The organism is Lysinibacillus sp. A1 (assembly GCF_000801965.1).
Taxonomy (GTDB): domain Bacteria; phylum Bacillota; class Bacilli; order Bacillales_A; family Planococcaceae; genus Lysinibacillus; species Lysinibacillus fusiformis.
Window position 1 is genome coordinate 1 of sequence record NZ_JSZM01000035.1, and the last position, 57,671, is coordinate 57,671.

The following is a 57,671-nucleotide window of genomic DNA, read 5'->3' on the forward strand; positions in this document are numbered from 1 at the left end:
AATTGGGGTGCAGTTCAAATAAGGAAAGCGTCTTTCTCCATGGAAAGGGCCACTTAATTGAATAACGCTTCTAAATTAAAATCATTCTAAAAGTTGGCCTTTTTTGTAGAACCGATCAAATGCTGGTTTGTGTATTTTTATAAAAAAGTTTGATTATTTATAACTAAGATTAATCATTTATAATAAAGTTTGATTAAACATCCTGTGTTGATATGCAGGATGTTTTATTCAACAAACGGGCCAGATTGTTGAATAACATTCTTTAACAAAAAAGGTTCCAAACGACGCTTTGGGGGTTATACTTCAACTAACGCAGCAGTTTAGTTGAATAAGGAATCATAGTTTTTGGTAAAATAATGGTATTATATTTAAGTATAGTGGGATGGCTAAAGTGCATTAATAGAACTGTACGGATACAAGGTATATTGTGGAGGGGAAAAATGAAATTCTTTAGAAAAATGTCTAAACTTGAGAAAAGTAATTGGAATAAAGGAGCCCCCTTGGTCTGCCGGAGAATTTTCGGGGAAGAAAATTCAGCAGACAATCCTGCAAGGCTAAGTAGCGAAGCCACCCAGTCGCTACGCTCCTTTAAGCCTTTCGGGTTCGTAGATACACTAACGTTAGGCGAAACTCTCGAAGGACATTATAAAAAATGAAGTGAAGTTCTAAGACCTTAAATATTATGGAGGGACAGAAATGAATAATTTAGAACAAATAATTTATGACAAAGTTAAGAAACGGATTGATGGTTGGTGTGATGATATTATCAAAGATATTTATGTATTGTCGTTTTATATTGATTGTGAATTAGACGATATGAGAAAGCCTAGGCTTACTTTGGGGTACAATACAAACTCTAATTTGACGTTTAATATTTCACAAGCCACTGATGAATGTGAAGCGAAGTGGAATTATGCTTTTTGGCTACAGAACGAAGAAATCGTGATTGGAGAGAACAACGAAGGTACTAACAAAGAAGAACTACAATTAAGGGATCAATGGGTCGGAGAATCACAATGGTTTTATACGGATACAGATGAGGAAGAGGATTTTGATCGAACTTTAGAATTAGGAGAAAGAATAGTAGAAGATTTCTATGAAATAATTAAAAATGTTGTTAAACGATTACACAATGAAGGTGTGATTATTGGAAAATTCAATAAAGCCTTACCATTAATTATTCATGAACTAGAGTATTATGAAAGATTTATAGAAATTAACCAGGATATCAATCCAGAAGACTGTATAAGGGAATTTGTAATGTGGATAGATTCAATGTAGGAGTAATTGAAACGGACGAGAGCATCGCCTAACATCATATCTACACCGCGTCGCTACGCTCCTTGGTCTGCCCAAAGCATTTCGAAGAAGTGGAATCAGGCAGACAACCCTGCAAGGCTAAGTGGCGAAGCCACCCAGTCGTGGGTGATAGAGATCCCCACCTGTTACCTTAAAACTTATACGATACGGTTTGCCTTTATCTAAGAATGCCTGAACCTGGCTTTCTCCTTTTGAAATATACAGACCAACGACTGGATTCATTCTTAATCTCCTCCTAGAATCATATTTGCCAGTTACCCCTAATCCTCCATGCAGTGTCTTAGCTTCGCTTGTTATACGAGATCTAAGTCCCAACCAGCCTCAATCATGTTTCTGCAAGTAGGGGGCGAACGGTTTAGTTGACGGGATCATGCCCCGCGAGCAGATACGTTCTACCCTGGCTACTGCTATAATAAAACTATATAAAAAATGGTCAACCAGAAATATCTGGCTGACCTTATAATACGAACGAGGCAGGATAGTTGAAGTGGGGTGTATGATGAGATCGCATGATAAGTCAACTTACAACGATGAGTTCAAGGAAAATGCCTTAGAAATCATTTTTCTTTTTGAAGTAGGTATTGAGTTCATTGGTTTCCCTCAGTCAGAGCTGCAACGATTAAATGATTTTTATGAGATAAAATGCACTCAAAAGGAAGAAGAAGTAAAAAAGCGGATTATGAATATTCACTATGATTTTTTTGGAGGTGCTAATTTCAAGGATAGAGACGATCCCCAAAATAAACAATTATCCAACTATCTGTTAAAGGAACTTAGTGAGATAAAAAACACGTTACGCTAACGGAGAACGATAGCTCGATACTGCTCCAATATAGGGATCGGTGCCTCGTTGAGCTAACTGGCAGAATAGTTGAAACGGAAGCATTGAAGCAGGGCAAAAATTTTATTAGGAGTTCTTATGAAAAACAAAACAATAATTGATATAAGGTATTATGGAGTAGAAGATTATCACTTTGATATTCCTTACATTGGAGACAGATATGCAAGAAAACTGCGTGAATTCGATTTTAAAACAGGAGATTATGACCATATTTACATCAATTTTGTTGATTCATTACAAGAAGGTCATGTAGAGATTACACCAAATCTCAATGAAGATTGGTTTATTTACGTTAACATCGGTGTTTCCGTTAATAAATTCAATAGGTTTAACCCAGATGAAAAATTCATTTTTAAAATTGAATTGACTACGGAAGTCCTACGTGCCCTTTGTGAAAGAGACGGACTTGACTTTGAAATAGTAAAAAAGGTCAAGAAAATGATGCTAAAATATAAAACCGAATTGGAAATTGTTCATAAGGAAAAGGAAACGGCAAAATATAAAGTCGTTATTAGCTATCAGATAAGACCATTGAACAAGGCTTCTATTTCATTTGTTGAATATACTGATAAAATTACAGGTGTTAGTATGAAGAAAGTACTTACTAAACTTAAAAAGTATAGAGATATTTACTTTTTGGTTTCATCAATAAGTGTTACAAAGGACGTTGTAACATTAAAACCAAGAATATCATCAACAGCAGAAGTGCATTTGCGTTCATATAGAACACCTATCCAAATCCCTATTGTGGATTTCTTTACCAACGATGAAAAGATTTCTTCAGAGGTAATGTTCCGCTAACGGGCACTTTAGTGCAACAAGAACTTATAAAGCATACATGACTATATTAAATAACGTTCCCAAATGAAAGTTTGGAAAGAGACCGAAATCCAAGAAATGCTGTTAAATCAACATTTCTTGGATTTTCCTTTAAACAAGGCTCCTATAGTACTTTTCAAGATTATGTATTGTTCCTATACTTAATTATAGGGCCTTTAATTGAAAAACGATATTCAACAATCAGGCGCGTTTATTTAGGAACGCGTCTTTTTCATTTAACGGGCCATATTGTGGAGTATCTTGTTAAGGTAATAAAAGTTCTAGAATAATTTGTATCCTATGGTATGACTTGAAAAATTTGTTTTCATATAGTACAGTATGGTTAAAATTTAAATAACTGAACACGATGATGGGAAGTAGTAACAAACACGTTTTTTTTAGAGAGTCAGCGGTTGGTGGAAGCTGATAGAAGCACTTGTGAATCCGTCCTGGAGTTGCACAGTCGAAGTAATGTAAGTAGGCTGTTGCCGGCTGAAATGCCGTTATGAAATAAGCGGATTAGGCATATGCCTAATCAATTAGGGTGGCAACGCGGGTAGCTCTCGTCCCTTTTTAGGGATGGGGGCTTTTTTGTGTTTATTTTTATTTAAAATGGAACTTTTGAATAAACCGCTGGACGAAATTACATCAAGACTTAAAGGATGCAACAATTCCCATCATTAAACTACTGGAGGTATGACTATGTTAGATATTAAACGCGTACGCGATAATTTCGCGGAAATTAAAGAAATGCTATTAACACGTAATGAAGATTTAGGAAACTTAGATGATTTTGAGGATTTAGATGCAAAGCGTCGTGAGTTAATTGCTAAAACAGAAGAATTAAAAGCAGAACGAAATAAAGTATCAGAACAAATTTCAATTATGAAACGCAACAAAGAAAATGCAGATGAAGTTATTGCTCGTATGCGTCAAGTTGGCGATGAAATTAAAGAGCTAGATGTTCAACTAAATGAAGTAGAAGAGCGATTTAAAGATATGATGATGCGCTTGCCAAACATTCCACATGAATCTGTACCAGTAGGCACAACAGAGGATGACAATGTAGAAGAATATACTTGGGGCGAAATTCCAACATTTGATTTTGACATTAAGGCACACTGGGATCTTGCTACAGATTTGAAGATTGTTGACTTTGAACGAGGCGCAAAAGTAACAGGTAGCCGTTTCTTATTTTACCGCGGTCTTGGAGCTCGCTTAGAACGAGCACTGATGACATTTATGATGGATTTACATGCAGAAGAGCATGGCTATGAGGAAATGCTGCCACCTGTCATTGTTAATCGTGATAGCTTAACGGGTACTGGAAATCTCCCTAAATTTGAGGAAGATTTATTTAAATTAGAGGAAACAGATTATTTCATGATTCCAACGGCAGAGGTATCTGTAACAAACTTCTATCGTGATGAAATTTTACTGGCTGATGCTTTACCACAAGGCTTTGCTTCTTATAGTCCGTGCTTCCGTTCAGAGGCAGGCTCTGCGGGTCGTGATACACGTGGTTTAATCCGTCAGCACCAATTCAACAAAGTAGAATTAGTACGCTTTGTAAAACCAGAGGAGTCATATGAGCAATTAGAGTTGTTAACAGGTCATGCTGAAAAAGTACTGCAATTACTAGGCTTACCGTATCGTAAACTAAAAATGTGTACTGCTGATTTAGGATTTACTGCAGCGAAGAAATATGATTTGGAAGTTTGGATCCCAGCACAAAACATGTACCGTGAAATTTCTTCTTGCTCTAACTTTGAAGATTTCCAAGCACGACGAGCAAATATCCGCTTCCGTCGTGAGCCAAATGCAAAACCAGAATATGTTCACACATTAAACGGTTCAGGTCTTGCGATTGGACGTACAGTTGCAGCTATTTTAGAAAACTACCAACAAGCAGATGGAAGCGTAGTAATTCCTGAAGTTTTAAGACCATATATGGGTGGTAAAGAAGTAATTGTCCCAAAATAAATAACGGGTAAAAGCGATTTTAGGTATCCTTTAATGTATTGCCTTTTTAAAAAATAAAAAGCTGCAGCGTAATTATCGCTACAACAAACTAATGAACATTATGAAGACATCATCAATAGCTTATTCAATAATAGGGCGCGTTTATTTAGGAACGCGTCTTTTTCATTTAAAGGGCCAGATTATGTAGTGACTTTATTAATTGTTTCGTTAAGATTGTGAAGAAATGTACTTATCCAATGTGGCAGCTTATTTAACGGAAAATGTTATAATATTATCAAAATTTAGGGAATGGAGTTTAGGAAATGAAGAGTATTAAAAGATTGATTCAAGTTATCTTAGCAAGTACATCAATCCTAATTCTTAGTGGATGTTTCTCTAAAGATGATCTGAATCAACCAATACAAGAATATTTAGAAACAAACTATGGAATACAAGGTGAGTTTTCTGTTATTCAGGCAAGTAATAACTGGTTTGCAAGTATTGACCATCAAACATATATAGAAATGAAAGAGCCATATCGTGCTTATCCGTACCTAATGATTGATAGAGATACATTGAAGGTTATAGGAAAGGGCAGTCATGACGATATTTACCTTTCACAATTCAAGGGTGCATATATTGAGCAACATCCAAAGGTAGTTCAAGTAGTTGAACAGCTAATAACAAAATATGGTTTAGTGAAATACCCTAATGAATATGAACCAGTAAGAAATGGACCTGTTTCAATATTTCCCTACGACAATATTGAGATAGGTGTAGGTAATTATCAAGAGCTACTTGACGATTTTAAAATGACACAAAAGATAGATACTATTAAACTTTTACCTACATTGGTACCAAGCGACCCAAGAAATAATATTGGTGATGACAGGTATGGAAGGTATGCATCGAAAATAGGTGTGGTAAATTTCCAATTTGAGTTTGACATAAATGAAAATAAACACACTATTCCAAACGCCAAAGAATTAATTGATGACTTCAAAAAAAGTGAAGTATTAGAAAAGGGAATATACAGCATCTATATGCTCGTAGATGACTCAAAACATTTTGTGGGATGGGAACATAATAGTGTAGTTTTGTTTGAAGTTGAGGAAAATGGGGAATATACAATAATTGCCACTCCTAAATATGGTGATTTTTGGGACACTTACTTTTATGGTGATTACGCAGCTAAAAAAAATATAGAATAGAATTTTAGGTTGAATTACTTAATTGGAATTGACTAAAATTACACATGGTGCTACCCCTATTAGTAATATTTTGTAATTAGGATTAGCGCTTGTTTTCATAAAGGGGAAGATTAATTTAATATAAAACTGAGTATGAAAACTGCGCTTATATTTGTTATGGATAACTGCATGTAATTAAATGTCGAGTCTATATCATACCAAGATTTAATATTCGTTATTTAACAATCGGGCGCGTTTATTTAGGAACGCGTCTTTTTCATTTAAAGGGCCATATAATTGAACACCACTTTTAAAAGATCTGGATATTTATGTTAACATATAGGTGAGATTGTGAAGAATTACACTTTAACTAACGGAGCAGGTTAGTACAAAAAGGATTTCTTCTAATTTTTGAAGAATCTTTGATTTATCGTACGAATTAAGGGGGAGCAATGGCTTCACCTTTTATTTATTTTTGAATTGTAATTCAAAACGGTAGTTATTTGTAGCTTGTTTTTACCAATATTTATGATATGATATGTTACAAAATAACGTTCCAAAAGGTGGTTTAAGGATGGAAATTTATGGTGCAGCAGAAAGTGTAAAGAGTCGAGAAGATTTAATTGAATTCATAAATCAATTGAGAATGGATTTAAAAAATAATAAGAATGAGTGGAATAATATAACACTTGAAGATTACTTAAATGCAATGGAATCTTTTGTTAATGATATGGATGAACATTATTTAGAGACTAATCAAATACTACCTAAGCAACCATCTTGGGAGAATATAGCTCTAACTCTACTTGCTTCAAGTATGTATTAATGATGTCTTACAGAAATAGAAAGAATCGTTGGGTGTTGGCTATGGGGTACCGGAATGAGCATACAGACATCCCCAGTTATCCTATAAAAAACTTTTCAATCTTTATACTCCATCTTGATCTTGTTCTCTGTTTTTATCCTTGATTATATTCTTTGTTTCATCATTTTTAACTTGCTTGTTCAGCAAACTGGGGCATTAATCCAAGAAGGATTAATGCCCTTTTCTGTTGAACTGCTTATTGTAGAAACGGAGCAGGTTAGTGGAAGAAGGATTTTTAAGTACCCTTGAAGAACTTAGTATAATTGACGCTAGTTTCAGGGTAAAACAGTAGTAGAGGATGTTATATATGAATTTAAAATTAATAGAAAATGGTACAAATCCCAAGATAGCTTTTTATGATGGTATTTGCTTAGATCAATATCAACACTTAGCTAAAAGATGGACTGAAATGTTGTCAATTGTTCATAAAGAAGTACTTGCTTATATCAATGATGATAGTTTGTGTTTTGATGACGGTGAAGATTTAAATTCATTTCCTGTACGGAGTAAATTAACAGGTAATTATTATATTGAATCTGTTTCGTTTATTAAACACGTAAATCCAATGGGATTCCAGATTATGATTAAGACTAGACTTACAGAACATTTGCCATCGGGTGAGGATGATTATTTGGGGTTAGAAGTGACTTTGTTTACTACATCTATAAATGAAACTTTTAAAGTTTGGGGTATAGATAGCTCTTCAATTTAGTATTTCTTCTTAAGCTAACAGTGTATTGAAAACAATATGTTTTTAATGTAAGCGATGATACCTTTTCCATGCTTCGGATAATAACATGTGTCTTTCACTCTCCCACCTATAAATCTATTAATTCTAATTGTATCTAATAATTTTTTAACAACTTGAAAGAGCCTTACTACACACGAACTGTAGTAAGGCTCTTATTATTTTACTTCAAAAGTAAACAACTTTATTATCTCTAAACAAATACAGGAAATATCAGTTCATAGACTCTGCCGAAATTGTCTCACACTCGTTGAATATCGCAAACTTTTGGAAACAACTGTTCAAAGCTGTTCGTAATTGTGTTGTTTGCTTCACACCGTTCTCGTACCAGATATTTTTAACAACGAGTGTTCCAGTTTTTCTCTCCGCGATAATCTCGGCTCGTCCAATGAAGCTCTCTCCATATAATAGAGGCAGCACATAATAGCCAAATTTTCGTTTGATTGCAGGCGTGTAAATCTCCCAGGTGTAATCAAAGTCAAACAATTCGTTAATAAGTTTTCTGTCCCATATGAAATTATCTAGCGGGGCAATAAGCTCGCAACGCAATTTCGGCTTCTGATTTTGCAGAACGGCTTCAATAAGCGGTAAATCCTCCACGAGGCAGTACAGCATATCCTTCATTTGCTCCACGGCAACAGCAACAATGCGAGCTTCTTGTAATAGCTGGCGGAAAACCTCTTTGCGCTGCGCTGCTTTCAGCCCCCATATATTCAACCATGCATCTGACGCACGATTCCATAAGAGACCAACCGAGCCGATTCGACGTAGTACCCGCCACTTATGATGCTCAAGCTCATCTTCCAGCGGCTCTGATGCACTCAGCAGATTTGGTTGTATGTACATCTTGGCTATATCGTAATATTTACGCGTTCCTTTTTTATGATGGATAATCAACTCACCCGTCGAATACATCTGTTCCAGCACTGATCGAGATGAATTGTTTCCACTGCTCCAGTGGATGGCCGATTGCCAAGAGAAATCTCCATCCAACTTTAAATCATCCGAACTTAGTGCACCGTGATTTTGGATATGAGCCCGTACTTGCGCTGTCAACTCTTCCATTTCGGGATAGCGTTCGGCATGTTGGCGGGCGGCCTGCCTGTATCGCTCAAAATACGGCCAGTCCTCGACAGGGACAATGGCCAGGTTCTTGTCGGGATAATCGATAAGGCTTCTATCCTCATACAGCAAATCGGCGAGCATTCCCTTAGTAAATCCTTTGATTCGCGACTGTAACACCAATTCGGCGTTTTTTCCGCAAACATCGATGGGGTCGTATTGAATACAGCCAACCTGCCGAGCAAAGTCCAATACGCCCTGCTTCCCGCTAAATTTATATTCGTCCAAAAGTCCGTGTTTCAACAACAGAAATTGCCGTACCTGGCGGTTTGTTAATTGGATCATGTGCGCACCTACCTCTAGTTTAGTTTTCTTATTATATTACAGTGGGGAATGGAGGGGAAAAGAAAAGCGAAGGCGTGAAGGGAAATTTGTTCACGTCCTCGCTGGGATGTTTTTTGGACTTTTTATTGGCTGGCTCGAGTCTAGTGCAATACCGAACTCAAACCAAAAAATCAGCCGCATAATAAAAACTCTAACTTTAAGTAATATTACCCAGGAGGGCATCTTGTCGTTATTGCATTTCTTTTGTTGGGCCCATCACAGGTGGTACTGGTAAGCCTGCTTGACGTAATAGCACCATCATTTGGCCGCGGTGATGTGTTTGGTGGTCAATTAAGAAACGTAATAATGCACCTTTTGTTGCAATACTCGCAATGCCTGTTTCTGTTAGCAAGTCCACATCTGATAGCTTAGCTACCTCTTCCTTGACCGCCTCTGCTGCTTTTTCGTAAGCTGCTATAATTTCTCTTGCTGTCGCTGGAACTGGTTCATCTTGACCAATCATTGGTACAGTTAAACCTGCTAAATGACTAAAATAACCTGTTGTTTCTACTAAATGCCAGCCTAACCAACCAAGTGTACTATGCCCTTCCGAAATACTTTGTCCTAATTTGTCATCTGTTACGGCTTGTAATACTTGCAATGTCCCTTCCACAGCCACTGCCCATTCCTTTAAAAAATCATCCACTTGTCGATACATCCAAACTCCTCCTCTATCATTCACTTCTATTTTATTATACAAAATATAAAGGAAAAATACAAACGTATGTTCTCGTTAGGGGTGTGTACAAAAAACATCTGTATCCGCTAAACTTGAGAATACCATCAAAGAGGTTAGTGAGATGAGCGATTTGTGTAACGAAAAAATACCAAAAAACAAGCGATGTAAGCATTAAAAATCGTAGAGAAGTTGCTTGGAAGTTCGATAGTCGGGGTATATCTATTTGGTTCTGCAGTAGATGGTGGCTTACGCATTAATAGTGATGTAGATGTCCTAGTGGTCCTGAATTATAGTTTACCTGAAGTAACTCGAAAAAAACTAACAGATAGACTAATGCTTATATCTGGAAAGATAGGAAATGCAGATTCTGTGAGACCACTTGAAGTTACGATTATAAACCATAGCGATGTTGTAACTTGGCGATATCTACCAAGAAATAAATTTACCTATGGTGAGTGGCTCAGGAGTGATTTTGAGAAAGGACAAATCTAGGAACAAACCTATGACCCTGATTTAGCTATTGTTTTAGCACAAGCGAGAAAGAATAGCATTTCTCTATTTGGTCCTGATGCTTCAGATATACTTGACCCCAGAGTGATTAAGGAGTCTTTACCTGGGTTGATTGAGGGTATCAAAGGTGATGGTCGTAATGTAATTTTAAGCCTGGCTCGAATGTGGCAGACCGTGTCTATCGATGAAATTTCTCTAATAGATGTGGCTGCAGAATGGGCTTTACCTTGGCTGCCCAAAGAATATTCGACATTACTCAACTTAGCCAGAAAAGCATATCGAGGAGAGTATGTTGATAGGTGGGAAGGACTGGACTTCATTGAACTTGCAGGTGAACTAATTTATATTCGATTAGTACCTAATCTAATTTACCGTAAAGAAACAAATAATTGAGTTATTCCATTAAAGGGCGCGATTCTGTAATAAGAATTTGCGCTCGGTTTCATTAAAGGACCATATTCTTGAATATCCGATAGACTGTATATTAAAGATAATTTGAACAAATGTACTTAAACTAATGGGTTTTAGTGGAATAAGAAGAATTAAAATAATTCTCAATGTGAGTTGTTTTTTAACAATTAGCAAGATTATGGAGTACATAAACAAGTGTGCTTTAAGTTTTCTGAAAATTATGGGAGGATATAAAAATTGTGAACAATGTATTATTATTATTAAATTGCCCCTATAATAAAAAAAGCGCGCGCTGTATGTAATTGGAAGGAGCAAAGAAATGATTGCAAATCAACAATTAGTTATAAACAATCTGGAAGAAAAATTAAGAATATTTACTCATGCAGTGAATGGAAAACTTATCAAAGATGAAGATTTCGTTTTGGCGAATACAGAAATACCAACGGATACATTCAATATACTTTTGCCTAAAGCGTCACATATAAAAAATGCATTTAATATTAGAAGTAGCATAGAAAATATGTCTCTAAAAAAATATCCTTTTAGTACGTGGATTGACTCTCGGTATTTGAACGCCGATTGGCAAGACCTGATTCAAGAATACAATTTAAAAGAAGCAGAACGTAATGTAATGATGAAACTTGAAAATACTCTTAATGCCGGTCAAAGAAATTCCCATCAGCTTATGATTACTCGTGTGGGTAATTTTGAAGAACTCAAGGAATATAAAGAGGTCTTTATAAGCCTATTTGAAGGTACACCAGAAAAAGATGCGCTAGAAAATTATTTTAATAAGTTTTCTGAAGTAAATTTAGGTTCAGAAATTCAAATGTTTATTGGACGCGTCGGTGAAATAACTGTATCTACTGGTTTACTAATAGATAGCAAAGAAAGTTATGGTATTTATGATGTAATGACAAAAGAAACATTTAGAGGTAAAGGATATGGCAGTGAAATGTTCCAATACCTTCTTACTCAAACAAAAGATAAACAAAAACCCGTTGTCTTACAAGCATCAGATGATGGAAAAAATATCTATAAGCGCTTTGGGTTTATAGATGTCGGAGAAATGGTTGTATTTGAATAAGGCGATTTCTTATTAAGCTAAAGAGTCCTTCGGTTTAAGAAAGAGGGTTACTACGGTAACACTCTTTCTTCTTTTTTTAACCTCGTCCTAATTTTAGAAGCATCGTGTAGAGATAATAGTTAAACAAGGATTTATAACGTATACATAAATAAACCTGATAACGTTACCAAATGGAAATTTGAGCCAGGTACGTGCTTTCCTTGTAGGTCGCCGTTTACACGCTTCAGGATGAGTTTGGAACGGTTTCTGTAACCTTATTCCCGCAAGTTTTTCCTCTTGTTCAAGAGCTTTTACTAGAAGATGAATTGCTTTACATTGAGAGAACGCTTGAAAAGCGCTTTGGTAGACCTCAAGTGAAGGTAAAACATACACAAACGACGAAAAGAATATGAAATTGAAGGGAATTTTAGAAACTGCATAAATTTTTATGCAGTTTTTTCTTTACTTTCAAATAATTATTTTGTAAGATAAAGCCAACTTCAAAAGTGGCCAGACCACTTTTGGATTCATTCAGTAAGAGACGCCATCATCTGAAGGTGCTGGATTTAGTTTCTTTATAGTAGGTATCCAAACACCTACTGAATGAAGATAAAGCCTTTGTAGCATTGTTTATCTGCGCGAAAGGAAAGCGACAGCAATAATTATTCCAAGGCGAATAGATTGACCGAGAAGTTGATCGTATGGATAAAAAATCCGAACAAAAGAAAGTGTTTTTAGATATCGCCAACAATTACGCCAACTTATTAAAATAGAAAAAATACAGGCTGGTGAAAAGTTACCTTCCGAAAGAGTCCTTTCAGAACGTCTAGGTGTCGGGCGATCCTCTGTGAGAGAGGCATTGCGAAGTTTAGAGTTATTAGGTCTTATTGAAACGAGACATGGGGAAGGTACGTTTCTAGCTTCTACAAAAGCATTAGCTCGTAGAAATATTGTCGATGTTTATAATTAGAAGCCATTCGCGTTATAAAATGTACAGAGACTCTGTAAACACTACTAGTGTGGGGCAGTTTTTTGTAAAGCTAGAGATAGAAAGTACGATTAATTGTCAGGATGTTTTACGAGAAATAATCATCACGTAAGGAAATCGTCTTTCACTAAAAGTCTGGTTTCAGTTAGTAGTTTATGCCGGTGACCGTTTAAATCGAAACTCAACAGAAGAAGCAAAATTAATTATTCAAACTATGTTGACATCGATGCAGCAGCTTGGCTATGAAAAAGAAGCATTAAAAGCTTACGAATAGTGGATGAATGCTGAACAATTCATTTAGACAACAAAGGGGGAGTCAAACATGGCAATACGTAGCTTATTTAGTAAAAAGAAAGAGGACGGACAGGAAAAGGGATTTCCAGAAGGATTTATGACAAAATGTCCAGAATGCCGTCACATTCAGTTAACAAAGGAATTAGAAAAAAATCATAAAGTGTGTACAAAATGCGACCATCATTTCAAAATGACTGCACAGGAGCGCGTAGCATATTTCTTAGATGAAGGTTCATTTGTTTCAATGGATGATCATTTACAAACAAGTAATCCACTTAATTTCCCTGATTATGTAGAAAAAATTTCAGTGGCTAAACAACAAACGAGATTAAGCGAAGCTGTACTGACTGGGTTAGGAACTCTTGATGGAGAAGAAATTGTTGTAGCCATTATGGATTCTCATTTCCGTATGGGCTCAATGGGCTCCGTTGTAGGAGAAAAAATCACACGTGCCGTTGAAAAAGCTATTGAATTACGTGTACCGGTTATTATTTTTACTGCTAGCGGTGGAGCGCGCATGCAAGAAGGTATTCTATCATTAATGCAAATGGTAAAAACGAGTGTGGCATTAAAACGTCATAGTGAAGAAGGACTATTATTTATTTCGATCATGACGCATCCTACATACGGTGGCGTTTCAGCAAGCTTTGCTTCTGTTGGAGATATTAATATTGCAGAACCGCAAGCATTAATTGGCTTTGCTGGTCGCCGTGTAATCGAAGAAACATTAAGAGAAAAATTACCAAATGATTTCCAAAAGTCAGAGTTTTTACTAGCTCATGGTCAGCTTGATGCAGTTTTCCATCGGAAGGATTTACGAAACCAAGTAGCAATGCTTGTAAAAATGCATACAAAAGGCGGTGTGCAACATGTCTAAAAATTTAGCTTTTGAAGAACCAGTAGTGCAATTACGAGAAAAAATTGATGAATTAAAAACGATTGCTACAAAGGCAGATGTAGACATGACAGGCGAAATCGAAAAGCTTGAAACACGTCTAACACAGCTAGAACAATCTATTTATGCCAATATGAAGCCATGGGATCGTGTACAGGTTGCTAGACATCCAGAACGACCAACAACTTTACAATATATAGAAGCTATGTGTGAAAACTTTATTGAGTTACATGGAGATCGCACATTTGGTGATGATGCAGCTATTCTTGGAGGAATTGCTCTCTTTGAAGGACTACCTGTAACAATTGTTGGACACCAGCGCGGAAATTCAACTAAAGAAAATATTCGGCGGAATTTTGGTATGCCCCACCCTGAAGGATATCGTAAAGCATTACGTTTAATGAAGCAGGCTGAGAAATTTAAGCGCCCAATTATTTGTTTTATTGATACGAAAGGTGCCTATCCAGGAAAGGCAGCCGAGGAACGCGGCCCAAGTGAAGCCATTGCCAGAACTCTTGCTGAAATGGCGATTCTAACAGTACCAGTTATTAGTATTGTTATTGGGGAAGGCGGAAGTGGTGGTGCAATTGCATTAGGCGTAGCTAATCGAGTCTTTATGTTAGAAAACTCAACGTATTCGGTTATCTCGCCTGAAGGTGCTGCATCGATTTTATGGCGAGATGGTAGCCTAGGGAAGCAAGCAGCAGAAGCAATGCGTATAACAGCACCTGACTTAAAAGAGCTTGACGTTATTGATGGAATAATCCCTGAAATAACTGGTGGAGCACACCGCAATGTTGCGAAGCAAGCGTTTTATATAAAAGAATGTATAAAGATCACACTAAAAGCATTGAATTCCCTAAATGGCGAACAATTAATTGAAGATCGCTATGAGAAATTCAGAAAGATTGGACAATATACGGAAGCTTAAATTCATTTTTAGGTTTTTGGGCACATGTGAATTTGTTCGTAAAGAGAGAAAAATTGTTTCTTAAATAAAATAATATCCCAATAATGGAAGAAAAAAGAGTTGTAGTTTGTAAAAAAGATTGATCATTTATAATAAAGTTCGATTATTTGTAATATAGTTTGATAAAAATAACTTCGTATTTAAATAAAACCCACGCATTTTGATCAAACTTTTTTCAAAATGCGTGGGTTTCTTCTATTATCAAATCAACGATTTATAAAATCAACGATTGCAACAAACTTTTAATCAAACTTTATTCCAAACCAACACTTTTGTGTCTTATTAATTTGCTTTAAGTGACCATTTACACAGAGTAATTTAAACTTTATGAGTTTTCATCTGTCCATAATAAAATGTCTAAAAGTTCTTGTCCATATACAAGTACAGATATTATGGGTAGTTGATGAATCAAAGCCTCCTCCACGCCAAATAATTTTAGTTTACATAATATAAATACCTTGGTCACAACTTTCTAATTATCGGTTGCTTCCCATAATTTATCGTTCAAAAGGAGATTATTCGTTTAAATAATGCTAATTATCGTTTAATGTAGATTTGTCCAATATTTATGAAAATTATTCATAAGTGTGAACAAACTAAGCTGCTTGATACCTTATCTTAACAAAAGAAAAAAAGTTGATATGGAGTATTTCTCCTTATCAATTTTTTTATTTTTATGAAATGATTTTGTGGATGGTTTAGTCAAATTAGTTGGTAGCAATATCAAGGAAATTCGGAAATTGAAAAAACTAACGCAGGAAGAATTGGCCGAAAAATGTGGACTGCAAACTTCATATTTGGCTGGGGTTGAAAGAGGGGATAGGAATATTACTATTCAGACCTTAGAAAAAATTACGGAAGGCTTGGAAGAAGCACCTAGTAGTATTTTTAAATTTGACACACTAAATTTCGATAATAAGTACTTTGAGAAAAAAGAGTTGGTTATAATATTACAAAATCTAATTGAGGACAGAAATGAATCAGAAATCAGGTTGATTTTAAATATTGCGAATGAAGTATTTAATACTTATGAAAAAAAAGAGAAATAATCAAGAATTCCTTTTAACTTCATAAACCACTCAGTAGAGTGGTTTATTTTTATATTAAGAACAAAATAATCATTTAATAACAATAGGGTTAAAATTATTGGTTTTTATTTTTAAGATAAATACTTGCAAATTACAAATAATTTAAAGGGAATAAGAATGAAATAGCTGTTAGATACAGTTGTTATTGGAGGAGGGCAGGCTGGAAGTGAGCGCGTTTTTTTATTTTATAATTACCGTTTGTGTTCTAATCTGTCAAAGGCACAATATTTAACTGATAATCAATCTTAATATCCATCTTCTTGAATATTTCAATCCATTCTTTTTCATCCATTGGTTTTGAAAAAGGTTTTAATGTATGAATACCTAGCTGTAATGGATCTACCTTTAATTCTTGCATCTTTTTTATTAGCTCTTGTGTTTGTTTTTCAAGTTTGAATTGGATTTCTTTTTTCAAATCTTCTAATTCCTTTGGTTCAAAAATTTGCTTTTCTCCCCGGTATTCTTCAATTCTCGAGTCTAAATTCACTGTATAGGTCATTGTAGACAAGCTATTATTGATCTCTACTTTCGTATTAGACCTAACATGACCTAGAACAACTTCTAAATCTGGGATTGGCAGAACTGATAAGTAGTAATCATCTTTTAACAGTTGGAAGATGCGATCATCAAAAGTTGTTATTATTTCAACTAGTTTATCATTTTGAAACAGGGCTGTACCTTCATAACTGATAGCGTCATTTTCTATTTTAAATACAGGTAAGAAAGGATCTGAATAAGGCGTATATAATAAATTTTTAAATTCATGTAAATTAACAACGCTAATTTCGCCCTGATTCTTTTCCTCATAATGCTTCAGCATTCGGTAAAAAGAGTAATCAAGATTGTCTTGTTTATCCAATTGATTTTCCAAGTAACCTTCAAAATTTCCTTTTACAACAACTAAATAAATTCTTAAAGAAATATCAGGATCATTTAATAACACATTAATAATGGACATAATTCCTTCTTTACCAATGTCTTCATTAATAATCAGCATTCTCATTTGCCCAGATTTCATTTCCTGGTAAAAGTTTGAGTTAAAGACCATTAATCCTTCTTTTATTAAGCTTACTTCTCGCGTCATCACACTCTTTTTTTCTTTGCTTAGAGGAGGCAATATCGTACTAATTTTTATTTTACCTTCATCCCCTTTACGAAGTGATAAAAATGTGACTGGAGCAAGCTCTTCAATAATGTTATTTTCAGTAAATGGGGCACATCCAGTTAACCATACTGCAATAAATAAAATTGAGAATTTTTTAGCAATCTTCTTTCGTAGTATCATGTTTATGAACTCCCTTTATCTTCATAGCTACGATAATAATAATTGGAACCGCAAAATAACTTAAGCTTCCTGCAATAATTTGAAGATTAAGTAAAACAACTTGTTTTTCATCTGACTTCCAAATCCATTCATTCACAAGTAACATTCCAATAAAAATTATAAATACACTGAAAAAAAAGCCTATACGACTGGAAGGTTTATACACTTTCTCGTTAACTACTTTAGATGCTCCATAAAAAAACAGAAGAAAAATTGATCCCGCAAAGACGATGTTAAATAATTCTAAGGCAAGCATGACCATATCAATACGTTCAATTACTGGATTTTGAAAGTAACGGGCCATAGTGACAATTGGAAATGGGGTTTTGCTTAAATAATTGGAACCGAAATAGAATAAGGATGCCATATAAAAGGTTACATACTCTATAACGGTTAGCGCATTTCCATAAGACAAATAACGAAATGTCCTATTATTTGCTTTAAACCATGGTCCTAAAAAAACCAGAAATTCAGGCCCTGAAAAAGAAGATAATATTAATAATATTCCTTTCCAGGAATCCCTTGTTAATTCCATTGGAATAATAGGGTACAAATCACTGAGATGAGCTATTGGAGGAAAGAAGAAAAATACAAAGAATAAGAACATCCAAAATGTACAAAAAAAAGAAATTATGACAAAACGTATCGTTTTTCCAACACCCTTCCAAGCTACATACAAACAAGTCAACAGTATAAAAAAGATAAGCCAATTGGAATCTGTAGCTGGAAACATAAATATTTGTACTATTTCGGTGAAGCCTAACATAATAACGAAAAGTTTAAGCAGGATAAAGAACAGACCGACCAAAGAAAGAAAACGTACAAGTTCTTTTCCGAATAATTGGACAAATCCGTTATAACCGTCGCTAGAAAACCGGGTTAAAAACCATCTGGATAAAAGAAGAATGTTTAGTTGGGACAATAAGCCGACCAATATAATAACCCAAACCATATATGGATGGATTAAATACCTCGGCATAATTAAGAAAAAGTAAAGTAATTGGAGGCGATTAACCATCAACATGATATAGAACCCGTTATAGGTTTCATTCTTATTAAATAATTGAAGGGCTTCCATCAGTTCATCTCCTAGCTTGATATCTTTTCTTCTTCAGTGGTTTAAGATGTTCCGGCCGTTCCTTCATTTTAACTAAAGGCCCTCTAATGAATAAATCAAGCCAATCTTTTCCGTAGAAAGGAGCTACAGGAGATAAATATGGCTGCCTTAGTGAAGATAATCCATTAAGGTGAGCTAAAATGATAATCATCGCAAGAACAATCCCTATAATCCCTAGAAAAGAAGAACACACAAGAAGAATGAATTGAATTAATGAATTTGCCTTTGTCACAAGGTAATTAGGAACAAGAAAGGATGCGATAGTTGAAATCCCTACCATGACAATTAACACTTTACTAGCCAAACCAGCCTCAACTGCGGCTTGACCAATTACAATCCCCCCAATAACCCCAAGTGTTTGACCAGTCTTTGTTGGCATCCTTAAACTTGCTTCTTTTATAATTTCAATAAAAATCAACATTATAAATGCTTCCCAAAAAGGAGTGAATGGAAGCTTGCTCCTTGATTCCACCAAGACGAAAAGCGTTTGTAAAGGAATCATTTGATAGTGATGAGTTGTTAGTGCCACGTAGAAGGGAATTAATGTGATAGAAAGAATAAAACTTACATATCTTATGATGCGCAAAAAACTCGCAACGACCCATCGATTAATATAATCCTCTGGTGATTGGAACAAATGAAACATAGTAATTGGGGCAACCAGCGCAAAAGGTGTATTGTCTACCAGGATCGAAATTTTTCCTATTCCCAGAGAATAAGCAACAACATCAGGTCGGTCAGTCTGCTGAAACTGAGGAAAAATACTGTCTGGATTTTCCTCAATAAATGCAGCTACTTGAGATGATTCAAAGAAGAGATCATAATTAATTTCCAAAATTTTCTTTTTAGCAATTGAAACAAATTCTGGATTGGTCAGTCCTTCTATGTACAATAAGACAACATTTGTCTCACTTAAAGAACCGACGGTGAACTTCTCTGTTTTCAGTTCATGTGTTGGAATGCGTTTCCGAATAAGCGTAATATTTTGTTCAAGCTGTTCACTGAAGCTGTCTTTTGCTCCTAATAGGATGGTTTCGGTATCCGATGGCTCAATTGCACGTCCAAGGGGATTTTTTAATGGGATAGCGAACCAAAGGTTTAACGAAGTGTCAAATAACACAACAGATCCTGTAAACAGCTGCGTTTTTGCTTCATTTAAAGTAGAAATGGAGTTTATTGTTGAATGAACAAAGCATTCTTGAATGGACTGTTTGGAACAATTAGATAAAGGTTTTACAATGCTTTCATTTAATCTTTCTTGGTCAATTAAGGTTCTTATGTAGATAAGAACAACGTGTTGATTTTCAGAAATGTTAAGCTCGACAAATTCAGCATCATCCATTTGAACGAGGGCTTTTTTTAGAGACTCTATTGATATTTTTAATTCTACGTTTGATTGAGAAATAGGCTTATTTTCATTTGATTGTATTTTCCGAAACATGTACATTCCTCATCTCTATAAAAAAATGCATCTTTGAAAGTACGGTAAAATTCCATATTAATTCGATTTTTAGCTCTTTGAATGTTAAGTATTTATACAACATAACCACCTAAGACATCAAAGGTGTTCCATACAACAAGCCTTACGCTCCATCCATTCTTCTAACAATTGGGGAGTACAAGAGCATTAATGAGCTTTTAAATAATTTCACTCGAATATAACTAGCTAATAGGGAGTCGCTGACGTCAAATTGTAACGCTTCTATTTGCCACTATCATAACGATTTGTATGATTCAACATTTAGCTTTACCAGATACGGATGGATTTACACACCAGCAAGCTCCATTATTAAATATCTTACTTTTTTTCCGCTATTATTTTTGCTGACTAATGGCACTATGAATATTGCTAGTGATAAAGAATCAGGCTGGCTTGGGTAATAACGAAAATATTTATAGATGAGTCAATAGTTCTTAACCCACGAAGTATATTGTAATATGTGTAGTCTTAGCAGGAGTTATCCTGTGTTTTTTATTATCGTCTAAGGGCTAAGTAAATGGATTTTCTTTAAAAAAGACCTTGGACAAAAAAGCATTTTTTATAGGGGAATACCATCGTATTAAGCAACATACTTTAGGTAATCGAAAAAAACATTTTATGTAAATATTAATTGAGAAGAATTATTTATATATTTTATAGTGCTAAATGCAAATTTTCATCACCAAAAATAATTGTTTGGGAACATTCAAAAAGCCACGAAACGCCTTCATATCAGCGTTTCGTGGCTTTCATTTTAAAATCGTTTGTGAGCTCGTTATTCAACTGAAGTTTTATCAGCATTTTCTTTCAAAAATTCTCTGAAATTATCTCCCCAATCACAAATGGAATTTACAACAGGTTCTAAGCGTAAACCAATTTCACTTAGTTGATACTCTACTCTAGGAGGCACAACAGGGTATACATCTCTAACAATGATTTGATCTTCTTCTAATTCCCTTAATTGTCTAATTAACATACGTTGATTGACATCGGGAAGGTATCGCTGTATTTCACTTAACCTTAAAGGAGACTGTTGGAGTAAACACCATATAATAGCTATTTTCCAACGTCCACCTATAACGGATAAAGCCAAATCTTTGCCAGTGAAAAAAGTTTTTTCTTTATAATGGATTTCCATATATTGTTACCCCTTTACTATTAATGTTTCATTTATAGTGACAAAAAAGTCAGTATTGTATAGTTTATCATAAAGTGTAATCATGGGAAAAGTAATTATTAGTAAGGAAAAGAAAGAAGGTATTCATTTGAAGAGTAGAGCTGCTGTGGCATTTAAACCAGGTGAGCCACTAGAAATTGTAGAAATAGATGTTGAAGAACCAAAGGCAAAAGAGGTATTAGTAAAAATTCTATATACTTCTGTCTGCCATACAGATGCATTTACCTTATCAGGTGATGATCCAGAAGGCGTATTTCCTGCTGTACTAGGTCATGAAGGTGCTGGGATAGTCATTGCTGTAGGTGATGAAGTTACTTTAGTAAAACCTGGGGACCATGTTATTCCACTATACACGGCTGAATGTGGAGAATGTAAATTCTGTCGTTCTGGTAAAACAAACCTATGTAGTGCAGTACGAGAAACTCAGGGTAAAGGTTTAATGCCTGACGGAACAACTCGTTTCTCATATAATGGTGAACCTATTTATCACTACATGGGAACAAGCACATTCAGTGAATATACAGTCGTGCCTGAAATCTCTTTAGCGAAAATTAACAAAGAAGCGCCGCTTGATAAAGTTGGTCTATTTGGATGCGGTGTTACTACAGGGATTGGCGCTGTACACAACACAGCAAAAGTGCAAGAAGGAGCTGTGACAGCCGTATTTGGTTTAGGAGCCATTGGATTAGCTGCTATTCAAGGTTTGGTTCAAGCAAAAGCAAGCCGAATTATTGCTATTGACTTAAAGGAGGATAAATATGAATTAGCTAAAAAAATGGGTGCAACTGATTTTCTAAATCCATCTAAATTTGATAAACCAATTCAAGAAGTCATTGTTGAAATGACGGATGGAGGAGTAGATTATAGCTTCGAGTGTATTGGAAATGTTGAAGTAATGAGGTCTGCTCTGGAATGTTGTCATAAAGGTTGGGGTGAAAGTACGATTATCGGTGTAGCAGGCGCAGGTAAAGAGATTCATACTCGTCCATTTCAACTAGTAACAGGTCGAGTATGGCGTGGTTCTGCCTTTGGAGGTGTGAAAGGCAGAACGCAGCTTCCAGGAATGGTTGATGATTATATGAATGGTGAAATCGATATCGATTCGTTTATCACACACCACTTAAACTTTACAGACATCAATGAAGCATTTGATTTACTTCATAAGGGGGAGTCCATTCGTACGATGTTAACATATGGAGAGTGAGAAAGTGAGTCTTAAACTTATTGAAAAACATCGCTCTTTCGGCGGTGAGCAATATAAATACCGTCATTATTCACAAAGTTTAAAATGTGATATGACATTTAGTATCTACTTACCAGCAAATAAAGAAGAAAAAAAAATCCCCCTAATTTGGTGGCTATCTGGCTTAACTTGTACAGATGATAATTTTAGTCAAAAAAGTGGATTTCAAAGATTAGCTGAAAAATATCAAGTGGCAGTAATTATTCCGGATACTTCACCACGTGGGGATAATGTTGCTAATAATGAGGGATGGGATCTTGGACAAGGGGCAGGTTTTTATTTAAATGCGACACAAGATCCTTGGGCAAAGCACTATAACATGTATACGTATATAGTAGATGAATTAACTGCCATTGCGACATCTTTAATACCTCATTATTCAGGTGAACAAAGTATAATGGGTCACTCCATGGGGGGACATGGCGCATTAGTGATTGGTATGAAAAATGCTACCATATTCAAAGCGATTTCTGCCTTTTCGCCTATTTCAAATCCTAGTGAAGTCCAATGGGGAATAAATGCGTTCTCAACTTATTTAGGTGAAGATAAAGCTTCCTGGAAAGAATGGGATGCGTCAGAACTGGTCAAAGAAGCTGGTATGCCGCCTATTCTCATTACGCAAGGAATGCAAGATGAGTTTTATCCAAAACAATTAGACGAAACAAATTTTTTAAAGAATGCAAGGGAAAATAATCAGGTAGTACATTACAAGAAAGCTGAAGGTTATGATCATAGTTATTTCTTTATTGCAACTTTTTTAGAGGAGCATTTCGCTTTCCATATGGAGTACTTAAGATAATTTCTTTTATATCCACATTTTAGCAGAATGTGGATATTCTCGATCATTTCCTTTTGTCGTGCATTGCAGGTAACTAAATAATATATAAGAAACAGCTGAAGGGGTGAGCAAATTGGGGGCTATTTTTAAAATGGATTATAAAAAAATGTTAGTTAATGACCATGTGAAACCATACTTATTAAAAGCTCATTATGGGATTGAAAAAGAAAGTAAACGAGTAGATTTATCCGGAAATTTAGCTAAAACGGATCATCCTAAAAGTATTTCTCAACAAGATGACCATCCGTATATTCAGCGGGATTTTTCAGAATTACAGATGGAATTAATTACACCTGTTACTGATACATTGAACGAACTTTTTGATTATTTAGCAGCAATCCATGATGTTGCTTATCGTTCTATGGGTGAGAATGAAATGCTTTGGCCATTAAGCATGCCGCCACAGTTACCAGAGAAAGACGAAGATATTGTAATGGCGAAATTGAAAAGTGCTGAAAATGTTCGATATCGACAATCATTATCGAATTCTTATGGCCGTCGTAAACAAATGCTTTGCGGTGTTCATTTTAACTTCGAGTTTGGCGATGAGTTAATTCAAGCATTATTTAACGCACAATCGGAGATTAAAGAGTATCAGCATTTTAAAACAGAGATTTATCTAAAAGCTACAAGAAACTATTTGCACTATCGATGGTTAGTTACTTATTTTTATGGAGCTTCTCCTAGAAGTGAAAAGAATTTCTTTGAAGAAAATTTATTGAATGAGGTAGTAAGAAGCATTAGAAGCAGTAAATATGGTTATACGAATTCGAAAGATGTTCAAGTGTCATATAGTAGTATACAGAATTATGTATCAGACCTTTCTTCGATGGTTAAAAGAGGGCTTCTATCAACAGAAAGAGAATTTTATTCACCTGTCCGTTTAAGAGGAGGACATCATGTTTCAGAACTAGAGGATAACGGTATTAAATATATTGAATTGCGAAATATAGATTTAAATCCTTTTGAAACATACGGCATTAGCTATGAACAAGCAGAATTTCTCCATCTTTTCTTAATTTATTTACTATGGAAAGATGAAGGGGAAAATAGTGATGAGTGGGTAAAAATAGGCGAATGTTACAATGATATAGTGGCTCTTGAGCATCCATTAGAGCATACACAATTTGAAAAAGAAGCAAAAAAAATGATTGATGAGATGAAACATTTAGCAACAATTTTAAATTTGACTATTTCAGATACGTTATTTGTTCATCTGAAAGAAATGCTAATGGATCCAAGTAAGACTTTAGCTGGAAGACTTTTTGAAGAAAGTGAAAAATGCAGTCAACGTCAATTGGCTACGTCGATTGCTAAAGAAAATTATAAAAAATCATGGGATAAGCCATATCAATTAGCAGGATTTACTGACATGGAGTTGTCTACTCAGATTTTAATGTTTGATGCGATCCAACAAGGAATCCAAGTAGAAATCTTGGATCGACAAGACCAATTTCTGAAGCTGAAATTAAAAGAACATGTTGAATATGTAAAAAATGGTAATATAACAAGTAAAGATAATTATGTATCCACTTTAATTATGGAAAATAAAACAGTAACAAAGAAAATTCTTCAACAACATGGATTTCGTGTGCCGAAAGGGAAGGAATTTCAGACAATTGAACAGGCTCTACGTAGCTATGATCTCTTTTCCTCCAAACCTTTTGTTGTGAAGCCGAAAACAACAAACTATGGATTAGGAATATCAATCTTCAAAGAAGGCTCAAATTATGAAGATTATCAAAAAGCCATTATATTAGCATTTAAAGAAGACTCTTCCATATTAGTAGAAGAATTTCTAAAAGGAACAGAATATCGATTTTTTGTATTAAATGATCGAGTAAAAGCTGTTTTACTAAGAGTTCCTGCGAATGTTAAAGGTGACGGTAAACATACAATCGAAGAGTTAGTCATGCAAAAGAATCGTAACCCGTTAAGAGGAAGAGACCATCGGACACCTTTAGAAATTATCCAGTTAGGTGAATTAGAGAATCTTATGCTTAAAGCTCAAGGATATCAAGTCAATTCGATTCCTAAAATGGATGAAATCATCTTTCTGCGTGAAAATTCCAATATTAGTACAGGTGGAGACTCGATTAATGTGACGGATCTAATTCCTGATGATTATAAAAAAATAGCAGTGGATGCAGTAGCTTCATTGGGAGCTAAAATTTGTGGTATTGATTTGATTATTGAAAATGGTAATAAAAATGCTTATGGAATTATTGAAGCCAACTTTAATCCATCTATGTATATGCACATCTATCCATATAAAGGAGAGACTCGACGTTTAACTATGCATATCATACATTATTTATTTCCTGAACTATTGCTTAGTCAGTCAAATTAGGGGCACCACTAGCGAAATGCGGATTTCCGACGTTAAGCTGTTGAGTAACAAGTGATAATAAAGTAATTTGATGTTCCAATCTCAAATATTTTAACCACGTCCTGAGTAAGGACGTGGTTTTAAATGCTGTGTATATAATGCTATACTATGCAAATGTTAAACGATTGAACGATTATGTGATAATTAACTTCGTTTTTCCTTATAGTTTACGGGTCGCAGATAAGACACTTTGTTTATTTGTAAACGGTTATGATAGATTAAAATTAGTAAAGAAAGAATAAACCAATATAAAAGGGTTTCATATTGCGCTGTGTGAGAGCAATCGAGTTGACCAAAGGTACGTGAGACTGAATGTCACTGCGTTTTACATCACTCTGATTTAGTGGTAAATACTTAAAATACAGTATGTACAGGGAAAAGTAAGAATGTCCGGACATTCTTGTCCTTTTTATTTTTTTAAAAAATGAACTGTCTGGACTTTCTTGTCCAAAATGTCTGTAGTTTCTTGTCCGTATACAAGTGTGTAAACTTTGTGTCCAGATTTTTATAATTTTCCATTAAATTGTGAATGTGCGTACTTTGTGTCCCGAAATGAGACATCTTTGTGTCCTTGTACATTATGGGTAGTTGATGAATCAAGGCCTCCTCCACGCCAAATAATTTTAGTTTACATAATATAAATTATAGGAAGTTATGTTTCATTGAAAAGTATACTAATAATAGTGAGACGAAATTGAAAAAATTAGCGTATTAAAGGCTTATATTGGGACAATAACATATTTATATGTATAACCAATGACCACGCCGTTTTTTATAAAATTTTATCTGTTAAAATAAATTTCATAAAAAGACAACAAGCAAGTAATTTATACCTGCTTGTTGTTACCCAACGTTTTTTATTTACAGATGTACATCTTTACTTTACATACTTATTAATTAATTAATTAATTAATTAATAGTACCCATAGTTTCAATTCATCATTCCATTAAATAATTCGCTATTACAGCTGAAACTCCAATAAAAAAATACACCCTTGATAAAACCTTCAATTGCATGATTATTTAGTTCTCAAATCTCATTTCATCTCTCCAAATACAGCCTTTTTAAGGCTCAAACCCAGCTTGGCTCACATACACTTGATTTTCAGGAAAAACTTCAATAAATCGGTTGTATACATTTTTAAGAACATGTGGTCCGTACCATTCCTCTAAACCAAGTTGGGCATATTTCTTTTCAATACCAAGTTTTCGTGTGCGTTTACCACCACTGCCATCGCCCATGAAGTAGTCGTCGATACAGATCCGATTGACATATGGCTTTAGTTTCAACGGAAAATGGTCCCCGCTTGGTAATATGGGAGCTATAGCGACTTGGGTTGGTATGCCTGCAGCTGCTAATTTTTCCAATGTTTTAAAGCGCGCCTGGATTGGCGGTGCCTTCGGAGTGAAATGTTTTCGTATCGTTTCGGAATCGGTTTCAATCGTCATACTTACTCGAACTTTGTCCTTCAATTGTTGCAGCAAATCGATATCTCGACTTAGCAGTGGGCTTCTAGTTTGTATCAATAAGAAGTCAGGTGGATCTTCTACCATAACTTCTAGTAAAGATCGTGTCACCTTTTCCTTTTGCTCTATTGGTTGATATGGATCTGTACTTGATGACATAAAAATGGTTACATTTCCTTTAGCTTTGGCGCGCTGAAGTTCTTTTTTTAATAAATGTGCAGCTCCATTTTTTACATCTACCCAATTTCCCCATTCTCCTTCCCGAAATAGAGATACTGGCATTTCACGTACATAGCAATAGGAACATCCAAATGAACAGCCTGTATAAGGATTAAGTGAATGCGTATATCCGGAAAGGAAGCCAGTCCCTTTATTTAGAATGGTTTTTGGATTTTTATAGAATAATTCACTACTCATGACGGCATCTCCAATCGTTGTACAGCCATAATTAGATTACTCAATGCTGTAATGAAGCTCGCTTTTCCAGATTAAGTAGCCATGTTTTCATTTCTAACCCGCCTCGATAGCCAGTTAATGAGCCATTTTTTCCTATTACGCGATGGCATGGCACCGTAATTAATACTGGATTAGCCCCGATAGCCGCTCCAACTGCCCGAACAGCTGCTGGTTTATTAATATCATGTGCAATATCGGAATAAGATTTCGTCTGTCCATAAGGTATATCACAAAGTGCCTGCCAGACTGCTTGCTGGAATGGTGTACCTACGTACTCAAACGGAATCGTAAAGGATTTCCGTCTTCCGTCTAGATACTGTGTGATTTCAACGACAAAGGGCTCAAGTTTTTCAGTATTTTCAACAAGTGGACTTCCTGGAAAGTGTTTCGTCGCCCATTCCACTAATTCCTCGAATGGCTTGTTCTGTGAACCTATAAACACAAGACCTTTTGACGTTGACGCTATATAGAAGCTCCAATCTTTAAACTTTAGTAAAGACCAGTAAAGGGTTGGCTTATTCAATTTTTCCATTGTCCTGTTCCTCCATCTTCCTCATTTGACGAAATTGCGCTGGGGTCTGCCCCGTTTTCTTTTTAAATAATGTAATAAAATAAGGCGTATTAGCCACCCCCACACAAATAGCGATATCTCCAATCGCTTTATTTGTCTGAATCAAATACTTTTTAGCTGCGTGCACTCTTACTTGCTGTATATACTCAACTGGCGTAATACCCTTAATTTTTTTAAATGTTCGCTGCATATGATACGGACTTCCATGACAAATGCTTGCTAACGATTCTAGCGTTAGTTTCTCTGTGAAATTTTTATCAATATACTCTGTAATTAAATTAACCCACTCGCTATCAGGCAGATTTTCATTAGTAGGCTTGCACCGTTTACAAGGGCGAAAATTTGCACGGAGAGCTTGTTCTGCGTTTTGAAATATGCATACATTTTCTTTTTTCGGAACGCGTGATTTACAAGAAGGCTTACAAAATATCCCTGTTGACTTCACAGCGTAAAAAAATTGATTATTGTACGCTATATCATTATTTATAATGGCTTGCCATTTCTCTTCTGTTATCAGTTCTACATCATTCGAATGTCTTTGAGTATAGCTCTCTTTGTGGCCGTGATCCATTCTATTTGGCATTTTCTCACCTCAACTTATAATATACTCCCTATCCATTCAAAATGGACATTTCAAAGAATGGAATAGCAAAATATTGAAATTTAATGTTTATTTAGAATCGTGAAAAATGATTCCAAGACCATATCGTTCTCCCGAAATAACCGTGCTTACACCGTGCCGTACTGTATTTTTATAATAGCCCTTTTTACCGAGAACAGGTCTGTGGTTAGTTGGAAAAATAAGTGCACTGCCTTGCTCTAACGTAATGACATGTCCCCTGCTTTGAGCACGTGGGATTTGTTCTACTAATAAAGATTCTCCACCGGAAAAGTCTTTCTCACGTTGATTTAATACAAACACTACTTGAAACGGAAAAAATAGATCGCCATATAAATCTTGATGCAAACAATTAAATCCGCCTGTTTGATACTTTAATAGTAAAGGTGTCGGTCTCGTTTGATTAAACTCCTCACAGGTGTTCAAAAAATCTTGAAGCTGTTCTGGATACTGCTCTGTTTTCTTTAAATAGCTCAGCCACCGATTAGCTGTTTTCGCTAATTCTAAATAAAAAGACTCTCTTAAATGTTGGAGGATGTCGGGTAATGGATACGAAAAATATTTGTATTCCCCATTTCCAAAGCGATATCTCGTCATATTGATGGTCGTTCTGTAGGACTCTTCCTTCCCATACATTTCCATGAAAAATTCACATTCTTCTTTTGTTAAAATTGCTGGAAGCTTTGCAAAACCTTGCTCATCTAATTCATTTTGAATGGACTCCCAATCTAGACTTTCGACACGTGTCTTTATGTCCTGTATCATATTATCCCTCCTATTTAGCATTCTTGATAATTTACACTATAACCTCATCAATCGAAAAAAATAAGGTGTTTAGAATGTAATAGCAAGATAACAAAATTACTAAAGATGATGATGTGATAAAGTAAAAATGACATCAATGTATTTTGTAAAGGAGAATGAAAAAATGATATGGCATGAAGTCAAGAATAGTATTGTCATTACCCTACCTGAACAGTTCAACATGAATGCCAATCTAGGCTATCTATCAAGAGAACAGAATGAATGCATGTATGAAATAGAGAGCGATAGCATTACAAAAGTGATAACTATCGGTGAAATTCGGTCCTTAGTACAGATAAACGTCATTAATAATAAACAAATGATTGTTCAATTCTTAAATGAATCTAGCCCTATTGAAAGGCGGAAATGCGAAGAAATTGTCAAATTTATTGATGAGTGGTTTGATCTTAATAATGATTTAACACCCTTTTATGAAATGGCAAAAGCAGATCCTTTACTTAAAGTACCTGCCCGAAACTTCTATGGATTACGAGTAATTGGCATTCCTGATTTATTTGAAGCTTTATGCTGGGGAGTTTTAGGCCAACAAATTAACTTAGCCTTCGCGTACACCTTAAAGAGGCAATTTGTTGAAAAATTTGGCGATTTCATCGAATGGAATGGTAAAAAATATTGGGTGTTCCCATCGTACGAAAGAATTGCACAGTTAACACCCTCAGACCTGGCAGATATTAAAATGACGGTGAAAAAAAGTGAATATATCATTGGCATTGCGAAATTAATGGCAAGTGGAGAATTGTCGAGGGAAAAATTAATGAAAATGGATTTTAAAGATGCTGAAAAAAGCTTAATTAAAATACGAGGAATAGGCCCTTGGACAGCCAATTATGTTTTAATGCGCTGCCTTAGGTTCCAGACAGCCTTTCCAATCGATGATGTGGGTCTTATTAATTCGATAAAACTATTACAAAATATGAATCGAAAGCCGACGAAAGATGAGATCTTGGAATTATCGATACCATGGAAAAACTGGGAATCCTACGCCACCTTTTATTTATGGCGTGTCCTTTACTAAATAAGTTTAGGATGAGAACAATTATAAAGAGCATGCTTTGAAACAAATGAATCAAAACATGCTCTCTGCCTCTTCGCTTCAAAATTCATTTTAAAGCTGTAAATCCTTCATACAATCAATTGTTGTTTTTATAAACGCTTTGACAGCGGGAAGAGATTGTTTCTTTGATCGAGTAATAATGCTTATTTCACGGGAAGGTTCGGGAAAGATAGGTTTTACAAGGGTACCTTGTAAATTATAGGGTAAAGCTAGCTCTGGCATGATGGTAATGCCTAATCCTTCCCGTACCATAGCAATAATAGTTTGATTATCTTCCACATTAAACTGGATGTTTGGGGAAACTTCTTGTTCCTTTAAAAATTTCATAACACCTACCTCACATCCTAGCTTGGGCATAATAAAAGCCTCGCCTTGAAGATCCTCCACTTTTACTTGTCCATTTATTGCAAGATGATGATGAATTGGTAATGTGAGGACTAATCTATCGCTTAATATAGGAATTGTCTCCAAATGATCCAAGGGGTTACTTAAGGACGTGAAACCTATATCCACTTTCCCCTCTTCTACCCAACGCGTTATTTGATCATAGCTACCCTCATAAAAGTTTATTTCAATTCCCTTAAATTTTCCTCTAAACCTTGATATGATAGTAGGCAACACTTTTGATGAGAAACTTGAAAAGCTACCAATGTTTATTTTTCCATTTTGGATACCTAAAATTGAAGCTGTTTCTTGTTTAATGCTTTCGGCTTCGGTTAGGATATTTCTCATATGTTTTATAATACGTTCTCCACTATCTGTTAATGAGATTCCATTTCTTCCTCTATTCAAAAGTGTAATACCTAGTTCTGACTCTAAAGAAGCGATATTATGACTGATTCCAGACTGTGTCATCGCCAATACTTCACCTGCTCTTGTGAAGTTTCCCATATCGACTACTTTGACGAATATTTCTATTTGCAACAGGTTCACAATATACCCCCATATACGATTAATCTTTCCATTCGACTTCCTCATGTTGATGATCAAAAACATGAATTTTACTTATTAATTCTATCATAATACAATAATCTTAGAATAAAGGAGGAGATCGCCATGACTAAAAAGATAGAGTTCTTTTATGTAGATGCTTTCACAACAGAAACTTTTGGAGGGAATCCGGCAGGCGTTATACCGAATGCTGAAAACTTAACAGACGAGGACATGCAAAAAATAGCGAATGAATTAAACCTTTCGGAGACGGCCTTTCTTTTACCGACATCGAATGCTGATGCCAATTATAAAATAAGGTATTTTACACCAACCAAAGAGGTTGATTTTTGCGGTCATGCCACATTAGGTACAGCATGGTTAATGGCTACTAAGTACAATTGGATTGATAAGGACGATAAAATAGTCTTTGAATCCAATATTGGCCTAATTCCCGTAAAATGGCTGATGGAAAATAATCAATTAACGCGAGTATCTATGACTCAAGTACGTCCCAAAGTAAAAAGTATCGACATTAGCCCAGCAGTTGTTGCGAATCTTGTAGGTATACATGAAACAGACATTGATGATAGATATCCAATAAAAATAGCGAATACAGGTGTCCCACATCTGATGGTTCCAGTGAATACCCGTCAAGCAATTGACCAAGCAGAGCCTAACTTAAACGAGCTTAAAAAGATGAACAATGATTTTAACATTTCAACCACTCACCTCTTTACCTTTGACACAAATGGGCAATTTGATATTTACACAAGAGATTTTTGCCCCAATATAGGAATTGATGAAGATCCAGTTACAGGTGCGGCAAACGGTGCATTAGGCGGTTATTTATATCTTGAGAATATACTAGCTCAACAAGAAAGACATCAATTAATGATTGGTCAAGGACATACGATCAATAGACCAGGGATTCTTTATGTAACGATTACACCTGATGCCGAGACCGCTGTTATTGAAGTAGCAGGAGCAGCAGTTGTTTCCATTGAGGGGATAATATTTGTATAAAGAGCACTATATAATTAAATTACTGAATTTTTAGTATTTAATTTTTAAAGAGAATAAGCTTCTCTAAATGCTTCGCTTTTTGCGCATTTAGAGAAGTTTTATTTTTGGTGGAAACAGCCATTTTAAAGTCAAAGCAGGTACCTCAAACCATTACCAATCATATCAATGTGGTACTACTATAACTCTCCACAATTTATTTCTAGACCCATCTCGAACAAAAAGTACACTTCATGATAAAGCTTAAACTTTTTGTTGCTAAGGTTTGATCAAATTGATATATATAAAAGAAAAGAGCGTGTTTTGGAAATAAGTTTGATCCAAACACGCTTTAACTTTACATAATTTCACCACAGCTAGAGCGTCTCATCCAATTTCTGAATTTTGGAGTGGGACATTAAATAGACATTACCTAAAATGTCGATGTTACCTCCCTTTACACGTACAGCGCAATCCTTGTTCGACGCATAAATATTTATTTCTTCCGATAAAGCAGACAGCTCGTATTGCACCAACTCCATGTTATTTTCAAGATCAAAATGTGACAGGACGGAAAAATTGTCAAGACCGATTCCATCGTATAAAGTGCTTTTTTCAACTGGATAGCCAAAGTTTTTTGAGCATAGCCACTTAGTGGACATATTGATGGCTCCAGCACTTGCTCCCATTACAACAGCCCTGCTTTTTTTAATCAAATCTAACAATTCATAGTCTATCAAAAATCGATTCTGTTTAAGAGTATCTCCACCTAACAAGAAAATAGCTGACGCATTTTGAATTATGGTTTGGGCATCTTCCTTCTGTACGTAATCATTAATTAAATGATAGTCTTCAAATATAATACCGGCCTGGTCAAGCCACGAACGTTCAGTGGTACCATTATCTTCATATAAAAGTGGATTCGAGCTAATCATAGCAAGCGATTTTCTATCAGTTATATCCTCCTGTAACGCCTTGCCTAGATTCTCTGGAAAAAAATCATTAAACCAACCTAAATAATAGTGTGTTTTCATATGTACCTCCGTTACTCATTCTGTTTCTTGCCACTCACACAATACGCTCAATATGATCTGCTTGTGGTACTAATAGTAATGATTGTGAATTAATATTATCAAATTATTCCAAATAATACATTCTCAGTTATCCGCTTCATAGGTACATCTACTATAATTCTTTGAAGCAAATATGGGATTGGAAATCCGCCAACTTGCCATCCCCCTCACTAACAATTTTAGCTAAAAAAGCTGGCTATGACAGCCTCTCACTTTAAACTACCTTATGTTTAATTAGATAATCGTCCGTTATACCATGCCAGTGCTTTCGTTCTATTTGTTTAGCAAAATAATCTTTCGCAACTATGTATGACTTCATGTTATGAGGGAATTGTTGTGCTAATCTTTCCTTTAAATCTCCATAAAGCTTCATTTCATCAGGATGTGATGTTAAATAATTCCGAAATGCCAGATGCCTTGTGATTTCACTGCTTCCAACCTGATAGAAATGAGCGTGATGCGTGCTGTCCCTACCTTTTTGAAAGTATCTACGCTGTGCTATACATTTTCCCCTTTAGCAGCATTCCCAATTTTTCGCATCTCCAAATTGAATGTATCAACTAGATTAAAATCTTTCACAACAGGCATCATGTCTATGATTGGTTTAGCCCTTAACCCAGGAACAGAGGTACTACCTATATGATAGATATCTATGATTTCTAAATATAAAATTCAGTTTTTCAGCCTCTTCCATAAACAGTTGAAGCCATTGCTCATCGTACAAGCTGACAACTAGTTTTTGCAAAGTATTTCCTACTAATCACTTCATTAACCGATATTTTATAATGTTCGTGTTTTACGAAAAAGTACACGTGTCCAGCCGATGAACAATTCGCATTTCATCACTAAAAACACGAACAATTATTAAATATAGCATTATTAACGTACGTTTTTTTATTATCTTCACAGTTTTAGTAGTTAAGCATTTAAATGATCTTTTAAGAATTGTATAAAAGGTTGCTCAATTAAATCGGATTTCCGCGAGCAAATAAATAAACTTTGCTGAATATTTGCCTGCTCAATATACACTTGAGCTAATTTTCCACTTGTTATACTTTCAGACACACTGTAGGACGGAGCTAAAGTCATACCGTAACCTGACTCCACTACTTTAATGGATTCATGCAAGCCCTGCATTTGAAGTCCTAGTTTAGGTAATGGAGCATTGAACGTGTAAAAAATGGACTCCAATAAATCGAGTGTCGAGCTTCCTCGTTCTCGATATATAAAATCTTCGTTCGATAATTCATACATGGTGACCGTTTGATTAGCTAAAGGATTTGTAATAAAAGGACGTTTATCTTTGAAAAAATACTTTTCTATCATGATAGTTTCTTGCTTAGGAGGTGTCTTGGGTGCAATATTTGCAATCCTCTTATCGGAGCGAATTATGAACGTGGTTGCTTGTATAAGCTTAATTTTCGCATTTATAATGGTTCTTCGCAGTAATAAATGGATTGTAAAAGATGTCAAGAAAAAAGATGTCAAGAAAACAGAGGAACAACGTATTAACAAGCTTGTTCCATTTGCAATTTCAATGTATGACGGAGGTTTTGGACCAGGCTCAGCACTTATGAATATAACCTATTTCTAAAAAAAACAACACCATTATTTAAAAGCAGTGGAATTAACAAGAATGATTTCGTTATCAAGCTGTACAGGCGCTTTCCTCTTTTATTACTTTACTGGCATTTTCAATTGGGGCATTGCTATTCCTGTTTCGCTTGGCTCAATTGCTGGCTCTTTCTTAGGCTTAAAGATTATTCCCCACATCCAAACAAAATGGATTCAAATTATATTACCCATCATTTTTTTATTCTTAATTGTTCAAGTTGTGACGGATTTAATACAATAAATTTACAAGTCCTACCCTTTATATCCAAATTTAAGGACATAAAAGGCAGGACTGCCATCATGAATAAAATTTTAATACAATCACAGTACCTTCTCCAGGAATACTAGAAGCAGCTATTTCCCCTCCATGGGCTACTGTTAGTTGTTTAGCGATGCTCATGCCCAACCCCGAACCACTTGTATTTTCCTCTGAATTCGTACCACGATAGTAGCGTTCAAATAGTTGATCTAACGTGGAGGAATCCATTCCAATACCATTATCCTGAATACGAACAGTGAAGTAATGATCGTTTTCCTTCTGCACAATAATAGCAATTTTCGTATTTGTCGGATTATGCTTAATAGCATTAGAAATCATATTATCAATAATACGCGTAAACCATTTCATATCAAGAGGGTATGATATCGGCTCTTCAGAAGCATGAAATGAAATATCATAAGAAGTAAATTGCGGATCATTTATAAAATGAATAACTGCTCTTCGAATGACTTCGTTTACTTCTTGCGTTTGACGAACCATGGGCAATGCATTGTTTTTTAGGCGATACGTTAAGCTTAAATCATCGATTAATTCAGACATAAAGGTTGATTTTTCACGTAATGTTTTCCCAATCTGCTGAAACTCTTCTTGTGCCCAATTGTAGGGGGCTGATTCAAGGACATGCGCATAACCATTTATAGAAGATAAAGGTGTTTTCAAATCATGAGAGACACCAACAATCCACTCTTCGCGAGTTTGTTCAATTTGGTTGCGAAGCTTTTCGTTCTGCATGAGCTGCTGGTTCAAATCATTCAAGGAATCATTAATTTCTCGAAATAAACGGAAGGACCGCTTCTTCTTGCCACGACGATTTAGTGACCTATCTTTTTTCTTAGCCTCTTGCTCATGATAATTACCATCCGCCAAACGTTGAATAAAGTTAACAATATAGAGAACGGGTTGTCCAAATCGTTTACCGTACCAAAACGCTGTGGCGATGATGAATAGAATAAGGGCTACTCCATATAGAAGAAATGCTTTTCCTAAATAGGTATTATGCTTACCTTCCTCCACCTTTACTGCAGCGGATGGTACTTCAATGACCCATGTTTGCTGTTTATCTGCATCAAAATATATATATTGGCTGCCATTATTTCTGAGATGATCAGCCTCATCCCCAAGTAAATGATCGAGTGAAAGTTTTGCTTCAGGATTTTTCACATGCCCGTATTGTTGGCTGATCTCCCCATTCGCTGAATAAATAGCTAGCGTACCATGCGCTTCTTCCAATAGCCGCTCCCCTTGCTGAGAAAGGCGCTTTCCATCCCATTCAAATGGAAGTTTTTCTGCTAGCTGTCGTGCAGGGCATTTTTGACCAACTACAACAAAATAGGTTTGTCCACCTTTCTCCTCCTGGCTAATAATGAGCTCGTATGGGAACGCGATGCTTTTTTGCCAAAAGGCTATTAATTGACCAGGTACGTAGTGCGTTGGAACATCAGATGGTAGTTTGGAAGAGGCCAACATATTTCCGTGAGCATCGATTATTTGTAGCCATTCCTCACGCTTTTCTATTTCAGCAATTTTGTTAGCATCTAACGACACATGGTCATTTTCAATTGAAAATATTTGCCTTAATGTACTATTGCTACTACTTGATATATGCTGTGTTTCAGGTGTATTTTCTAACTGTAATCCAACATACACTAAAAAAATGATGGTACCTATTGCTAAAGCCACTAATACAAAAACAATTTGTGAAATAAAGGTAAAGGCAAGTCGACGACTAATTCGATTCATACCAATCCCTCTTTTTGAATTAATTTATAGCCTAGCCCTCTAATGGTTAATAACAATTCAGGTTCCTTCGGGTCCTTTTCTATCCTCTCACGTATACGGCCAATATGTACGGTAACCGTATTATCATCCCCAAAGCTATGATCACCCCAGACAGCTTCATATAACTGACTTTTCGTGAAAATTTGATTGGGATGCTTACAAAAAAAGAGTAGTAATTGATAGACCTGAGCGGGACAAGAAATGACTTGTCCATCCACTATTAATTCCCCTGCACGCTCATTCACCTGGAATCGGCCAAAATCGTAAATGAACGTATTTGAAGATATGTGCTGTGGCCTTTCCTCCTCATATAATTTAACGCGGCGTAGTTGTGCTTTCATTCGAGCGACTATTTCTAATGGGTTAAATGGTTTTGTAATATAATCATCCCCGCCCATCGCAAAGCCTGTTAATTTTTCTAAGTCTGAGTTTTTTGCTGTAATAAATAAAATCGGGGCATCTGTTGTCTCCCTAATAAATGGACAAATATCAAAGCCACTCCTATCTGGCAGCATGACATCCAATAAAATCATGTCGTATGGCTTCTTATTACACGCATTTAACGCTTCTTGAGCAGTACTTGCACGATCAATTTGTCGAAAGCCCTCTTTCGTTAAAACCATTTGTAGCATATCCAAAATGGCTGATTCATCATCAACAAGTAAAATGGCCACATCTTGTAAATTCATATTTAAATTCTGTCCTTTCCCGTCTAACATGGAATTCATTTTAACATGTTTTTTCCAATGAATAATACTGCTAGTTTGTCACTACTACAAAGCGAATATAAACAGAACATAAACAGCGCTTATAAAAGTTTATTAACACGTCATCTACCGTTTTGGCTTACGTAAAAATCAGCCTATATACTCTAGAGAGTGTTAAAAATATATTTCTATTATGGAGGAACCACTATGATTGCTATTTGGAAAAAGGAGTTTATTCAATCATTTCGCAGTATCTTTTCACTTATAACGATTGGCATTTTTATTGCCGTCTCCTATTATTTATCTGATTTTGTCACAAATAGCAGTCTCCTTACTGGCATTAAATTTGCTGAGGCTGGCTATGTAAGTGGACTGGTATTTCTAATTTATATAATGGGCTTTTTATTTATCTTTTCGTTATTTCACGACACCATTAATAGGGAAACAGAAAGTAGGACAATTCGGTTCCTAGTCACCAAAACATCCCGATCTTCTATTATTGTAGGCAAATTATTAGGAATTTTTTCATACTGGTTTATTTGCTTATTAGCGTCATTCAGTATAATCGCATTCTTTTCTCATGAATTTTATATTAAAACATTCGGTAGCTTATTTGTGATGCTAGCGTACATCGTATCATTATGTGTGCTACTATCCTGTCTCATTCCTAAGCGATCGATGTCCATGTTTATTGGATTACTAATTAGTATGGCTATTCCTACATTCGGTTTATGGAGCCTTTTTTCAGAAAAACTGTGGTTAAAAATCATTAAATATATGACTCCGTATCATTATATGCTTGAGGGCGGAACATGGGGATGGCTCGTTGTTCTGTTATTTGCAGCTATTATGGTAGGAGTCTCGATACTTAGTCTTCATAGGAGGGATTTGTAATGACCGTAATTGAAACAATGGATTTAAAAAAATCCTATCACAAGCATTTAGTCGTACGGGGCATCGATTTACAAGTACAGGAGGGAGAAATCTTTGGCTTCTTAGGAAGAAACGGTGCAGGGAAAACAACTTTCATTAATATGCTTACAGGGATTGTTCTTCCAACAAGTGGGCAATTTCGAATTTTAGGAGTACCTAACAATCAGCTTGATCGTGTGAAACACAAAGTGGGTGTTCTACCAGACTATACCGAGTTTTATGGCAATGATACAGCTCTGGAACATCTTCAATTTTTTGCAAAATTACAAAAGCACAAGGTAACTAAACAACAATGTGTAGATTTATTAGAGCAGGTAGGCTTAAAGAATGCGGTACATGTTAAAACAAAAAAATTCTCGTTCGGGATGAAAAAGAAGCTAGGCGTCGCTCAGGCTGTCATCGGAAATCCAGATTTAATTTTCCTAGATGAGCCTACTTCGGGGATGGACCCGGAATCTGCGTTAGAGATGCAAAAATTCATACGAACATTAGCCAGTCAAAACAAAACTATTTTTATGACATCTCATAATTTAAATGAAGTGGAAAAGCTATGCAGCCGGATTGCTATTATGAAAAACGGCATTATTTCAGGTCTAGGAACCATCGATCAATTACAAAAGCAATTTCAGACAACGATTGAAACAACGATTAAGCTCTTACCTAAAAATGACACGTTGTACCGTCATGCTCGCGAAGAAATCGAAGCTTGGACGACGATTAACTATTCGGATAATCAACACATTACTGTGGCAATACGCGATGAATCTGATATTGCTAGCATTGTGCATTCCTTATGTAAATTTGATACAGACATTTTTGATATTCAAACAAATCGACCTTCATTAGAAGAGATATTTATGAATGACTAACAATACGTAAGCAACTACTTTAAAAGAGTTGCTTACGTATTCGTTCTTTCGGTATTTTCTCGTTAAACCATTAATGGAGTCCAGCAAAGCAGTACATGATTGTAAAGATCAGCATAAAGGTTAAAACTGCTCCTAGTACATTTTGATTATACGTATTTTTTCCATTTATTAGTTTCTTCAAAAAAGTAGTGAAATTTAAAAAATATAAAACTCCTAATACTGGTATGACAAACAACAGTATAAATAACATAACGTACTCCCCCTTATTTTTCATTATATTAAGTAACAAGAATTGCTTACACAAAATAATTAAATAAGCGACATCTTTAGCTTAATAAAAAACGGTCCCATACCTTTTCATCCACCCAGAAAAATCCTTCGTGCGAGCAAGCTGCTAATAAACATTGTTCATCTTCATAAAACATTAAATCCTCTGGTAATTCTAGCGTAATCCAACCAAAAAGTGAGACGCTACGCTCCTTCAAAAATTGAGCAGTCGTACCGTTTAATAGAAAATAATAAACAAATGCCGTATTTCGCCAAGCGTTGTCGTCTCCCATTCATTTTGAACCTTCCTTTCGATAAGCTGACTTTTAATAGGAATGCCCTATAAAAAAAGAGCTGCGGGTAGCAACTCCATGATTTTGAATGAAAACCAGCGTAGAAAGCACTAAGTGATTATTTCCTACCCTCTGCTTGTCATATCGAATGGATGCAAAATCATAAAAGCTAATGTTGATTAATTCCTGCATCCATTTGTTCTATTAAGAATGTGTAACGATCCTCTCATTTGCGAATATCAATTATCTATCCAGTTCCTAAATTTTAGACCTAAAGGTTTTATCGTTTCTTTATTTGTCGCGATGACCTCACAACCTCTATCATCATAAATAAACAAGATAACATTTTTCGTCAAATTAATAAAAAATACATCTGGATAGCTATAGCCTGTACCAAATTTAGGCTTTAAGTGGAAATCTTCATTACAAGTTGCTTGGATAAGTAATACATAGTGAATATCTTGTTTGCGGTACTTTAAGGAAAATTGTGAAATATAAACATCCTCATCATCCAATACATACGGCAAGGTTTGTTGTTTTAAATGGTATTTTAACTCTTTATTTTTTATATAACGATTATAAACCTTTATGCGCTTTTTCTTACTTTCAGCAGGCTTATACTGATAAACATTTGTCACAAGTAAAATCTCATCTGAATACGAAAAAATTTCGTTGAAAACGGCCAAAGCTTGATGGTATACATAATGAAACCTTGCTAGATTTAGACGGCCATTATCTTTCCATTGATAAAATCCAGCCCCGAACTCAATGTGAATACCAATATCCCATTGCTGATAAAGACTAGGAGTTAGTGTGAGTCCAGGAAAAGTCTTATTTAAATACTGTTCTACATCTATCGTCATTCACTCAAATCTTCCTTTAGTTTTCATTCAATATTACACCTTCCCACATCATCTAGCATAAAATTCAAATAACTAGGTCACATTTTTATACTCATGATAATACATAGAATACAAATCATTTAGTGTCACTTTTCCGAATGCAAAATCCACTACATTTCTCTCTACTAAAAAAGATGTAAGTGAACCTAATAAAGCGGCTTCAGAGCTTGGTAAATGAATTAATGTTATACCATTTGTAAGTGTTTGCAGCTTTATGTTTGGAAACAGCTCGGACAGTTGTTTTTCAGTTGCACTCTCCATATTGTTCACGCGAATCGTTTTAATATGCGCTTGACTGAAGCCTTCTATTATTTGATTCGTATCCACTAGTTTTCCTTCGTTGAACAAGAAAATTCGATCTGCATATTTCTCTAAATTATCGAGTAAATGTGAGGCAATAATAATAACCTTTCCCTCCGCCTTTTTCTCTACTAATATCTTCGAAATAATTTCCACATTATTTGGATCAAGTCCGTTCATCACCTCGTCCATCATCATAATGTCCGTATCCGTAACTATTTGCATAGCAAAGCATAGTCGCTGACGCATACCGAGGGAATACGTGCCTGTTTTTTTATTTACATAATGCCCCATATTCAATATTTCAATGGTTTCATCTATAAGTTTTAAATCAGATTGCCACATTGTTGCAAACATTTTTAAATGTTCGCGCCCGCTTAAGTGATTATACAAGTCACTTTGGTCTGGCATCATCGACACAAAACTATGAATTTTTACTTCATTTGATTTATTCGAATAGCATAGTCCATCTTTAAATACTACTTTCCCTTTCATAGGCTTTACATAATTCATCAACACATTCATAAATGTGGATTTTCCTGTTCCATTTGGTGCAACAAGTCCAATCATTTCTCCTTGCTCAAATGTCATTGAAATATCATGTAACACTGTTTTTTTCGCAAATTGCACAGTAATTTTTTGAATATCAATCATCTGTGTCCCCCCTATTTAATTAGCTTATAACGTCTATTCATAACAGTAAGCAGCATGAATAACATGACGACTACAGCTAAGACAAGTAACAACTGTACGCCTAAATTGAAATCTAAAAAATCATTCATATAATAAAAATTTCGTTGTTTTGAAACAATTTGTCCGACTTGAATGTAAGAAGTTGGGTAGATTTGAATATCCCAAAAGTAACCAACATATCGGCTGAAATAAAACTTCTCCCCAAAAATAAGGAGTAAGCCGATGGCGAAATTCATCATCTCGTTACGGAATAGGATACTGCACAATAGCACTACGTTGATGATGACCATAAACCAAGTTAAAAGCAGAATGAGGGTTTGTCCTAAAAACATCCCTAAAGTCATCGGTTCAAATTTACCTTCCTGACGCCAATCGAGATGAGGAGCATACATTGGTGATGGTAAATTGAAATTTCCAAAGCCGGATTGTAAGCCTATAATAATGAGCCCAGCTATAAGGGGTACAAATAATACTAAACTCCCTAGTAGGACAACAACCATTTTCACTAATAGCTTTTTCCAATCGCTAATTGGAAATCCTTTGATAATGGATGGATGACGGCGATCCTTTGTGACGATATCAATGGCTAAAAGTAGTACACACACAATTAAAATAACAGGTAGTAATCCCTTTAATAAACGCTCGAACGTTTGAAGCGCTGTCCGCTGTTCGAAAATTTCCGTTGATAATTCATACTTTGCGTTCGCATACGTATCATAACGGGCTGCCTGCTCTAAATAAGCATAAAAGGCATCATCTTCTGCATAATCATTTTTTTTTATAAAATACTTTGAGTTATAGGAGAATGAATCACTTTTGTATGTAATGGCATTCGTAAAGTAGTACCAATCACGCGTTACCTCTGCATATTTTTTTAGATCCCCCTCATCTAATGCTTCTAATCTCGCTTTATCTATTGGATTAATTTGCTTAAATATATCAATTGCAAAGATGATGGACGGATGTAGTCTATATATATTTTGACCTTCCATCGAATCTAAAAATTCCTGCCGTGTTAAATAGCGAGCCTCAATTTCTTCATATTCAACTTGTTCAATCGGATTATATGCGGGTGCTATTTTAAACACATAAAAGAAGGTTGCAAAAGCAAGCAAAAAATAGATGGCTACGTTTTTCTTATTCGTAAAAAATTGTTTGAATTCAAATTTGAAATAACTCCACATGCTAATGAGTACCTCCCCTATGCCCGTTTGATTTTGCCTGTTGAGAAAAACGTTTTAATAGCGAATAACATTAAAATAATACAAATAAACAATATAAATAATCCTAGATTCATCGTAATATCAACAGGCTGTGCTAAATCTACTGGTACGCCTCGTAAAATATCATTGAAGTTCATGAAATTGAAAGGATTATAAGGAAATACACTAATTAAAGATGGGAAAATCATCGGTAAAAAGAACAAGATAAAGTGTACGAATAATGTTAAATACATATTTTTCAGTAATACATTTAATATAATCGACAGCAGCATGACGAAAATGGAGATGACGAACATATAGCCAAGGCTCATCGCGATATATTGGACAGAAGAGATTAATACAGCATCTCCTACGTAAATTCCTACAGGATCCAGTGGGTTACCAAGTCCATGTACGATCCACAAAGGACTAGCGCAAATAAAAATGAGTAAAAAGCTTGTTAGGATGGTTAACAAAGAAATCATACATTTAGATAAAATATAGGAATCAAAACGAACAGGGAAGCCTTGAATTAAACTAGAATGCTCAAAATCATCTAGCAAAATAGAACTTGTTTGGAAGCTAATAAATATGTACCAGCCCGCACCTACGTAACTAAAGAAAAATAATAAGAAAGGTATGTATTGAAATAAGTCGGTTATTGTATCCCTTCCCGCATCATTCATCCATTTAAAATAAAGATAGTCCATCGAATTTTGTAATTTAGAGGGTAATAATTCTGCGATATCTTGGTATCCTTCTAATTGGAATGCCTCTTGTCGTAATTCAGCAAGCTGAAGTGAAGCCTCATAATACATGGATTGTCTGTCCATCGTTAATGTGGCTATTTGCAAAGCAATCTTACTTTTTTGCTTCGTTAAATTTTTAAATATGTCGCTACCATCACCTGTTTCTGAAGCATCCTTCACTTGAAACTTTGATAGTATAGCCTGTGTTGAATAATAATCACCCTTTTTCTCAATAAGCTGATTACCAACGGCTTGCGCCTTTATATAAAACATAAAGCCAAAAACGATCATTACAACAGCAATTAGTGCAACTAAATTTCTTCGATTCGCTCGCTCAATCACTAGACCTACTTTTAACGCTTTTAACACTGGCATCCTCCTCGCCTTTAATTGTGAAAGTCTTTAGAATACTATGATAATGCTTCGTGGATATTTTTTCAATTTTTTGTATTTTAAAGGTTGTGAATAGTACGAATAAAAAGACGGCTATTTATTGGATGGATAGCAAATGAAACTATAAAATTTAGTTACTTTATAATAGCTGAACTCTTTAACCATTCTAAGTATTTTTCTTGTTGTGTATTTCTAGATTGTTATTTTAGTAGTAATGAGCAAGTGTGTGCTGCTTTTAAAACAGATTTTAATGTAACTGGTACATTTATAAACGACATAAATAAAAGGACTGCTTTTGACAGTCCTCAATGGATCAATTATTAATAAGACATCTAAAAATGGCAGTTCAACTACCATTCTTACTCTGAGTTGAATCAATAACTAAAAAATAAATGCATTCATAATCCGTCTCATTGATAAATCTATGCTCCGTATTTGCCTCAAAAAAGAATGAATCCCCCTCATTTAATTGCTCGTTATAAGCCCCTTTTGATAGTTCCACGTTTAAGCTACCTTTTTCCACATATATGTATTCTTTTACTCCAGATTGATGGGCTGGGAATATTCCAGATTCTGAAAGGGGTGAAATTACATTTTTGACAAATTCAATTCCTCTTGACGGAAAGGACGGAGACAATAAATGCCTCTGAAAACCAGAGCTTTCATCAAAGTACACGGGCCTATTTTCTTTTCTTATCACTACTATTTCTCTAGTTTCTTGCGAATCTAATAATGCCGATAAAGTGGTATTTAAAGCCTCCGCAATCTGACAAGCTACAGTAATTGTTGGGTTTTTTCCGCCACGTTCAATTTGGGATAGCATAGATGTACTCACTTTACTCAACGCTGAAAGCTCCTGTAAACTCATGCCTCTTTTTTTTCTAATAAAATTTACTTGTTTTCCAAATTCCATTAGTATTTCTCCATTCTTTAATTTAAATGAGTTAAAATTCAAAAAACTCTTCCCTTTTACGGATTTTAACGTAAAATAATACACTATAGAACAAAAAAATACACTATAGGAAAATATCATAAAATCAAAGGGAGTGATTTAATTGTTAAAATTTTTACTTGCTATCCTACCTTTAATTAGTATTATGTTTATGATTTTTGTTTTGAAAAAGTCTTCCATCTTTACTGGAATAGTAGCCTGTTTTTTAACAGCGGCTATTGCACTATCCCCTTTCTTTCATAGTAGCATATTTGATTTAACAGAACCGATCATGAAAAGCTCGCTAACTACGTCCGTTATCGCCTATATATTATTTTTCGGTATTTTTTTGTTTCACTTAATGGATAAAGCGGGAGCCATTGATGGAATAGCTTCCTCTATTACTAAAGCTACCGATGATAAGATTTTTCAAATTCTCATTTTAGCATTAGGACTATCCCCATTAATTGAATCTGTTAGTGGCTTTGGTTTGGCAGTCATTGTCATAGCTCCTTTACTTATTGCATTAGGATTTAGTCCAATGAAGTCATCTCTTATTGCCTTAATTAGTTTATGTATCATTCCTTGGGGAACTCTCGCCATGGGAACAATAATCGGGGCAACATTAGGTAATGTAGATTTAGATAAAATGGGGATGGGCAGTGCTATAATGTGTTTACCCATTTATATTTACTATGCCCTATTAGTAGTTTACATAGGAGTAGGCTTTAGAGCTTTGAAGAAAAGGCTATTCACCGTATTATTTGTAGGATTTATATTAGGGGCTTCTGTTTGGGTATGCAATAGATTTGTGAGTGTAGAGCTTGCAGGATTATTTGGATCTTTAACGGTCATCTCCGTTATTTTTTTGATGATTAAAAAAAGGAATACAACGCATGGGACGGCTTCACTAGAAAAAGGATCAAATACAATTAAAAATATAACACCCTATTTACTGTTAATAGTCCTTTTATTTATCTCAAGAATGGTTATTCCTCTAAAAAATTATTTATCAAGGACATTCCTATTAACGATTGAAAAATATAATTTTGAACTATCCATTTTGTATTCTCCTGGCTTTTTTCTATGTATCGTGTGTATTTTCACTATTTTCTTCTATCGACTACAGGTTTTAGAAATAAGTGAAAGTATTATGTCGACTTTCAAAAAATGCTATCCAGTTATCATAACAACTTTTTTGTATGTAGTTGTTTCTGAGATCATGTCCGAGGCAAAAATGATTCAGTTACTTTCTTTACTAGCGGCACAATCCTTTGGTCAGTTCTATGTTTTTGTTTCACCTTTAATCGGTGCAATTGGTGGCTTTTTAACAGGAAGTAACACCGCTTCAAATACGATGTTCATTAGATTACAAACAGAAACAGCCCTACATATAGGAATGTCTCCTATTCTAGTGGCATGTTCGCAAAATGTAAGTTCTTCGTTAATGACAATGGTCAATCCTTCGAGGGTAGCTTTAAGCTGTTCGGTATGTAAAATAAGTACGGATGAAAATGAAATCCAAAAAAAGATACTTTTTGTAGGTTTAGGAACTTTGACTATTATTTTAATTGAATTATTCCTGTTTTTCATATTCCGATAACATGATAAGAATCCACTTTGAAAGTGGATTCTAGTTAAAAATCTTCATCATTTTCTATCTAAGTTAAAAAGAAAATTCATAGCCAGTAAAATGAAACATATTTCGGAACCCTATTTTTTCTGCAATTGCAATAGAAGGCTTGTTCATATCCATACAATCCCAATAGGCAATCCAATTATTCTTTAAACATTCTTGAACATAATGGTGTGAGAGTGTTTGAGCTAAGTTTTTTCCTTGGTGAGCCTCTATCGTTTCGATATCTATGCCATGTACATTTGCAGCAACAAAGCCTGAAATACATGTACTCACAATCTCTTGTCGATGAATGATACAATAGCCCATGCCCTTGCTGAGGAAAATATCAGTTGAAGACTAAAACGCTTCTATTTTGGATTGCAAAAAAACGATGTTATGGATTGAGTGATCCTTATTGTCAAGAAGTGAAGCAGAGATTTTACATAGTTCATATTCATGATTCACTATTGGTACAGTGTCCCCTTTATAATCACCCTGCTGTAAAGTGTAAACTCTTTGAAGCCAGCTCCCTAAATGGTGATGTTCAAAAACGCTTGCAATAATAGGATTCCATTTTTCATGATTGCCAACGCCTTCAAACCATTTTAGTTGCACTTTTTTTGCTGCTGGAATAATTATATTGTCAATGAAATCGTTTAATTCATTTTTAAATTCCTCATTTTGCTCACTTCCAAAAAATATAAATCCATCATTATTACCTAACCAAATTAGTCCAGATGGATGATGGATTATCACGGTTATCTACTCTATTATTTATCTTCCACCACTAACATTTATAATCTCACCTAGAATATAGTTGGCGGCATCCGAAGAAAGGAAGGCAATAACTTCTGCTACTTCTCTAGCTGTTGCAGCCCGTTTAATAGGTACAGTAGTAGACAGCCGCTCAAGACGATGATCGCCAGGAGCGAATTTATCGTGAAAAGGTGTCTCTACTATTCCAGGCGCTACCCCGTTCACAATAATTCCATAGTCAATTAGCTCTCTGGACATGCCAATGGTCATTGTATTTATGGCCCCTTTTGCAGATGCGTAATGGATACTTTCCCCTGCCCCTCCAATTCGTGCAGCCGCTGAAGAGACATTGATGATTTTTCCGGATTTTACGGGAATCATATATGTTAATACAGCTTGGGAGCATAGGAGAACACTAGTGACATTTAATTGAAACGTTTCCTCCCAAAGCTCCTCACTCATATCCATAAATGTACTTTGGCGGATGCCACCACCTGCGTTATTCACTAACACATCAATTGTGCCAAAGGAGGAAATAGCTTGTTCAACCATTGTAATTACTTCTTCTCTATTCTTAACATTAGCTTGAATGGCAATCGCCTCTCCAGCCTTTTCATGAATACGTTGGACAGCCTCCACGGCCCCCTTCATATTTGTATGATAATGAATAATTACTTTAGCGCCCTGAGCCGCCAATAACTCGGCGGTAGCAAGCCCAATACCTGAGCTCGCGCCTGTGATGAGAATAACCTTGCCAGATAAGTTATGCATAGCCTCTCTCCTAATAAAAATATTTTTACATAATTATACATCTTTTAAAGAAGGTGTCTCTGTATAATTTGCCAAAATAATTATCACTCTTTTGTATTTGGATTTGACATTAATTCCTTGCTTATCATTTTGATGTCTTGTGAAAAAGATTTTACTTGAAAGGCATCTGAATAAGTTTTAAGGTCTGAGGATGCAACTACTTGTCGCAGTTTTTCTTCATAGGTTTGTACAAGATCATCAAACGTCGGACTTTTCAATTTCAACGCTTTGGCAATCCCTTGTATGATTTTCACTCGATAATAATCCTCTTTTGGCATTCGAGGAACATCCCATTCGCCATTTTGATTAATAAAAATCCTCCTAAGAGGCACTGTTGAGAAATCAAAGTATTTTCCATCTTGATCTGGTTTAGAGAATGGATCAATTAACAAAGAGGCATAACGAATATAGAGCAAATATTCTTGATGGATGGGCTCCAGCTGATTAAAATTCTCTATTTCCTGTCTATCAATACTTTCCGGATGCACAGGATAATTATCATCCACCATAAACTTTAATAGATTAAGAGGTTGAATATGAAAATAATTCACAACTGCCATCATTTCTTTCCAATAATTTAGCATAAGACGGATTGTTGTATACGTGATAGGACCCTCAGGATAAAGTTTATACACATATTTTCGCGTGTTTTGTTCATCAAATATGGCTTGTAATGAAAAATGATTCATTAATAAAGGAGGATGTACATATAAAGAGATATTTCTTGTTTCTGCTTCGAGCGGAGATGGTACTTTTTTTAATTGAATTCCCAAACGATTAAATAATGTACAAAGTTCATCTATTATTTCTGATGTTGCTTGAGTGGATCCGATGTAAACCGTTTTCTTTACCCCTGTTGTCACAACTTTATTGGAAGGAATGTCATCCAACCATCTAGTATCTCCATAATAAGTTGAAAAACTAATGACCTCAGCATGTGGAGATACATTCTTTAAGAAATTGGTAATTAAATGACTAGAGCCGAACGTTGGTGAAATTAATATAAAGCAATTAACTTCTCTCAAGACTTTGATATCTATTTGTTCTAATACAGTAATATAGGAATCTGAAGTAACGCTTAGTACAACTGTATCCCAATTACCGTATATTGTATGGTACCCTTTAAATAATCCATCAATTGTACATTCTCCTGCAACAGATTGATGTTGTGTATTTTGAATAGAAACCTGAAGTGCAAGCTGATGTTGAACGATAGTTTCAAAGAAAATTTTAGAACGTATAGATTCACGACCTGCAATGGCTACTTTACTATTAAGATGACTTTTAAAATTTACAGCTAATTGAATGGCTGTTGGTCCTGTTCCTAATATCAACACACTATTAAAATATGTCATACCTTTCTCCTCATCTATAAAAAGTCATTGTTCTTTTTGATCCTCATTATTCATTTTGTCTGGTCTACTTCTTACATTGAATCATTAAAAAAGATGGTAGCTCATCTCCATTAAAATTCAATATATGCCGTATCCTTTATGACTATTTCGATGTATCTTTTACTTTAATGTCACAGTATAAATTGTATTTTTATGTCATCTTTGATTTAGCTTTCATTTTGGTAGTGGTTAGAAGATTCTAGAATGGTTTCGCTACTGGACGTCAGAAGCCCTCTCGATAAATTAGAAGCCATAAATGATGTTAGAAAATTGTATAGGCTTACATTATCGATAAAATTAAAAAGGCTATGAATGATCATCATTCATAGCCTTATGCTTATTGAATTAATTGGCTATAGCCAGCAGAGGTCAAAAACGAAATGAATTATTTTTAAAAATTTTTAGAACAAAGATATTCCTAGACATCTTTCGTTTAGTACTTAAATAAGCATGTCTTTTAGATCTATAGCATTTTATTCATGCCGTTGTTAATTTAGCGTATATGATAAAAAACAACGTCAACTCTCCCATGATGACAACGTTTGGGACTTCTACTATCAAATTAATGATAAAGAAAGTGGCTAAGATCCCAATAAATAATGTTAAATGATAAAGCGTTAAACGATCTTGTTTAAACCTATACTGATGAAAAACTATAGTAGTTGTCATGAAATATAGGCATACAGAGCCGAATATAAAATATAAATCAAATGAATAACGAACCTCATTTAAAAACAGAAGCTTGATGGAAGCGGCAATCATGCTCAAAGACATTAATACAAAAAGATGGCCATAAATAATGGTCTGACCAGATGTTTCGATTGATTTGTCCACTTTCTTTTCTACATTTTCGAAATACTGCCACCACATCGAAACAATTAAAATAAACGAGATGATTGAAAATAAAATAGAATCCCAATCCCCTTTTTGTGGCTGCAGCACATACAAGGTGCTAACAACTGATTCTCCGAAAAGGATTAATGTCAATGAAGCAAAACGTTCTAATAAATGAGATGTATTAGTCGGAGCCTTCACCAAATATTTACGTCCCCAAAAAGGTACAAGGATATCAATCAGAATGCCTATATACAATATGCTATAGCGAATCCATGAATCAAATAAGATAGAAAAACAGGAGATGATTATGCCAATCCAAAAACGTGTGCCTAAATAGTGAGCAACGTCCTTTCTATTGCCTTCTTCAAAACGGTGAACAACTAGATATTGGACCGCTGTAAGGGCTCTTAATCCAATATAGCCAATTACAAATGGCAAATAGTATTGATCAAAGTTAACCGATAAGCTAGATGTCATAATCAGGACAAATAGCATCTGGAATATTGTAAAAATCCTTTGGTGTAAAAAATCTTGTCCAAAACGATTAATAAACAATGTTTGTCCTACCCAAGACCACCAGATAGGGATAAATATTAAAACAAACTTCAAAAAATACTCTGGGCGAATTTCACCTTTTTCAACATGTAGTAATACATTAGTGGCAGTTGAAACAGCTGCCACAAAAATCAAATCATAAAAAAGTTCTAACCATGTTATTTTCTTTTCTTCCATCTCATCATACTCCTTCAAATCCTATTAGCTAATCATATAATAAAATGTTTTTCTTAATAAAGAACCTGTTTAAGTTTAAATCAAAAAATTTTAGGCAAACAAAAAGGAACTGGAGTCAGTTCCTTTTTTGTTTACCTTGCGAATACGGTCCAACCCACTTAACAATGCTATTATGAAAATGGATAACAGAGCAAAGCTGATTAAAAATAGACCTATATTTACAGAAATAGGGGGATGAAAAATCTAAAATGCTTGTACATATGCCAAAACTTTAGCTATTGTAGAAAAAACACCTCCTTTGGATATCACATTCAAAGGAGGTGTTTTTATAAATTTAAAGATTAAACGGCTTGTTCTAACATTGCTTCTAATTCATTTTTGTCAAATAGATACGTTTCATTACAGAAATGACATTGTGTTTCTACTTGCCCATCTGTATCGATCATATCTTGGAGTTCTTCGCTACCTAAGCTCACTAGCACATTCGTTGAGCGATCTTTTGAGCAAGTGCATTGGAATAGGACTTCTTGTGTTTCGAGAATTTTTACATTCCCCTCTCCTACAACCATTGTTAGGATTTCTTCTGGTGTTAGTCCATCACGTACCATTGCTGAAATCGTTGGAATATTTTCTAAACGTTTTTCAATTTCTTCAATAATTTCTGCCTCCGTGCCAGGTAATGCTTGAATAATAAAGCCCCCTGCTGCTTGGATTGTATTATCAGGGTTAACGATAACTCCTACCCCAACGGAAGAAGGAATTTGCTCAGACTGTGCTAAATAGTATGTGAAATCTTCTCCTAATTCCCCTGAAATAATAGGTACCTGTCCTACAAAGGGGTGTTGTAGACCGATATCTTTTGAAATGGTTACCATACCATCTATTCCTACGGCTCTTCTAACATCTAATTTCCCAATACTGTTTAGGGGAAAATGTGTTTGCGGGTTTGTTACATAGCCTCGTACTTTACCATTTGCGTTAGCGTCAACAAGGATTGTACCTAAATCACCCCCACCATTTATACGAATCGTTAATTTGTCTTCATTTTTTAACATAGAACCAAGCATCACGCCGAAAGTCATTGAACGTCCTAATGCTGCTGATGCGGTCGGCCATGTATAGTGTCGATGTTGAGCTTCCCCTACTGTATCGACTGTTCTTGCTGCTATAACCCGAACTTGTCCGTTATATGCTAAACCTTTCACTAAATAATCCTTCATTATTATCTCTCATTTCTTCAATTTTTTAATAGATGCTTGAGGGTTCCGCTTCATAAATCAGCATTTCTGACGCCCCTAGCCCAACAATTTTCCCATCGACGATTCAATGATCCGATTATCGTGCTATTGATTTACCTAAGCCTTCAGTTTCATATCTATAATTTAAGGGCATTTGATCTCTTTCACATGTCCATGATAACGATAGTTCACTTATTCCTACCAAAGAACATAAATCATCGTTTTGATGGGGCAAAAACCGCTGATAGAAAACAAATAGTTCAATTATGAACTATAAGGGGGAATAAAAGTTAGAACATATCTGCTCTAACTTAAGTTACCTAACATTTTTTGGAGTAAAGTAAAAGAGGTAGCTTTTTCCTCTTCACTGAATCCATGAAACATTTTCTTTGTAAGATGATCAAAAATTTCTTCAAAATATGTCTGGACATCCAGTGCTTTTTTAGTTGCAACGACATACATTACTCGTTTGTCCTCGCTATTTCCCTCTTTTACAAGATAACCAGTCTTGACTAAACGGATAATCATTTCAGTAATGGTTGATTTTTGTTTGAGCATTGTATCACAAATACATTTAATTTGTATGCGTCCGCCATTTTTGTACACAATGTATAACAGCATAAAATGGCTTGGGGCTAAGTCATTATAGCCTAATCGTTTTAACTCATGCTTTAGTTCATCTTGTACAGCGGTAGAAATTATGGTATTAAATAAAATTGCTTCATGTGATTGTGTATTTGCCATTCGTATCACCGCCTTTAGAATAGTTCAATTTTGAAGTTATTTCAACTAATAGACTCATTTTAATGTTCTTCACTTTCTTTCTCAATGATTTTTTTGTTCGCAATTCATGAGCGGATACGAATGTTGAGAAACTATTTGCCCTAAGCCCTTTATCGGATTTCACAAGGCAACTACCACACGAGCTGTTCAGTCCTATACGACGGGATATAAAATTACAATTAAATAAAATAGTGCATCTGCTTTTATTGTAAAAGATCTGCAGCATAACAATAGAAGATGATTATTTCAATAAATAACCATCTTCTATATGGAGTTGTATAGGGTGATGGTTAAAAACATGATTTACAAGCCAGCCATTGGCGAAAGAAATAAGAAGGCAAAGTGATTGTGAATGGTGAACAATATACAATGATTCTATGTGATTATGAGCAGAAAGAAGAAAAAGTTGAATTTAGTAGCAAACATTCTTCCGATATAAAAGAACTGTCGTAAGTAAGGAGACCTTCCCCACCCAAGAATTCTTTAAATCCTAGAAACCTTGTTAGATTAACGGCTTCTAGAACTTTTTTCATCGCTAAAATTTTTAAACGATAGCTGTTGTAGTCGATTTTGAAACAAGTTCTCTCTCCAGCTTTTTTCGCTTAGTTCGTAATAAAAGCCCTACCATTAGGTAAAGCATTGTAGTAATAATGCCTGCCGTTGGAGAAACAAGAAATTCTTTTCCCTGAGTAATTTTGATATATCCATCAAGAATAAGTGGATTCACAAGCGCATCTTCTGTCATATGCATAAGGACAAGTGGCCAAATACTTTTCGTCATTAAATAAATTTCTGTATACATGACTGTCCAACAAATCATCGTCACAATACCTATCAACGCAAATAGCCACCTATTTACAGGAATTACACTGAAGATATCACTTTCTGATAAGAACACTAAAAAATACGGAATATGCCACGCTCCCCAAACAACACCAACAATAAAATACAACCAAAAATCATTTACCTTTAACGTTAAAAGTTTACTTGTCAAATAACCTCTCCAAACGGATTCCTCAAAAAAGTTTTTAACAAATTGGAGCAGTAAACCACCAACAAAAACTGAAATTAATACATCTAAATTAAAATCCGAAAAATCCATCCAGCCAAATATATAGCTTACTAATAAAACTACAGAAGTTATTACAGGATAAATCAGGAACGAGACAATATACCATTTTATGTTACCTTTCAAATTAGGTAATAAGCCTATATCTCGACACCCATCTCCTGCAAAGACACGTAACAGTATAGTTGTCAGCAACGGAAATACTAGCCAAATGCCCATCCCAAGCGTGTCACCTTTAGGCTGTTCAGAGATGAAATGATCTACAAAAACACCAAGCCAGCCACATAGCAAGACAACAACTATAAAGATTATTAAGTTCCGTTTAGTTTTCATTATCAATCCGCCTCCCTGTTTTCAAGAATTGAAATAACCCACCTTGAATTGGGACAAAGAGTTTCAGGATGCAGCGCAATGTATTGGGTGATTCCTTGTATAGAACACCAAAATGCTACCGCAAGCGCTTCAGCATTTCCCTGTTTAATTTCACCTAGCAATTGCCCCTTTTCTATTAACAGAATACTCTTTTTTATTAATTTATCTGCTTCCGTAAGAATTTCTTTTAAATCTTCCGATAAGGAATCAAGATGTTGTGCATTTTCCATTAGCACAAACATTTTTGCAGCAAACGGGTGTGTACGGATCATGTCAAACAAATCCTCAGCAGCCGCTGTAAATATTGCCAATGGCGATTCATTCATAAAATATAATTATTATTACTCTTCGTAAATCTAAAGCATTCATCAGGCAAAGTGAATTCATAGGAAAAATGAACTTTCATTTCTTGTTTAAGTGTCAACTTTTCATGAATTTGAATATTTAATGTATCTTTTTCAAGTGTGTAAGTTGCCGTTTTTCCATCAATTGTAATGTTATGAAACGCAACGGTCGATGGCTGTTCTAGCTCGGGTGAGACAGCTTTTGTAAACATATTAGGTATAAAATAAAAAACTAATTGTTCCCAATCATCAGTGGAGAGATTTTTAACCAAGATGGTCGATTCTAGGTGGAATTTCCCGTCATTATCCATCTAAAGTACTATATAATATTCACCGAAATTACCAGGATTTATCTCCTGCAGCATGAATTCTTTACCATTAACCTTCGTAATAACCGTCGACTTTTCATTATCATCTTGTTTATTTAAATTGCAAGCAACAAGGAAAAAACAAAATAAAGCCAAACAAATAAATAAAGATTCTTCTTAATTTTTTCGGCCTCCAATCAATATGATAGTTCTAAAAATTATCAATATACAAAAAAATATACCAACTAATTCCAAGTGTTTTCAATAACGTTTCTTTATATTAGGTATAAATGTTATGTTTTAGAAACATAAACCTTCTATCAATAGGTGTCTTCTTTAACTTCTGGCTTTTCGGATAAATTTTTTCAAACTAAATGGTGTATAAATTACCTTCCCTATATCGACATGTATTACAATTAGCATTATGACTTGATTGACGGTTGCAAATGCAAAAAAACCACCTACTATTTCACTTGTAAGTGGTTGTATTTCAATAAATTATAGTTTAACTTTTACCACTGTACCGTCCTGTGCTTTGACATCAACTAGTACGATCCCTTTATAATTCTTCAGCTCCTGGACAATGGGCTTGAGTGTTTTTTTGTCTATTGGCGGCAAGGTAAAGTCCAGTTTTTTTCTTTCAAAGTATTCTTTTGTCCATTTGTTTATATTACGCTGGAATAATGTTGAAGACAAAATGGAAATAACAATGTTTAACATCGCATATGGGATGGGGATGTTAAGTCGAACATCCTTTGTTTTCACTTTGACATGTATCATCAGTCAGTCACTAGTCAATGAACACAGAAACGGAATCCCCGTTTGCCGATTTAATATCAACGATTTGGCCATCTAATTCATTTTCAATGGCTTCCATTATAAGGCTGATATCTAGATCTTTCACATATTTTTCAGATTGTGGAATACTAGCTGCGATACTGTGTCCAGCCATTAATACTACCTTGACCAACTTGATAGGTAAATTGACAGTGACGTTATCATTTTCGGTTGATACAATACGAACTTTTAATGTTTTATCTAAATATTTAGCTGGTTTATCTAAAAGCTTATTTCCCGCGTCATCTTTATCTTGCAATACTTGAATTAGTTCAGAACCTTTTTCTGCATCAATTTTCCCTTCCTGAACCATCGTTAATACTCGTGCAATTTCCTCTTTCATGATTTATTCCTCCTATTCTTCTTTTAAAAGCTTAATGGCTTCTTCTGCTGTGATTTCGCCATTTTCTAGCAGAGTAACAACATTCTTTTGATCTACTTCATTTTTCTTCTTCTTCTGCTCATATCCGAGGGATGAAATAATATCTGTTAGCTTTCCTCTAACCGTTGGGTAGGAAATTCCAAGTTCTTTTTCAACATCTTTAATATTCCCTCTACACGCTAAAAATACTTCCACAAAATGAAGCTGATCCTTTGATAAGGATGCCAGTTTCGATAATTCAAATTCATTTTCAATCGTAGTGTGGCAGTGAGAGCACTGCAACTTTGTAATTTTTAAAGTTTTACTGCAAACAGGACAATTTGTGATCACTTGATAGGCCATAATGAAATTCCTTTCTTTAGGTTGATTTGATTATACACCAAATAATTTAAAAAATAAATTACACAAATTAATTTTTTTATATATAAAAATTAAAAATGTTAATTCGTATTTAAAAATAATTAAGTTTTAGATATATGTCGTTTTTTAAGATAACCAACTTGAAGTATGTAAGACAATAAGGGGAAACTAATCCCCCCTGCCGATGATTTTAATTTTAGATACTGAAACAACTTCACCTCCTAAACATAACTCATTAATTATCCACTAGTAGTAGGTGGTT

At 35.0% G+C, this 57,671-nt stretch carries 55 protein-coding genes, 3 pseudogenes and 1 other annotated feature; of the genes and pseudogenes, 22 read left to right on the top strand and 36 right to left on the bottom strand.

Going from position 1 to position 57,671, the window contains the following annotated elements; all coding sequences use genetic code 11:
• Positions 1-696 precede the first annotated feature (696 nt).
• Positions 697-1,281, top strand: a complete 585-nt coding sequence (locus tag PI85_RS20785; RefSeq protein ID WP_036125929.1) for a hypothetical protein — start codon at positions 697-699, stop codon at positions 1,279-1,281.
• Positions 1,282-1,398: 117 nt separating this feature from the next.
• On the opposite strand, the gene PI85_RS24535 is transcribed toward PI85_RS20785, so the two are convergent.
• Positions 1,399-1,542: a hypothetical protein gene (locus PI85_RS24535; RefSeq protein ID WP_158499494.1), complete on the bottom strand. Its 144-nt coding sequence runs from the start codon at positions 1,540-1,542 to the stop codon at positions 1,399-1,401.
• Positions 1,543-1,816: 274 nt separating this feature from the next.
• On the opposite strand from PI85_RS24535, the gene PI85_RS20790 reads away from it, so the two are divergent.
• The 6 genes from PI85_RS20790 to PI85_RS20815 all read left to right on the top strand — a co-directional run bounded on the left by PI85_RS20790 (position 1,817) and on the right by PI85_RS20815 (position 7,709).
• Positions 1,817-2,122: a hypothetical protein gene (locus PI85_RS20790; RefSeq protein WP_144422588.1), complete on the top strand. Its 306-nt coding sequence runs from the start codon at positions 1,817-1,819 to the stop codon at positions 2,120-2,122.
• A 117-nt stretch (positions 2,123-2,239) separates the two neighbouring features.
• Positions 2,240-2,962: a hypothetical protein gene (locus tag PI85_RS20795; RefSeq protein WP_036125934.1), complete on the top strand. Its 723-nt coding sequence runs from the start codon at positions 2,240-2,242 to the stop codon at positions 2,960-2,962.
• A gap of 376 nt (positions 2,963-3,338) precedes the next feature.
• Positions 3,339-3,554: a binding site (T-box leader), on the top strand.
• A gap of 128 nt (positions 3,555-3,682) precedes the next feature.
• A complete protein-coding gene (serS, locus tag PI85_RS20800) occupies positions 3,683-4,963 on the top strand; it encodes a serine--tRNA ligase (protein WP_036125936.1) in 1,281 nt (426 codons plus the stop codon).
• 302 nt (positions 4,964-5,265) lie between these two features.
• The gene (locus PI85_RS20805; RefSeq protein ID WP_036125938.1) at positions 5,266-6,153 is read left to right on the top strand and encodes a hypothetical protein; all 888 of its coding nucleotides are present in this window, start codon (positions 5,266-5,268) and stop codon (positions 6,151-6,153) included.
• Positions 6,154-6,706: 553 nt separating this feature from the next.
• Positions 6,707-6,958 (top strand): hypothetical protein, encoded by a 252-nt coding sequence (locus PI85_RS20810; RefSeq protein ID WP_036125939.1) that lies wholly within the window; start codon positions 6,707-6,709, stop codon positions 6,956-6,958.
• Positions 6,959-7,304: 346 nt separating this feature from the next.
• Positions 7,305-7,709 (top strand): hypothetical protein, encoded by a 405-nt coding sequence (locus PI85_RS20815; protein ID WP_036125940.1) that lies wholly within the window; start codon positions 7,305-7,307, stop codon positions 7,707-7,709.
• A 249-nt stretch (positions 7,710-7,958) separates the two neighbouring features.
• Here the strand turns inward: PI85_RS20815 and PI85_RS20820 are convergent, their stop codons facing one another.
• Both PI85_RS20820 and PI85_RS20825 read right to left on the bottom strand, forming a co-directional pair.
• On the bottom strand, positions 7,959-9,152 hold the full coding sequence (locus PI85_RS20820) for a winged helix-turn-helix domain-containing protein (RefSeq protein ID WP_036125943.1): 1,194 nt from the start codon (positions 9,150-9,152) through the stop codon (positions 7,959-7,961).
• A gap of 229 nt (positions 9,153-9,381) precedes the next feature.
• The gene (locus PI85_RS20825; protein WP_036125945.1) at positions 9,382-9,849 is read right to left on the bottom strand and encodes a DinB family protein; all 468 of its coding nucleotides are present in this window, start codon (positions 9,847-9,849) and stop codon (positions 9,382-9,384) included.
• A 142-nt stretch (positions 9,850-9,991) separates the two neighbouring features.
• Between PI85_RS20825 and PI85_RS20830 the strand changes: the two are divergent.
• The 6 genes and pseudogenes from PI85_RS20830 (at position 9,992) to PI85_RS20855 (ending at position 16,053) form a co-directional block, all read left to right on the top strand.
• A pseudogene (locus tag PI85_RS20830) lies at positions 9,992-10,773 on the top strand (aminoglycoside adenylyltransferase family protein).
• Between the two features lie 337 nt (positions 10,774-11,110).
• Entirely contained in the window at positions 11,111-11,878 is a 768-nt protein-coding gene (locus tag PI85_RS20835; RefSeq protein ID WP_036125946.1) for a GNAT family N-acetyltransferase, read from the top strand.
• Positions 11,879-12,635: 757 nt separating this feature from the next.
• Positions 12,636-12,827, top strand: coding sequence for a FadR/GntR family transcriptional regulator (locus PI85_RS25285; protein WP_369794273.1), 192 nt, complete (start codon positions 12,636-12,638; stop codon positions 12,825-12,827).
• Between the two features lie 340 nt (positions 12,828-13,167).
• Positions 13,168-14,016 carry an acetyl-CoA carboxylase, carboxyltransferase subunit beta gene (gene accD / locus PI85_RS20845; RefSeq protein ID WP_036125947.1) on the top strand — a complete coding sequence of 283 codons (849 nt, stop codon included), beginning with the start codon at positions 13,168-13,170 and terminating at the stop codon, positions 14,014-14,016.
• Positions 14,009-14,965, top strand: a complete 957-nt coding sequence (locus PI85_RS20850) for an acetyl-CoA carboxylase carboxyltransferase subunit alpha (RefSeq protein ID WP_036125948.1) — start codon at positions 14,009-14,011, stop codon at positions 14,963-14,965. Before accD ends, PI85_RS20850 begins: the two co-directional genes overlap by 8 nt.
• Positions 14,966-15,744: 779 nt before the next feature.
• The gene (locus PI85_RS20855; protein WP_217270109.1) at positions 15,745-16,053 is read left to right on the top strand and encodes a helix-turn-helix domain-containing protein; all 309 of its coding nucleotides are present in this window, start codon (positions 15,745-15,747) and stop codon (positions 16,051-16,053) included.
• Positions 16,054-16,297: 244 nt separating this feature from the next.
• Here PI85_RS20855 and PI85_RS20860 read toward each other — a convergent pair whose 3' ends face one another.
• From PI85_RS20860 to PI85_RS20875, 4 genes are all read right to left on the bottom strand, one after another.
• Complete coding sequence (locus PI85_RS20860; RefSeq protein WP_036125950.1) at positions 16,298-17,377, bottom strand: Ger(x)C family spore germination protein; 1,080 nt, start codon at positions 17,375-17,377, stop codon at positions 16,298-16,300.
• The gene (locus PI85_RS20865; RefSeq protein WP_042737462.1) at positions 17,352-18,494 is read right to left on the bottom strand and encodes a GerAB/ArcD/ProY family transporter; all 1,143 of its coding nucleotides are present in this window, start codon (positions 18,492-18,494) and stop codon (positions 17,352-17,354) included. The genes PI85_RS20860 and PI85_RS20865 overlap by 26 nt, the downstream gene beginning before the upstream one ends.
• Positions 18,495-18,498: 4 nt before the next feature.
• Positions 18,499-19,980, bottom strand: a complete 1,482-nt coding sequence (locus PI85_RS20870; RefSeq protein ID WP_082011613.1) for a spore germination protein — start codon at positions 19,978-19,980, stop codon at positions 18,499-18,501.
• A gap of 808 nt (positions 19,981-20,788) precedes the next feature.
• Positions 20,789-21,151: a helix-turn-helix domain-containing protein gene (locus tag PI85_RS20875; protein WP_024361768.1), complete on the bottom strand. Its 363-nt coding sequence runs from the start codon at positions 21,149-21,151 to the stop codon at positions 20,789-20,791.
• A 127-nt stretch (positions 21,152-21,278) separates the two neighbouring features.
• On the opposite strand from PI85_RS20875, the gene PI85_RS20880 reads away from it, so the two are divergent.
• The 3 genes from PI85_RS20880 (at position 21,279) to gshAB (ending at position 25,621) form a co-directional block, all read left to right on the top strand.
• A complete protein-coding gene (locus tag PI85_RS20880) occupies positions 21,279-22,394 on the top strand; it encodes an S-(hydroxymethyl)glutathione dehydrogenase/class III alcohol dehydrogenase (protein ID WP_024361769.1) in 1,116 nt (371 codons plus the stop codon).
• A 4-nt stretch (positions 22,395-22,398) separates the two neighbouring features.
• The gene (gene fghA, locus PI85_RS20885; RefSeq protein ID WP_036127947.1) at positions 22,399-23,232 is read left to right on the top strand and encodes an S-formylglutathione hydrolase; all 834 of its coding nucleotides are present in this window, start codon (positions 22,399-22,401) and stop codon (positions 23,230-23,232) included.
• 130 nt (positions 23,233-23,362) lie between these two features.
• Complete coding sequence (gshAB, locus tag PI85_RS20890; RefSeq protein ID WP_036127951.1) at positions 23,363-25,621, top strand: bifunctional glutamate--cysteine ligase GshA/glutathione synthetase GshB; 2,259 nt, start codon at positions 23,363-23,365, stop codon at positions 25,619-25,621.
• A 1,104-nt stretch (positions 25,622-26,725) separates the two neighbouring features.
• Here gshAB and PI85_RS20895 read toward each other — a convergent pair.
• The 4 genes from PI85_RS20895 to PI85_RS20910 all read right to left on the bottom strand — a co-directional run bounded on the left by PI85_RS20895 (position 26,726) and on the right by PI85_RS20910 (position 29,538).
• Complete coding sequence (locus PI85_RS20895) at positions 26,726-27,544, bottom strand: radical SAM protein (protein WP_036125956.1); 819 nt, start codon at positions 27,542-27,544, stop codon at positions 26,726-26,728.
• A gap of 40 nt (positions 27,545-27,584) precedes the next feature.
• Positions 27,585-28,115: a methylated-DNA--[protein]-cysteine S-methyltransferase gene (gene adaB, locus PI85_RS20900; RefSeq protein WP_036125958.1), complete on the bottom strand. Its 531-nt coding sequence runs from the start codon at positions 28,113-28,115 to the stop codon at positions 27,585-27,587.
• Positions 28,099-28,737, bottom strand: coding sequence for a bifunctional transcriptional activator/DNA repair enzyme AdaA (locus PI85_RS20905; RefSeq protein WP_036125959.1), 639 nt, complete (start codon positions 28,735-28,737; stop codon positions 28,099-28,101). The genes adaB and PI85_RS20905 overlap by 17 nt, the downstream gene beginning before the upstream one ends.
• Positions 28,738-28,824: 87 nt before the next feature.
• Positions 28,825-29,538: a 2OG-Fe(II) oxygenase gene (locus PI85_RS20910; protein ID WP_036125961.1), complete on the bottom strand. Its 714-nt coding sequence runs from the start codon at positions 29,536-29,538 to the stop codon at positions 28,825-28,827.
• A gap of 163 nt (positions 29,539-29,701) precedes the next feature.
• On the opposite strand from PI85_RS20910, the gene PI85_RS20915 reads away from it, so the two are divergent.
• Positions 29,702-30,613: a DNA-3-methyladenine glycosylase gene (locus PI85_RS20915; protein WP_036125964.1), complete on the top strand. Its 912-nt coding sequence runs from the start codon at positions 29,702-29,704 to the stop codon at positions 30,611-30,613.
• A gap of 90 nt (positions 30,614-30,703) precedes the next feature.
• Here the strand turns inward: PI85_RS20915 and PI85_RS20920 are convergent, their stop codons facing one another.
• Complete coding sequence (locus PI85_RS20920) at positions 30,704-31,585, bottom strand: LysR family transcriptional regulator (protein WP_036125965.1); 882 nt, start codon at positions 31,583-31,585, stop codon at positions 30,704-30,706.
• Positions 31,586-31,708: 123 nt separating this feature from the next.
• On the opposite strand from PI85_RS20920, the gene PI85_RS20925 reads away from it, so the two are divergent.
• Positions 31,709-32,608, top strand: coding sequence for a PhzF family phenazine biosynthesis protein (locus tag PI85_RS20925; protein WP_036125967.1), 900 nt, complete (start codon positions 31,709-31,711; stop codon positions 32,606-32,608).
• 353 nt (positions 32,609-32,961) lie between these two features.
• Here the strand turns inward: PI85_RS20925 and PI85_RS20930 are convergent, their stop codons facing one another.
• The 4 genes from PI85_RS20930 to PI85_RS20935 all read right to left on the bottom strand — a co-directional run bounded on the left by PI85_RS20930 (position 32,962) and on the right by PI85_RS20935 (position 34,983).
• Positions 32,962-33,618 (bottom strand): Type 1 glutamine amidotransferase-like domain-containing protein, encoded by a 657-nt coding sequence (locus tag PI85_RS20930; protein ID WP_036125968.1) that lies wholly within the window; start codon positions 33,616-33,618, stop codon positions 32,962-32,964.
• A gap of 253 nt (positions 33,619-33,871) precedes the next feature.
• Positions 33,872-34,159, bottom strand: a complete 288-nt coding sequence (locus PI85_RS25290; RefSeq protein ID WP_338040009.1) for a GrpB family protein — start codon at positions 34,157-34,159, stop codon at positions 33,872-33,874.
• Entirely contained in the window at positions 34,156-34,329 is a 174-nt protein-coding gene (locus PI85_RS25295; RefSeq protein ID WP_369794274.1) for a GrpB family protein, read from the bottom strand. The genes PI85_RS25290 and PI85_RS25295 overlap by 4 nt, the downstream gene beginning before the upstream one ends.
• 246 nt (positions 34,330-34,575) lie before the next feature.
• Positions 34,576-34,983 carry a LysR substrate-binding domain-containing protein gene (locus PI85_RS20935; protein WP_052323582.1) on the bottom strand — a complete coding sequence of 136 codons (408 nt, stop codon included), beginning with the start codon at positions 34,981-34,983 and terminating at the stop codon, positions 34,576-34,578.
• On the opposite strand from PI85_RS20935, the pseudogene PI85_RS24940 reads away from it, so the two are divergent.
• Positions 34,982-35,512, top strand: a pseudogene (locus PI85_RS24940) (sulfite exporter TauE/SafE family protein). The gene PI85_RS20935 and the pseudogene PI85_RS24940 sit on opposite strands and share 2 nt — an antisense overlap.
• Positions 35,513-35,569: 57 nt before the next feature.
• On the opposite strand, the gene PI85_RS20945 reads toward PI85_RS24940, so the two are convergent.
• Both PI85_RS20945 and PI85_RS20950 read right to left on the bottom strand, forming a co-directional pair.
• A complete protein-coding gene (locus PI85_RS20945) occupies positions 35,570-37,291 on the bottom strand; it encodes a sensor histidine kinase KdpD (RefSeq protein ID WP_036125969.1) in 1,722 nt (573 codons plus the stop codon).
• Positions 37,288-38,019, bottom strand: coding sequence for a response regulator transcription factor (locus tag PI85_RS20950; RefSeq protein ID WP_036127958.1), 732 nt, complete (start codon positions 38,017-38,019; stop codon positions 37,288-37,290). The genes PI85_RS20945 and PI85_RS20950 overlap by 4 nt, the downstream gene beginning before the upstream one ends.
• Before the next feature lie 225 nt (positions 38,020-38,244).
• On the opposite strand from PI85_RS20950, the gene PI85_RS20955 reads away from it, so the two are divergent.
• Together PI85_RS20955 and PI85_RS20960 are read left to right on the top strand one after the other, a co-directional pair.
• Positions 38,245-38,931, top strand: a complete 687-nt coding sequence (locus PI85_RS20955; RefSeq protein WP_036125970.1) for an ABC transporter permease — start codon at positions 38,245-38,247, stop codon at positions 38,929-38,931.
• A complete protein-coding gene (locus tag PI85_RS20960) occupies positions 38,931-39,839 on the top strand; it encodes an ABC transporter ATP-binding protein (protein ID WP_036125972.1) in 909 nt (302 codons plus the stop codon). Before PI85_RS20955 ends, PI85_RS20960 begins: the two co-directional genes overlap by 1 nt.
• A 326-nt stretch (positions 39,840-40,165) precedes the next feature.
• On the opposite strand, the gene PI85_RS20970 is transcribed toward PI85_RS20960, so the two are convergent.
• The 6 genes from PI85_RS20970 to PI85_RS20995 all read right to left on the bottom strand — a co-directional run bounded on the left by PI85_RS20970 (position 40,166) and on the right by PI85_RS20995 (position 45,551).
• On the bottom strand, positions 40,166-40,399 hold the full coding sequence (locus PI85_RS20970) for a hypothetical protein (RefSeq protein WP_235318524.1): 234 nt from the start codon (positions 40,397-40,399) through the stop codon (positions 40,166-40,168).
• A 239-nt stretch (positions 40,400-40,638) separates the two neighbouring features.
• The gene (locus PI85_RS20975) at positions 40,639-41,262 is read right to left on the bottom strand and encodes a DUF3885 domain-containing protein (RefSeq protein ID WP_052323588.1); all 624 of its coding nucleotides are present in this window, start codon (positions 41,260-41,262) and stop codon (positions 40,639-40,641) included.
• A 72-nt stretch (positions 41,263-41,334) separates the two neighbouring features.
• Positions 41,335-42,255 carry an ABC transporter ATP-binding protein gene (locus PI85_RS20980; RefSeq protein ID WP_036125976.1) on the bottom strand — a complete coding sequence of 307 codons (921 nt, stop codon included), beginning with the start codon at positions 42,253-42,255 and terminating at the stop codon, positions 41,335-41,337.
• Between the two features lie 11 nt (positions 42,256-42,266).
• Complete coding sequence (locus PI85_RS20985; RefSeq protein ID WP_036125979.1) at positions 42,267-43,478, bottom strand: ABC transporter; 1,212 nt, start codon at positions 43,476-43,478, stop codon at positions 42,267-42,269.
• 17 nt (positions 43,479-43,495) lie between these two features.
• Entirely contained in the window at positions 43,496-44,620 is a 1,125-nt protein-coding gene (locus PI85_RS20990) for an ABC transporter (protein ID WP_191967697.1), read from the bottom strand.
• Positions 44,621-44,984: 364 nt separating this feature from the next.
• Positions 44,985-45,551 carry a helix-turn-helix domain-containing protein gene (locus PI85_RS20995; RefSeq protein ID WP_036125982.1) on the bottom strand — a complete coding sequence of 189 codons (567 nt, stop codon included), beginning with the start codon at positions 45,549-45,551 and terminating at the stop codon, positions 44,985-44,987.
• Between the two features lie 142 nt (positions 45,552-45,693).
• On the opposite strand from PI85_RS20995, the gene PI85_RS21000 reads away from it, so the two are divergent.
• On the top strand, positions 45,694-47,172 hold the full coding sequence (locus PI85_RS21000) for an L-lactate permease (protein ID WP_036125985.1): 1,479 nt from the start codon (positions 45,694-45,696) through the stop codon (positions 47,170-47,172).
• 63 nt (positions 47,173-47,235) lie between these two features.
• Here PI85_RS21000 and PI85_RS21005 read toward each other — a convergent pair.
• From PI85_RS21005 to PI85_RS21060, 12 genes and pseudogenes are all read right to left on the bottom strand, one after another.
• Positions 47,236-47,943: pseudogene (locus PI85_RS21005) on the bottom strand (GNAT family N-acetyltransferase).
• A gap of 18 nt (positions 47,944-47,961) precedes the next feature.
• The gene (locus PI85_RS21010; protein WP_036125987.1) at positions 47,962-48,714 is read right to left on the bottom strand and encodes an SDR family NAD(P)-dependent oxidoreductase; all 753 of its coding nucleotides are present in this window, start codon (positions 48,712-48,714) and stop codon (positions 47,962-47,964) included.
• An 83-nt stretch (positions 48,715-48,797) separates the two neighbouring features.
• Positions 48,798-50,108: an opine metallophore biosynthesis dehydrogenase gene (locus PI85_RS21015; protein ID WP_036125989.1), complete on the bottom strand. Its 1,311-nt coding sequence runs from the start codon at positions 50,106-50,108 to the stop codon at positions 48,798-48,800.
• Positions 50,109-50,624: 516 nt separating this feature from the next.
• Positions 50,625-51,716, bottom strand: a complete 1,092-nt coding sequence (locus PI85_RS21020) for a low temperature requirement protein A (protein WP_036125991.1) — start codon at positions 51,714-51,716, stop codon at positions 50,625-50,627.
• Between the two features lie 341 nt (positions 51,717-52,057).
• Entirely contained in the window at positions 52,058-52,936 is an 879-nt protein-coding gene (gene hslO, locus PI85_RS21025; RefSeq protein ID WP_036125993.1) for an Hsp33 family molecular chaperone HslO, read from the bottom strand.
• 324 nt (positions 52,937-53,260) lie between these two features.
• Positions 53,261-53,698 carry a MarR family winged helix-turn-helix transcriptional regulator gene (locus PI85_RS21030; RefSeq protein WP_025115223.1) on the bottom strand — a complete coding sequence of 146 codons (438 nt, stop codon included), beginning with the start codon at positions 53,696-53,698 and terminating at the stop codon, positions 53,261-53,263.
• Between the two features lie 583 nt (positions 53,699-54,281).
• Positions 54,282-55,139, bottom strand: a complete 858-nt coding sequence (locus PI85_RS21035) for a CPBP family intramembrane glutamic endopeptidase (RefSeq protein ID WP_025115222.1) — start codon at positions 55,137-55,139, stop codon at positions 54,282-54,284.
• Between the two features lie 2 nt (positions 55,140-55,141).
• Positions 55,142-55,489 (bottom strand): hypothetical protein, encoded by a 348-nt coding sequence (locus tag PI85_RS21040; protein ID WP_144422586.1) that lies wholly within the window; start codon positions 55,487-55,489, stop codon positions 55,142-55,144.
• Positions 55,490-55,500: 11 nt separating this feature from the next.
• Positions 55,501-55,833 (bottom strand): hypothetical protein, encoded by a 333-nt coding sequence (locus PI85_RS21045; protein ID WP_036125996.1) that lies wholly within the window; start codon positions 55,831-55,833, stop codon positions 55,501-55,503.
• A gap of 495 nt (positions 55,834-56,328) precedes the next feature.
• Entirely contained in the window at positions 56,329-56,610 is a 282-nt protein-coding gene (locus tag PI85_RS21050) for a hypothetical protein (protein WP_036125999.1), read from the bottom strand.
• A 10-nt stretch (positions 56,611-56,620) separates the two neighbouring features.
• On the bottom strand, positions 56,621-57,010 hold the full coding sequence (locus PI85_RS21055; RefSeq protein WP_036126002.1) for a hypothetical protein: 390 nt from the start codon (positions 57,008-57,010) through the stop codon (positions 56,621-56,623).
• A 12-nt stretch (positions 57,011-57,022) separates the two neighbouring features.
• Positions 57,023-57,391, bottom strand: coding sequence for a DUF2089 domain-containing protein (locus PI85_RS21060; RefSeq protein WP_036126004.1), 369 nt, complete (start codon positions 57,389-57,391; stop codon positions 57,023-57,025).
• Positions 57,392-57,671: the final 280 nt, after the last annotated feature.

Bases quoted from the DNA above. Each gene is read 5' to 3' on its own strand.
- PI85_RS20785 (WP_036125929.1), top strand. From the start codon at position 697: ATGAATAATTTAGAACAAATAATTTATGACAAAGTTAAGAAACGGATT.
- PI85_RS24535 (WP_158499494.1), bottom strand. From the start codon at position 1,542: ATGAATCCAGTCGTTGGTCTGTATATTTCAAAAGGAGAAAGCCAGGTT.
- PI85_RS20790 (WP_144422588.1), top strand. From the start codon at position 1,817: ATGATGAGATCGCATGATAAGTCAACTTACAACGATGAGTTCAAGGAA.
- PI85_RS20795 (WP_036125934.1), top strand. From the start codon at position 2,240: ATGAAAAACAAAACAATAATTGATATAAGGTATTATGGAGTAGAAGAT.
- serS (WP_036125936.1), top strand. From the start codon at position 3,683: ATGTTAGATATTAAACGCGTACGCGATAATTTCGCGGAAATTAAAGAA.
- PI85_RS20805 (WP_036125938.1), top strand. From the start codon at position 5,266: ATGAAGAGTATTAAAAGATTGATTCAAGTTATCTTAGCAAGTACATCA.
- PI85_RS20810 (WP_036125939.1), top strand. From the start codon at position 6,707: ATGGAAATTTATGGTGCAGCAGAAAGTGTAAAGAGTCGAGAAGATTTA.
- PI85_RS20815 (WP_036125940.1), top strand. From the start codon at position 7,305: ATGAATTTAAAATTAATAGAAAATGGTACAAATCCCAAGATAGCTTTT.
- PI85_RS20820 (WP_036125943.1), bottom strand. From the start codon at position 9,152: ATGATCCAATTAACAAACCGCCAGGTACGGCAATTTCTGTTGTTGAAA.
- PI85_RS20825 (WP_036125945.1), bottom strand. From the start codon at position 9,849: ATGTATCGACAAGTGGATGATTTTTTAAAGGAATGGGCAGTGGCTGTG.
- PI85_RS20835 (WP_036125946.1), top strand. From the start codon at position 11,111: ATGATTGCAAATCAACAATTAGTTATAAACAATCTGGAAGAAAAATTA.
- accD (WP_036125947.1), top strand. From the start codon at position 13,168: ATGGCAATACGTAGCTTATTTAGTAAAAAGAAAGAGGACGGACAGGAA.
- PI85_RS20850 (WP_036125948.1), top strand. From the start codon at position 14,009: ATGTCTAAAAATTTAGCTTTTGAAGAACCAGTAGTGCAATTACGAGAA.
- PI85_RS20860 (WP_036125950.1), bottom strand. From the start codon at position 17,377: ATGATACTACGAAAGAAGATTGCTAAAAAATTCTCAATTTTATTTATT.
- PI85_RS20865 (WP_042737462.1), bottom strand. From the start codon at position 18,494: ATGGAAGCCCTTCAATTATTTAATAAGAATGAAACCTATAACGGGTTC.
- PI85_RS20870 (WP_082011613.1), bottom strand. From the start codon at position 19,980: ATGTACATGTTTCGGAAAATACAATCAAATGAAAATAAGCCTATTTCT.
- PI85_RS20875 (WP_024361768.1), bottom strand. From the start codon at position 21,151: ATGGAAATCCATTATAAAGAAAAAACTTTTTTCACTGGCAAAGATTTG.
- gshAB (WP_036127951.1), top strand. From the start codon at position 23,363: ATGGATTATAAAAAAATGTTAGTTAATGACCATGTGAAACCATACTTA.
- PI85_RS20895 (WP_036125956.1), bottom strand. From the start codon at position 27,544: ATGAGTAGTGAATTATTCTATAAAAATCCAAAAACCATTCTAAATAAA.
- adaB (WP_036125958.1), bottom strand. From the start codon at position 28,115: ATGGAAAAATTGAATAAGCCAACCCTTTACTGGTCTTTACTAAAGTTT.
- PI85_RS20905 (WP_036125959.1), bottom strand. From the start codon at position 28,737: ATGCCAAATAGAATGGATCACGGCCACAAAGAGAGCTATACTCAAAGA.
- PI85_RS20910 (WP_036125961.1), bottom strand. From the start codon at position 29,538: ATGATACAGGACATAAAGACACGTGTCGAAAGTCTAGATTGGGAGTCC.
- PI85_RS20915 (WP_036125964.1), top strand. From the start codon at position 29,702: ATGATATGGCATGAAGTCAAGAATAGTATTGTCATTACCCTACCTGAA.
- PI85_RS20925 (WP_036125967.1), top strand. From the start codon at position 31,709: ATGACTAAAAAGATAGAGTTCTTTTATGTAGATGCTTTCACAACAGAA.
- PI85_RS20930 (WP_036125968.1), bottom strand. From the start codon at position 33,618: ATGAAAACACACTATTATTTAGGTTGGTTTAATGATTTTTTTCCAGAG.
- PI85_RS20935 (WP_052323582.1), bottom strand. From the start codon at position 34,983: ATGATAGAAAAGTATTTTTTCAAAGATAAACGTCCTTTTATTACAAAT.
- PI85_RS20945 (WP_036125969.1), bottom strand. From the start codon at position 37,291: ATGAATCGAATTAGTCGTCGACTTGCCTTTACCTTTATTTCACAAATT.
- PI85_RS20950 (WP_036127958.1), bottom strand. From the start codon at position 38,019: ATGAATTTACAAGATGTGGCCATTTTACTTGTTGATGATGAATCAGCC.
- PI85_RS20955 (WP_036125970.1), top strand. From the start codon at position 38,245: ATGATTGCTATTTGGAAAAAGGAGTTTATTCAATCATTTCGCAGTATC.
- PI85_RS20960 (WP_036125972.1), top strand. From the start codon at position 38,931: ATGACCGTAATTGAAACAATGGATTTAAAAAAATCCTATCACAAGCAT.
- PI85_RS20970 (WP_235318524.1), bottom strand. From the start codon at position 40,399: ATGGGAGACGACAACGCTTGGCGAAATACGGCATTTGTTTATTATTTT.
- PI85_RS20975 (WP_052323588.1), bottom strand. From the start codon at position 41,262: ATGACGATAGATGTAGAACAGTATTTAAATAAGACTTTTCCTGGACTC.
- PI85_RS20980 (WP_036125976.1), bottom strand. From the start codon at position 42,255: ATGATTGATATTCAAAAAATTACTGTGCAATTTGCGAAAAAAACAGTG.
- PI85_RS20985 (WP_036125979.1), bottom strand. From the start codon at position 43,478: ATGTGGAGTTATTTCAAATTTGAATTCAAACAATTTTTTACGAATAAG.
- PI85_RS20990 (WP_191967697.1), bottom strand. From the start codon at position 44,620: ATGCCAGTGTTAAAAGCGTTAAAAGTAGGTCTAGTGATTGAGCGAGCG.
- PI85_RS20995 (WP_036125982.1), bottom strand. From the start codon at position 45,551: ATGGAATTTGGAAAACAAGTAAATTTTATTAGAAAAAAAAGAGGCATG.
- PI85_RS21010 (WP_036125987.1), bottom strand. From the start codon at position 48,714: ATGCATAACTTATCTGGCAAGGTTATTCTCATCACAGGCGCGAGCTCA.
- PI85_RS21015 (WP_036125989.1), bottom strand. From the start codon at position 50,108: ATGACATATTTTAATAGTGTGTTGATATTAGGAACAGGACCAACAGCC.
- PI85_RS21020 (WP_036125991.1), bottom strand. From the start codon at position 51,716: ATGGAAGAAAAGAAAATAACATGGTTAGAACTTTTTTATGATTTGATT.
- hslO (WP_036125993.1), bottom strand. From the start codon at position 52,936: ATGAAGGATTATTTAGTGAAAGGTTTAGCATATAACGGACAAGTTCGG.
- PI85_RS21030 (WP_025115223.1), bottom strand. From the start codon at position 53,698: ATGGCAAATACACAATCACATGAAGCAATTTTATTTAATACCATAATT.
- PI85_RS21035 (WP_025115222.1), bottom strand. From the start codon at position 55,139: ATGAAAACTAAACGGAACTTAATAATCTTTATAGTTGTTGTCTTGCTA.
- PI85_RS21045 (WP_036125996.1), bottom strand. From the start codon at position 55,833: ATGGATAATGACGGGAAATTCCACCTAGAATCGACCATCTTGGTTAAA.
- PI85_RS21050 (WP_036125999.1), bottom strand. From the start codon at position 56,610: ATGATACATGTCAAAGTGAAAACAAAGGATGTTCGACTTAACATCCCC.
- PI85_RS21055 (WP_036126002.1), bottom strand. From the start codon at position 57,010: ATGAAAGAGGAAATTGCACGAGTATTAACGATGGTTCAGGAAGGGAAA.
- PI85_RS21060 (WP_036126004.1), bottom strand. From the start codon at position 57,391: ATGGCCTATCAAGTGATCACAAATTGTCCTGTTTGCAGTAAAACTTTA.